Below are 57,532 nucleotides of genomic sequence, written 5' to 3'. Positions count from 1 at the left end.
CGGCAGGCGTGAATATTTTGGGTACGAGTCTGGAAAGTATTGATGAAGCGGAAGACCGGAAAAAGTTCGAGCAACTTTTGTCTCGTCTGGCTATCGCACAGCCTAAAGGCAACACGGTCACATCGGTAGATGAAGCAGTAGGAACCGCACAGGCGCTAGGCTATCCAGTCCTGGTACGTCCATCCTACGTTCTGGGCGGGCGCGCTATGGAAATCGTGTACTCAGATACGGAATTGCTGCGGTACATGGAAGAAGCAGTTAAAATCAATCCAGAGCATCCGGTGCTCATCGACCGTTATATGCTGGGTAAAGAAGTTGAGGTCGACGCTATCTGCGACGGCGAGACAGTACTGGTACCAGGCATAATGGAGCATGTAGAACGGGCCGGGGTTCACTCAGGTGACTCTATCGCGGTGTATCCACCACAGCACTTGTCTGCCGAGCTGAAACAAAAAATTGTGGAAATTACAATCAGCATCGCCAAAGAATTAAAAACGATCGGTTTGGTAAATATCCAGTTTGTCATTCATCAAGACCAGGTGTACGTGATCGAGGTTAACCCTCGTTCCTCGCGGACGGTTCCTTTCTTGAGTAAAGTAACAAATATCCCGATGGCGAATCTGGCCACACAGGCTATTTTGGGCGGTAAGCTTAAAGATGCAGGTTATTCAGAAGGTCTATGGCCTGAAAGTAATTATGTCTCGGTTAAGGTTCCGGTATTCTCCTTTGCCAAACTGCGCCGTGTAGAGCCGACGCTGGGTCCGGAAATGAAATCGACAGGTGAAGTCATGGGACGCGATATTCAGTATGCCAAAGCACTGTACAAAGGACTTGTGGGGGCTGGCATGAAAATTCCGTCCACTGGAGCAATCATCATTACAGTGGCAGATAAGGACAAAGAAGAAGCTGTCGAGTTGATGCAGGGCTTTTACAGACTGGGCTATAAAATTATTGCAACAGGTGGAACGGCGGCTGCTATGAAGCAGGCCAATATTCCAGTGAACACAATCAACAAGCTGAGCGAAGGTAACCCGAACATCCTGGATATGATCCGTACGGGTGAAGCCAACTTTGTCTTCAATACGCTGACCAAAGGCAAAACGCCAGAACGTGATGGATTCCGTATTCGCCGCGAAGCGGTTGAGAATGGCATTGTCTGCATGACCTCACTGGATACAGTACGCGCTTTGCTAAGAATGCTGGAAACGATCAATTTCACATCCGAATCCATGCCGGTCCTGAGCAACTAATGCGTTACGAATAGATGTGGGGAAATAAGTAGCACAGGGAAGGACATTCATCAGCTTCGGCTGACGGATGTCCTTTATCACGGGCAAATGTACCCGAATTGACGTGAAAAGGGGATGTAGAACGGTGAATGGAGCATTTCAGCAGATGGCAGGACGGCTGATGGTTGCATTAGATTATCCCAATGCACAACAGGCTGAGCAGTTAATTCGGCAGCTAGAGGGGATTCCCTGTTATATAAAAGTAGGTATGCAACTGTTTTATAATGCAGGGCCAGCTTTTGTAGAACAGCTAAAGTCCAGAGGATACTCCGTATTTTTGGATTTGAAAATGCATGATATCCCTAACACGGTGCGGGGAGGGGCAGAGAGCATTACCCGCCTAGGTGTGGATATGTTCAACGTACATGCTGCTGGGGGCGTTAATATGATGTCAGCCGCTAAAGCAGGTGCAGAAGCAGCTATTTCCGCAGACAGCTCGCTTTCCATGCCGCTCATTATTGCAGTCACACAACTGACCAGCACGGATCAGACGACCATGAATAAGGAGTTGGGTATTCCTGGCACGGTACAGGATGCAGTGGTTCGTTACGCACAACTGACCCGTGAGGCGGGACTGGATGGTGTGGTAGCATCCCCTTTGGAAGTGCCTGCTATTCGTGCTGTCTGTGGATCAGACTTTAAGACGATAACTCCTGGCATACGCCCGGCAGGTAGCGCTGCAGGCGATCAGTCGCGTGTGCTTACACCTGGGCAAGCCATTGCCCAAGGCAGCAGCTACATTGTCGTTGGACGTCCTATCACCGCAGCAGCAGACCCACGCGCCGCAGTGGAACACATTATTAAGGAGATGATACAAGTATGACCACATTCAATAATATTCCCGAACAAATTGCATCCCATCTGTTACGTATTCAGGCGGTGGCATTGCGCCCGCAGCAGCCTTTTACATGGACATCCGGCATTAAATCGCCAATCTACTGTGACAATCGCCTGACCATGTCCTACCCGGAGGTACGCGAGCTGATCGCAGACTCATTTGCTGCCCTCATTCGTGAGCAATATCCCGAAACGGAAGTCATTGCAGGGACAGCTACAGCGGGGATTCCTCATGCGGCCTGGGTGGCGCAAAAGCTAAATCTGCCAATGGCCTATGTGAGGGACAAAGCCAAAGGACATGGGAAAGAGAACCAAATTGAAGGCCGCATCAGCGCTGGACAAAAGGTTATGGTCATCGAGGATCTCATTTCTACAGGAGGCAGCTCCATTAAAGCAGCACAGGCCGTAGCACAAGCAGGCGCTCAGCCGTTAGCCGTACTAGCTATTTTCAGCTACCAGCTAGACAAAGCGACTCAAGCCTTTGAAGAAGCAGGTGTGGAGCTGCAAAGCCTGTCCAATTATACAGCCCTGATGAACGTTGCTTTGCGTGAAGGAACCATTCAGGAAGAAGAGATGGAACTGCTGCGTTCCTGGCGTCAGGACCCGGCTTCCTTTGGAAAATAAGATGAGCTATAGGGGTCAACAGAGCTAATGATTAGAGCGATTCGTACTCGTTGCTAACCATTGTAGATTGTTATGGCCCAGGCCGTGTAAATCGAATTCGATCCGGTTACACTAACTCCTACCATCATGTGAAAAGAGGGAGCTCGGATGTATTGGATTTACTATGGCAGACTGTACACGACTAAATTTCAGGCAGGATGTCTGGCAAAAAGGTTGGAGCACGACGGCTGGATGTATGGCTACAATGATCCCCGCGCAGTGGAGGTGTACCGCTCGCGCAAAGGTCGTTATGGTGTCCGATTTATTCCGTAAGTCCACGAAAATAATTTTTAAAAAGAAAATTTTCGAAAGGCTATTGACGAAACACAAGAAAATGTTGTATATTAATTAACGTTGCTGTTATGAATATGTAACGCGAATATACATATTTTTTTGAGGGCCCTTAGCTCAGTTGGTTAGAGCGGTCGGCTCATAACCGATTGGTCGGGGGTTCGAGTCCCTCAGGGCCCATTTCCTCAAAAACCCTTGCGTAGCAAGGGTTTTTTGTTGTTTATATTTGCTTTCTTCATCGGATTTGTTTTAGAGAGGTACATCGTTTATCCTAGTAAAAGGAAAATCAAGGAGTGAGGTAATGAAAACATTGGTTGGTCTCTAGCTTCCCATAAGGAGGTTAGAGGCAATTTGAGTAGAAGTGTGAAAAAGTCACCTATTAAGAAAGATCAAGCAACACATTGGGTAAAGCGACAAGCAAGTAAGGCAGTACGGAGATATACCCAAGGAGTATCATCAGGAAGTTGGTACAAAAAAGTTTATTGTTCTTGGAATATTTGCGATTTTAAAATTCTTGAAACGTATCAGCAAGCGATGGATGATTGGGTAATCAATCATACTTTATGGAACAAGCAAATGAGTTATCAAGAGGCTGCTAAAAAGTGGGCTAAACATCATAAGTGGAAATAAAAAGATCACTGGTCATGGGAAGCACCAGTGATCTTTTTGCTTATCCTAGTGTTTAAATAGGGCTTGGTGAAAGTGTTGGATCATCTAGTAGCTATATTTAAAACTAATAATCTCAATCTTAACTTAAATCTCACTTTTATTATAATAATAAATTGTTCATTACATATCGCAAGAGGATGGCTACGGTGGTTGAAAAAAGAACAACAACACGTTAATATTATGTATCCGAAATTTCAATTAATGGAGGCACATTCATGAATGACTTACTAGCTTTTGTGGTATTACTTATTTTCATAGTCATGTCACCCGGGATTGATTTCGCATTAATCACAAAGCGAACACTCACCGATGGCAAAAAAGATGGTATCAAAATTGCACTAGGTATAACTACTGGTGTTCTTATTCATACGGCTGCTGCTGCATTGGGACTTTCCTTGCTCTTAATGAAATCAGCATTTGCATTTGAAATTGTTAAGTACATCGGGGCTATTTATTTGATTTATATGGGTCTATTATCTTTCATCAAACGGCGTAAACCCACAGAGAATTATGATCAGACAGTACCCTCGAAGAAGTCACCCTTTATGCAAGGGCTTATAACTAATACCTTAAATCCAAAAGTGGCTATATTCTTTCTAACGTTTTTACCGCAATTTATTATGCCGGACTACAATCCAAGTCTACAATTTTTACTTATGGGGTCCTTTTATGCAGCAGTTTCCATTGTATGGTTTGCCACAATCGTATTATTGTTGAGTTATGTAAGAAAATGGTTAATGTCTCCGAGAGTACAAAATATTATTGATAAAGCTACGGGTCTCGTTTTAATTGGATTCGGTTTAAATATGATCTTTAAAGTTCAAAGAACAGGACATTGATTATCTATGAGGATGGGGTAACATCAGCCCGTCCATAAAAATAGCACTGCCCCAATAAACGGACAGTGCTATTTTTAACGCTTTTATCTTAGGACACCTTAACGGTGTATACCATTCTCAATTTACCGTTACCGCCGTAGATCTCAACTCTTGCATTCGTTGCAGTAGTGGTAGTTACCACCCCGGAAGCGGAGACGGTGACATTTCCGCTCGCCACTTTATAAGTATCCCCTGGGTAATTTGACAACGCATAGGAATAATTACGTGGCAACGTAGCCGTTCTGTAGTATACTCCGTTAACTTCTACGACAGGCGTAATTACCGGAGAAGGGCCTACAGATGCGGACGCGCTAGGGACGATAATACTCCCAATAAGCCCCAGAGACATAGCTGTTGATAATAATATTTTCTTAGTATTCATAAAAAAATCCTCCTTATGTATGATATGAGCTCCTAAAATATACCATGTAAAGTTATGGATTTCACTTTATTCGACAAATGTTGTCAAAATAATACAACAAAACAATTCTAAAGTCCTATAAAATACAAAAGAATTAAAATATAACAATTTAAGTATTTACTTTTTAACTTACCATACTTTTGAACCATTCTCCTAGTTGTATAGTCTTTGATCCACACGGAATAAAAAACGGACGTCAGAGTAATTAGCTCCAAGTCCGTTTTGTGTTTGTATCTATTTAGTTCTTGATATCAGTTGACAAGTTGGTGTGCAAGCCTCTCATCGCTGTCTAGATTCCTTTCTACGATACGCTGTTTTAATGCAGACAGTTCCGCACACTGACGAATTGCTTCCGCTATAAGCTGGGCGACCTGTTTGGCTCCTTCGTCAGAAAAATGGGTATTATCCGTTACACCAGCGGGGTAATTAGGATGCGCTTTTTCAGGCAAATGCATAAATAGCTGCTGTGACCCTTTTTCACCCATTGAACGATACAGCTGCTGAGAAGCTTCAAAAATATCGAGCAGGGGTGTCTTAGTTTCCGCGGCTACTTGTCTCATGGCAGCAGGATAGGCTCCTACAGCCAGCGGATCAGGTTCACCTTCTGTGGTGAATCGGCGGCGACTTACAGAGGTCAATAGCACTGGAATTGCACCATGCTCCCGAGCGGACTGAATGTATTGAATTAAGTTTTGACGATACTCTCCATCAGGATCGGTATAGCGAGTGGGGTCTTCTTTTTTCTCATCGTTGTGTCCAAATTGAATAAACAGATAATCTCCAGCTTGAATATCTTTTTCAATATCAGCTAACCGGCCTTCTGCTATAAAAGATTTGGTGCTTCGTCCATTGACAGCACGATTGTCCACATGAACAGACGGTGCCAAGTAGCTTTGCAAGTGTTCGCCCCAGCCTGTCATCGGTTTTTCGGTAGCCCCTTTTTGAGCTGCAGTGGAGTCCCCAGCGATAAACAGTCGAGTTGTCATCTGTTGCCTTGCCTGAGCATATCCATGTTTTTGAAGCCAAGTTTCCGTTAGATCAAGCCATTGATGGCATTCATGGTTGTCCTCTGACAGTCCCAAGCCGTGTCGCCCTTCCTCAAATACATGCAGTTCAAACGGAATACGTTCTCTGGATAATGAAAAAGCGAACAACAGACTATTTTCTACCGGTACAGCGCCATCATTGGCTGTAGTCCACATCAAAGTTGGAGGTGTCTGTGAAGTTACTTGCCGATCGGATGAAAAGGCTTGAAGCTGCTCCAGCGTCGGCTGTTCCCCTAAAAAATGTGTACGGCTTCCGATATGTGTATAAGGCTCATGAAATGAAATTACAGGGTATCCCAACAACAGAAGATCTGGCTTTACCGTCCCTATAGTAGAGACAATGGAGGCCAAGTGACCACCTGCTGAAAAACCGATGAGCCCCACTTGATCAGGAATGACTAGCCAGTCATGCGGTGTTTGGCGAATCCATTGCAGAGCATGTTCTACATCCTCCAACAAGAAAGTAATCTCGAAATTGCCGACTTGATACTCCAGCACACCCGCATGAATACCTAGATCATTCAACCACCGAGCTATAGGTTCTCCTTCATGTGAGGCTAAATGCTCGTAGCCACCGCCAGGTAATACCAATATAAAAGGACGAGCTTCACGAGCTGCTACGGGATAGAGGGAGAGAAAGGAAGTGTCTGACGGAAAGTCTTCTTTTACAATCGGTTGTTTAGGACTAACAACATGTAACATAAGTAACTCCTCCAAATTTCTTTTTAACTGCCGCAAACCAAACAAAATCGACTTAAATTGGAATGATACGGATGTAAAAAATAATGCACACGTGAAAAAAATGATTTAAACCTTGTTATGAAAGCGCTATAATTTTGTTGTGATGCAAAGAGCCAGAGGGGGAGCGCAATGAAAAAAGGAAGAATGTTCTATACTATTTTTATTACGATTCTGGTTTTGGGAATAGGATTGGTGGCCAGTTTTGGCAGCTACATCTATTTTACAACAATTAGCTCCGTTGTGGAGAGAGTTTCCAATACCAAGCAAAGCTACATGGCACAGATCAGAAATAGTCTGGAGCAGAAAATTCAAACGATTGAATATGCTTTTAATACGTATAGCACGACCAGTTCCTTTAATGATGTTGTGAAAAATCCCATTACAGAAAAAGATTTTATAGCGTATCGGAATGTGAATACTCAGCTCAATTATATTGCTACGATGGGATTAGAAGGAACGGAATATTCGCTAATCAGTCTGGATCAGAATTGGAGAATCTCCAATGGAAGCCTGTCTTATTTGACGAAAACGGAACGAGAAAAGCTGATTAGTACCTATATCAACCACCAAGAGAAGGGACTATTCTGGGTTAAAACAGATAAAGGAATTCGTTTTGTTAATACCTTACCTGTATTCTCTAAGAAGAAGCAAGCCATTGCTTTGTCGGATATTTCGCTGCAAACGTTAAATCATACGATTCAAACCGAGGATCATATGGCTGTTTTTATTTTGAATAAACAAGGCGATTTAATGTATGAAACCCAGCCTGCTGAACAATTATTGTCCACCCAACAGCTTCGGCACATTTCAGAAGCTGCAGTGAAGCCGAACAACACAGGTATGTTAACTTTGGAGAAAACGGATCAGCAGCCTGCACGACAAGTCATTTATGCCAAATCTGCCTATAACAATTGGACTTATTTAACGGTATTAGATAAGAAAGAAATTGCGGATGCCTTTCAAACGACCAAATTTGGGATCATCATGATGGGACTTGTATTAACGCTCTTAATGGTGGTAGTGGCGTACTTCATTGCCATTTACTTTACAAAGCCATTTCAGCAAATAAAACGCAGCTTGCCTAAAAATCCTAATTTCGCTTTCAAAAATGAACCTTCTAAAAATGAAATTGAATGGATTATTAGTTCCATCGATAACATTGTAACCGAGAAGGAAAGCTTGGAAAGTCTCATTCAGTCCGAAATGCCACAGTTGGAAACCCAATTGATTCTCAACCTGTTCCGCAAACGTATTTCTGCAGAGGAATTGGCACGAAAAATGCCACGCTTGGGTTATCCGCAGCTCGAGAATCAAATGTATATCACCTTGTTAGTCCAACTGGATAATCTGGGAGATCGAGAGCCCTCGGATAAAGATGTTTTGCTGCTGGCTATTAATAAAATCGTAGAAGAAACGATTCCAGAGCAGCAGCGAATGCTTCCCATCATTTTGAACGATAACACTCAGGCCACCATATTAATTTTGACAGGTAAGAGCGAACAGGAAATGAGAAAGCAAGTCCTAGATGATGCGACCCTTTTGGTTCGAAACGTAAAAGAGTATTTGAATGTATCCATCAGCATCGGCATTAGTACGGCGTATGATAACTTATTAGAAAGTAAAGAAGCCTGTGAGATGAGCAAGCAAGCTTTGCATCACCGTTTAAATTTAGGCAAAGAGTCGATTATTTTTTATGAAGATATTTCCATGGTCATTTCAGGTCCGGTGCTGCTTCATTATCCTACGGAATTGGAATCAAAACTGTTTGATGCCATCCGAATAGGGGACGAAGAGCAGGTATACCATACCGTGCACTCTTTATTGGAGGAAATGATGATAAAAAACAATCATTCCATGAACTTTGAAGTGCTGTTGGTACGGTTTGTGAATAACCTCATCCAATTGGAGCAGCTATTAGGGATTGAAGTGCTGCTGACGCAAGACAATCATGCCTTGTATCATCGTTTGCTGGACATCCGTAACCCGGAAGAGATAGAACGTATGCTGATAGAGCAAGTTATTTTCCCCATGGTAAAAAGCATGAAGGAGAAGACCAACCAGCAATTCCGCTGTCTCTCGGAGAAAATTGCTGCTATTATCCGTGCTGAATATGACCAGGAATTATCATTAGAACTCATTGGAGACCGACTTCATTACAATCCGAATTATTTAAGCAGCATTTTCAAAAAAGAATACGGAACGACGTTTAGTGAATATCTAATGGGCTACCGGTTACAAATGGGCAAGAAATGGCTCGTTGAGACAGATATGACGATTAAAGAAATCGCTGAGCGACTGCAATATCATAATTCGCAAAACTTTATCCGCTCTTTTCGGAAAAAGGAACAGGTTACACCGGGAGCTTACCGAAAGATGAAGCAAGCCAATTAGCCTTTAACTGCTCCCAATAAAGCTCCTTTGACAAAGTGTTTTTGCACAAATGGATACACGATTAACATCGGAACGGTCGCAATGACAATGACCGCCATCTTAATCGTCTGCGCAGGTGGGATGACATCCACAGCAGTTCCTTCTGCCTGCATACCACTGGAAACGATTACAATTTGACGTAGCAAGACTTGAATCGGCCATTTGGCAGAATCATTAATATAGAGAATGGCGTGCATATACGTATTCCAGTAGGCAACAGCGTAGAATAGAGAGATGGTTGCAATAGAAGGCAGGGCTAACGGCAACATAATTTTAAAGAAGATACCAAAATCGTTGCACCCGTCCATCTTGGCTGATTCCTCCAGATCATCTGGCAGCGCCTGAAAAAAGTTACGCATGATAATTAGGTTAAACGCATTAATGGCCACGGGAAGAATCAAGGACCAATACGAGTTGATAAGCCCCATGCTTTTTACAACCAGGAATGTCGGAATCATCCCCCCACTAAACAACATAGAGAACACTACAATGAAGTTAATCGTATTGCGGCCGAGTAGATATCTTCGGGATAATCCATAAGCCATAAAAGCAGTAAATATCATACTTACAACTGTACCGACGATCGTTACTCCGACCGAAACCCCGAGACCTCTAAAAATGGTGGGAGTCGACAGAATATAGCGGTAGGCATCCAAGGAAAAAGTAACTGGGAATAAAATAAACTTCTTGGCTATCACTTCTTCAGTTGAGGCAAAAGAGCTGGCAATGATATTCAAAAAAGGTAAGAGACAAGTGAGGGCAATGAGAATCAATAGTGTACTGTTTACAATGTTGAAAATACGGCTGCCCAGCGATTCTTTTTTTCGTAACTTTTGTTTTCGTAATGGTTGTGTCAATGTGGTTGACCTCCTCGTAATCGTTTACATGTCAACCTTATCAAGAGGAAAGAATTCCGTATATAATCAAATCTTGAGGTGTTCTCTAATCATGGAGAAAAGCGGATGATCATTAGGTTGTGTTGTAATCATTAGCTAAGGTGAAAAGGTTGAAAAGTAGGCTGTGTACCTGATTTTGTAAACGCTATCATTTGATGATTATATGCGGAATGCCAAAAATCGCGTACTCTTGAAAACGTATACAGGAACGTTTGAAGGAGGTCGAACTAATGAAAGTTTCAAGTGTCCCCGCACCAAACATGAAAATGAAAAAGAACAAAAGAACGACGGAAAGCCTTTTACGAATGCAGAAACACAAGTTGCTCTATCTAATGGTTTTACCCGGACTGGTGTACTTCATTATTTTTAAGTACTTTCCTATGGGAGGATTGGTGATTGCGTTTCAGGATTATCAAGCTTTTCAGGGAATCACAGGCAGCCCATGGGTAGGAATGAAGCATTTTATTCGTTTGTTTACCGAGCCTACGTTTTTTATGCTGCTTCGAAATACGCTGGTTTTGTTTGCGCTGAACATTGTAATCTTTTTTCCATTGCCCATCATTTTGGCACTCATGCTAAACGAGGTTAGGAAGATGTTTTTTAAAAACATTATTCAAACCATCATCTACATTCCGCACTTTATGTCATGGGTTATCATTGTTTCGATTTCCTATGTATTCCTAACCGTAGACGGTGGGGTGCTGAATGAAATGATTGCCGCGCTGGGCGGTGAGAAGATCAGCTTTTTAACTTCTCCGCAATGGCTGCGAACGGTCTACATCGGGCAAGTGATTTGGAAGGAACTCGGCTGGTCTACTATCATTTATCTATCTGCGATTACAGTGGTAGATACGCAATTGTATGAGGCAGCAGAGATGGACGGTGCTGGACGCCTGAGAAAGACATGGCACGTTACCTTGCCTGCGATTCGCCCGGTCATTATTACATTGTTAATTTTGAAAATCGGTAGCACGTTGGATTTGGGCTTTGAGCATATGTACCTGTTATTGAACTCATTAAACCGCGAGGTTGCCGAAATCTTTGACACCTACATTTATACTGCGGGCTTAAAGAATGGACAATTAAGTTTCAGTACGACGGTAGGACTTTTTAAAGGTGTAGTAGGTTTAATCCTGATTATGGGCTCCAATCGACTGGCCAAGAAATTTGGTGAAGACGGCGTTTACTAATGACGACGGGAAGGATGCAAAATGGTACGGTTTGTAGAAAACATGAACAAATGGTGCATGCGCCTGCTGCGCCTGGTCTACCTTAACTTGCTTTGGACGGTTGCGACGATTCTGGGCTTGGGTTTTATAGGCGTTGGGCCTGCAACCGTTGCTATGCTTAGTATTTTAAGGCAGTGGATTCGGGGCAATGAGGAAGTCGCCATTTTCTCGACGTTTGTACGTTACTTTAGAGAAAGCTTTAAAGAAGCAGCAATCATTGGCGGGCTTTACAGCCTTGTGGGTTACGTGCTCTACGTGGATATAGTCAACGTCTCGTCCTGGTATGTTCGTGTGGTGACGCTTATTGGAGCCTTTTTGTATCTCATCTCTTTGGCCTACATTTTCCCGCTGCTGGCTCACTATGATTGGAAAGGTATCGGACTGAAGGTCAAAATGTCGATAGTGATTGGATTTTCGTATTTACAATATACGCTTGTTCTTTTTGTAGCCATTGTCGTGCTTTTTGCATTGATTCTAGGCTTGTACCCAGGAATTCTAACTTTTGCCGGAGCAAGTATTATTGGTTATCTCGTGATGTGGATGACGCATCAGGTGTTCAGCAAAATAGAGCGAGAGGTTCTGGTGAAAGAGGAAGATATGGCATAAATATATAAACAGAAAAGGAGCAAACACGATGAAAAAGGGAATCACGACGAAAAAGGGAGTATCAGGCCTTCTTGCTGTACTAATGGTCATGAGTGTTTTTTTAGCTGCTTGCGGTGATAAGGGTGCTGAGGATCAAAGCGGCCAAACCTATGATCCGAAGTCCAAACTGGAATTTACCTGGTTAAACGTATTGCACACAGCTTCTCCGCCTACAGAAACGATCAAAAGTAAAATTGAAGAATACACCAATTCTAAAATTACGTTCAATTGGGTGCCTGACGCTTCCAAAGAAGAGAGAATCACTACTGCGCTTGCATCCGGCGAATTGGCCGATATGGTGACCCTGACGATGATGACAAATTCTTCAGTACGAAGCTCTTTGAAATCAGGGCTATTCTGGGATGTAGGAAAGTATTTGGATGACTATGAAAATTTGAAAAAAATCCCACCTGAAGTTCGGGAAGCCGCATCCATTGAAGGAGTACTGTATGGCGTTCCGTTCCAGAAGAATCTGGCTCGGGCGGGTCTGGTCATTCGCCAGGATTGGCTGGATCGCTTAGGACTGAAGGTACCGACGACACTGGATGAGTTGTATGAAGTTGCGAGAGCGTTTACAGAAAATGATCCAGATGGGAATGGAAAAAATGATACGACTGGGTTTGTTGACAGATCGGATCTACGCTATAGCAGCTTCAAAACTTTAAGTTCCTATTTTGGCACACCTAATGGCTGGAAAGTAGATGAAAGCGGAAAGTTTACGCCGGAATTTGATACTCCTCAATATTTGGAGACCTTGAAGTATTCCAATAAATTATACAAAAACGGATATCTCTCTAAAGACTTTGCTGTAACCGCTAAAACGGACCAGCAGCAACAATTTGCACAAGGTAAAGCAGGTATTTATACAGGCATGATCGATATCTCTAACCTCAGAACCTTGTCCCAAGGCTTACAAAAGGGTCTGAAGCTGGTACCGGTTAACAAGATTTCGAATGGAGATGGCAAATACCACGTATGGTCTGAAGGAAGCGGGGTTGGAGGTTTGCTGGCATTCCCGAAATCTGAAGTAAAAACGGAAGCTGAGTTGAAGAGACTGCTGCAATTTGTAGATGATTTAATTGACAAAGATGTATATATGTACATGACCGGCGGTATTGAAGGCACTCATTATACAATCGAAAAAGATGGAGCCTTCAAAATTACGAATACAGATTTGTGGCAAGCAGATGTTCAGCCGTTTTCAAGCTCCAGACCAAGTGAAGTGACCTACAACTTAAAAGATGCCAATCCAGAAAAGGAACTGGCTAATGAATTAGTCCGAGAAAATAATGAATTTGCTGTTCTGGACCCGACCGTGCCACTGGATTCAGTCACCGCTAATGAGCAAGGAACAGAGCTGGAGAAAATCATTACCGACGCCTCCTTCAAATTTATTATGGGTGAGCTTGACGAAGCCGGGTTTAAAGCAGCCGTAGAAAACTGGAAAAACTCTGGTGGATCACGGATTACTGCTGAGTACGAGGAAGCGTATAAGAAAACGAAAAAATAATAGTTGAGCATGGCTGTTGCCCCCTGACTCCTTGAATGATTTCTTGGATGTTGAAATCCGGGGGCAGCTTATGCTTTCCCAATGCAAAATGGATCTAACATTCACAAAATATAAAGACAGGAGAGAACGAAATGCAATTGTATAACATTGTAGATTATGGAGCAGTTCAGGATGGCACGACGCTGGCTACGGGAGCGATTGCGGCTGCCATTGAAGCGGCCAGCAATGCTGGAGGAGGAACCGTTTTTGTTCCGTCTGGGACGTATCTGACAGGTGCTATCTTTCTGAAAAGTAACATTGAGCTGCATGTAAGCCCTGGCGCAACTCTGTCCTTCAGTACGGAACTGGCTGATTACCCTGTAGTAGAATCCAGATGGGAAGGCGTTCAGCGGGAAGTGCATGCGTCATGCATTTATGGGCAGAACCTTGAGAATATTTCAGTTACAGGTAGCGGAACGCTGGATGGAAATGGTCAGCCGTGGTGGGAAAAGCACCGCAATCATCCAGAGGAGTTGCAGTATCCGAGACCCAAATTAATCAGCTTTGACCGTTGTCAGCGGGTTACCATTAAAGATGTTATGTTAAAAAATTCCCCCAGTTGGACTGTAAACCCCATCGCTTGCTATAACGTTACGATTGATAATTTGTCCATTCTTAACCCGGCGGACTCCCCCAATACGGATGGCATTAATCCTGAATCCTGTTCCAATGTTCGTATTAGCAACTGCAATATAGATGTGGGCGATGATTGTATTGCGATCAAAGCAGGAACCGAAGATACACAAGAGCGAATTCCATGTGAAAATATTACGATTACCAACTGTACGATGGTGCATGGACATGGCGCAGTCGTACTGGGAAGCGAAATGAGTGGTGACATTCGTAATGTTACGATCAGCAATTGCGTGTTCAAGCAAACGGATCGGGGCATACGTCTGAAATCCAGACGAGGACGTGGCGGAACCATCGAGGATATTCGCGTTAGCAACATTGTGATGGAAGATGTAATTTGTCCATTTATTCTGAATCTTTATTATTTCTGCGGCCCTCGGGGCAAAGACAAATATGTGTGGGACAAAAATCCCTATCCGATTACCGATGAAACCCCGTGCTTTAGACGAATCCATTTTTCCGATATTACGGCACGACAGGTTCATGCGGCTGCTGGATTCTTATACGGACTTGCAGAACAATATATTGCTGAAATTACATTTTCCAATATTGATATTTCTATGGCTAAAAATGCAATTCCCGGTCGTCCAGCCATGATGACAGGGATAGAAGATATGAATAACCGTGGTTTTTATCTAGGTAACGTGAAGGATATTCGTTTTCAACATGTGACGATTGAGAATCATGAAGGTCCTGCCTTTTATATTGAAAATGGGGAAGACGTTGAAATCAATCGTTGCCATTCGAAGAATACAGCTCAGCCCGAAAAGCTGATAGAACAAGTAACAATACAACCTTCTGAACAAAATATGATGAATTAGGAGGCCATGAAAGGAGGTACAACGTGGATAAGTTGCAAGCATTGTTGGGAGACCTTCCGGCAGATCGCCCTGTAACGGCAACTCTGCTGAATCAAGAAGAGCGTGAGGGATATCGACTGGAGTGTCTCCTGCTGGACTTGAACGGGATCGAGTCTGTACCCGCTTATGTAGCTACACCCTTACAAGGGAACGGTCCGTTCCCATTGGTCGTTTTTAACCATTCGCATGGAGGCAATTATACGAACGGGCGCAAGGAACTGATCCATAGCAGCTCTTACTTGCAGCAGCCCTCGTTTGCTACAACCCTGACAGACATGGGGTACTGCGTATGCTGCATTGACATGTGGGGCTTCAATGAACGTGGGGGCAAAACCGAGAGCGAGCTGGTAAAAGAAATGCTCTGGCAGGGCCAAGTGCTGTGGGGCATGATGCTGTATGATAACCGTCGTTTGGTGGATTATATGTGCCAGCGTGAAGACATTGATGCTTCCCGTATCGCAACAATCGGTATGTCGATGGGCGGACTCATGGCATGGTGGATGGCTGCGTTAGATGAACGGATACAGGTCACGGTTGATATTTGTGGACAGGTAGATGCCCATACGCTAATCGCTAAAAGGGGATTGGATCATCATGGCTTTTATTCCTATGTCCCCGGCTTGCTGAAGCATTTTACCACCTTGGATATTCAAAAGCGGATCGTACCTCGTCCACGGATGAGTATAACAGGTCAAAATGACCGGATGTGTCCTATTGAAGGAGTCGAGCATTTGGCAAAAGGCCTGCTGGAAGCTTACCAGGAGGCAGGTCACCCTGAGCATTGGCAGCCTGTGATTGCGGGCGGTGGACATATGGAGACGTTGGAAATGCGAACGGCGTGGCAGTCATTTTTGGCCGAACACCTGTAAATCAAATGAAGGGATCGGGGTAACCATGCTAGTTGGAAAAGAATCCTTTTGTGATTTCCATACGATTCAGGAGGCGATTGCTGTATTGGAGCAGTCGGCTTCCAATGAAATGGAAACGCTAACTATTTTATCAGGTACTTATGAGGAAGAGGTACGAATTTACCGTTCATATCTTCATATTATAGGCATCGGGCAGGTAGAGATTCGAATGGATCGGTATGCCAAGGAGCGGGATGAAGCAGGTGAGGAAATAGGGACCTTTGCGACACCTACTTTATTTTTAGGCGGTAGCCATCTGATCTTGGAAAATCTCACGATTTCCAACACGGCAGGACAGGGAGAAGCCATTGGGCAGGCCGTTGCGGTATACGCTCATTGTGATGAAACAGTCTTTAGAAACTGTACCTTTAAAGGGCACCAGGATACTTTATTTACAGGCCCTCTACCTCCTGCACCGAAAGAACGACTCCAGTTTGGTGGAATCCATTTGAAGGAGCATCATAAGCACTATCGGCAGCTCTATCAGCATTGTTATATAGAGGGTACGGTGGACTTTATTTTTGGTGGGGCTACCGCGTATTTTGAAGATTGCGAAATTCGCAGTTTACGCCATCATAAGAACCAAACGAGCTACGTTACAGCTGCCTCGACGCCGCAAGGACAAGCGTATGGTTATGTATTCAACCATTGCTACCTAACTGCAGAGCCTGATATTACCCCGGTTTTTTTGGGGCGTCCGTGGCGGGAATATGCCAAGACCGTATTTGTCAATTGTAAAATGGGCGACCATATTGACCCACGTGGCTGGGACAATTGGAACAACGTTGCGAACGAGAAAACTGTCTGTTATCAAGAATATAACGGACACGATGAAGTTGCTACGTTACGTAAGCAGCGTGTTCCATGGGCGGATTGTTTTGAAGCGGGAACAGAAGCATGGAGCAAGGAACAGGTTTTTGCTGAAGTTACATTTTGGAAGTAAGGAGAAGTGAGGTTTCATGATGATCCAAAATCCCATATTAAAAGGCTTTAATCCCGATCCGTGTATTACACGTGTCGAAGATACTTACTTTATTGTGGTGTCATCGTTTGAGTGGCTGCCTGGAGTGCGGGTGTACCAGTCCAAAGATTTGGCAAATTGGGAGCATTGCACAGATATTTTGACCGATCAGGTTGACTTAAGAGGTAATCCTAAAAATTGTAGCATTTGGGCACCGCAGCTTAGCTATGCGGATGACCTTTTTTATCTGCTCTATACGGATGTGAAAAGCACCAAGCGTCCGTTCAAGGATGTTCATAATTTTGTGATAACGGCGCCTACGATCCAAGGACCGTGGTCGGACCCCATTTATCTTAACAGTAGCGGATTTGATCCGTCTTTATTTCATGATGAGGACGGACGCAAATGGCTGTTGAACGCATTGTGGGATTACCGCATGTTGGAAAGCAATAAATCTTCCGGTATAGTCATGCAGGAGTATGACAGCAAGCAACAACAGCTCATTGGCGAGCCTGTTAAAATCTTTGATTGTACTCCTTTGAAGAAAACAGAAGCGCCTCACATCTACAAGCAAAACGGTTATTACTATCTTGTTACAGCGGAAGGCGGAACGGGTACGGGGCATGCCGTTACCGTAGCACGCTCCAAGCAGATATCCGGGCCATATGAAGTGGACCCGCACAACCCAATGCTAACGTCACGTGATCAACTTGATTTCCCGTTACAATGCGCAGGACATGGCAGTCTTGTACAAACACCAGACGGCGAATGGTACATGGCTCATTTATGCACACGTCCAGTAGAGGGGAAATATGCCATTTTAGGAAGGGAAACAGCCTTGCAGCAAGTGTACTGGAATGATGAAGGCTGGCTGCGATTAACTGCTGGGGGCCATACACCTCAATTGGAGGTACCCGCACCTCAAGGGATGTTCTCGGTTAAGCAAGAGCAGCAGAGTTATATTTTCGAGGATTTTTTCGAGCGAACCACATTAGATAAAACGTGGAACACATTGCGTATCCTGGCGGACGATAGCTGGTGTTCATTAAGCCAGCGCCCCGGCTACCTTCGGATTATGGCTGGAGAATCCATTCAAAGTCTGTTCCAGCATCACGTGCTGGCCATTCGGCAAACGGATCATCATTTCCGGGTAGAAACAGCATTGGAGTATCAGCCAACAAGCTATTTACAAATGGCGGGGCTTCTACTGTACCTTAATGAAGAAGATTATTTGTACGCCTATATTAGCTATGAGGAGGGACAAGGGAAGGTACTGCGCATGATGCGATGTGAAGCCAATACATTTACCTTAGTTCCTCAAGCAATTACGCTTCAGGACGATCTCCCTATACATTTAGCTGTGGAAGTCCATGCATCCCACGGGCAATTTTATTATGGAGTCGGAGACAAACCTGCTTGGAAGCGGCTTTTTGAAATGCAGGATATCAGCTTTTTATCCGGTGGCTTTACAGGAAATTTTGTAGGTATTGCTGCTCATGATATGCAACAATTCCAAGGAAGCTACGCTGATTTTTCTCATTTCTTTTATCATGGTAAGGATCATCTTTCCTCATAAAAAAACATGATAATGATTATGTTGAAAGCACCTTAATGGGTGCTTTTTTCGTTGTTTCTGTACTTTACCTTTTCACATTATAACTTCGCAAAATCTCCAAAAAAGCGGTGCTTGCTTTCGTTTCAAATGTCGAAGCAGGAGTTAGGAAAGAAAATTTTCGAATAACCGGAAGATTACGAATATCCAGTACTTTTAATGTTCCCAGAGCAAGTTCCTTCTGAATGACCCATTGGGACAGCAAAGAAATCCCCAAACCTGCTTCTACAGACTCTTTGATGATCTGTGTACTGCCAAAATTCATCATATGAGAAGGGGAGAACTGAAACTGTGCAAACATTTTTTCAGCCGCTTCCCGGGTTCCAGAACCTTCTTCCCGTAGAATCCAGATGTCCTCTTGCAGCTCACTTACATCCACTTGAGATTTACCAGCCAAACGGTGATTTTGCGGAACGACAATATACATTCTATCATCAGCAAAAGATTCGATATGTAAATGGTCATGCTGAAATTCTCCTTCGATAATTCCTACATCGAGTTGATTATGGATCATGAGTTTTTCAATTTCTTGGGTGTTGCCGATGGTAATGGAGGGCTGAATGAGTGGATACCGGACCCTCATTTGCGCGATCACATGTGGCAGCACATATTCGCCATACGTGTAGCTTGCGCCGATCGACAGGTTTCCTTTTGCTGTATGCATCAGCTCGTCCACCAAATACTGCATCCGTGTATGAAGACGGATAATCTCCTGAGCATGATGATACACAATTTCACCTGCTTTGGTTAAGCGTACGTACTTATTGCTACGCTCCAGGAGGCGGGTTCCTACGCTACGTTCCAGCGTTTGAATATATTGACTTACCGCAGGTTGGGTCATGTGTAACACCTCGGCAGCTCGTGTGAAGTTTTGTTTCTCCGCGACCATAACAAATACGATTAAAGATTGGTCCAAAGCCCATTCCTCCAAATTTATCATATCTATTCACTTATTATCATTATTATAATGATTTATTTTTCTTATGACAAAAAACATATTAAGCTGGATGCATGTAGAATTGGAGGGGTTCACCATGAACAGTCATACACAACACACCAAATTATTTTCGAACAGAGGGCGATTATTCCAGCGTATATTTGGCATTGTCCTCACGATGTTATTTGCTTTGGCAGGCTATGGCCTGAACGAATTGCCAGGCTTTCATTATGTAGGTCCATTGGCTTGTGCCATGTTTCTCGCTATTCTGTACCGACAGTTGTGGGGATACCCTGAAGCTGTGCGCTTGGGGGTTGAGTTTTCAGCAAAGAAAATACTACGTGGAGCTATTGTGTTATTTGGGCTGAAGTTGAACATGGATGTTGTCATTCATCATGGACTTGGTTTACTTTTGCGTGATGTGGGCACTGTTGTATTTTCCATCTTTTTTACGGTTTGGCTGGCAAAACGTTTCAAGGCAGATGCTTCGCTTTCGCTTCTTCTTGGTATTGGAACAGGAGTTTGCGGTGCAGCAGCGATTGCAGCGGTTTCTCCCTTGTTAAAATCCAAAGATGAGGATACAGCCATAGGGGTAGGACTCATTGCCTTGGTTGGAACGGTATTTTCCATTTTGTTTACTGTGCTTCGGCCCTGGCTTCCTTTGACGGATATGCAATATGGAATCTGGTCGGGTATCAGTTTACATGAAATTGCACATGTGGCCTTAGCTGCAGCGCCTGCCGGACAGGATGCACTTGCAATGGGCTTATTAGCCAAACTGGGACGTGTTTTCTTACTCATACCGCTCAGCTTTGTTTTAATGTATTGGATGAAACGAACTGGAAAAATTCATACAGACGCTAAAGTGGAGTTCCCTTGGTTCCTCATCGGCTTTATGGCTACAAGTATTGTGGGCAGCTATGTTTTTGGAAAATATATTGTAGTTCCATCTAGTCTGACGAACGGAATTTCTCAAGTTACCACCTTTATGTTAACGATGGCTATGGTAGGCATGGGGCTGAATGTGAGCTTTAAGGCTTTGCGGGAGAAAGCAATGCTACCCTTACTGGTACTGTCTGTTACCTCGATCATTCTTATAGGGTTAACATTTTTAACAGTGTGAACATGAAGTATTCGTTTGTGATAAGATTGCTAGTAAACTAGATTAATAAAACTGGAAAAAGCTCTGCTTGCTGTATAGCTGGCAGAGTTTTTTAGTGCTTTTGTATGATAAGACTGAAATATATACTGAATCAATCGTAACTTTTTACATATGATTCGCGTCTATCAAAATGGAGGTCCTGAGAATCATAGATTGCAAGAATTTCATAAGCGAAAATTTAGAGAATGGTAGGGTACATAATGAAGAAAATTTGTTTATTTGCTTTTTTGTTTCTGTTTCTACTAGCATTTCCAAGAGAAGGTCATGCTGCATCTTCGAGCTCACATCTTCAGTTGGATGGTAAAGATATAAGTGTTGGCAAAGGTGTTCAGATTCAAGAAGTAAAGGGGAATGTACTGGTTCCACTCCGTCTCATTGTAGAGGAATTGGGTTATAGCGTGAATTGGGAGTCCAAGACAGGGACCATAACTATACATAAGGAAAATCTTAACCTAAGTCTTCAGGTCAACAATCCCATAGCCTCTGTCAATGATCATCAAATGGGATTGGCTGTAGCCCCTTTGCTTAGAGAGGGGACGACTTATGTTCCGCTTCGCTTTGTGTCCGAACAGACAGGGATTGATGTGGCCTGGAACAACGAGCTTAAAACTGTGTTCCTGACGACTCCGCCTACTTCAAGCGGCAATAGCGAGTCCACTCATGATCATTCTGCTACTCCAGCTGTAAGTAATCCTAAAGAGAGTGCGCGTACAGCTATAAACCAAATTAGCTTCGCTAATCACCAATTGACTATAGCTGTTAATGGAAAAGCAACCCCCAAAGTAACTACGTTGACTCATGCAGACCGTATTGTTGTAGACATACCTAGTTCAACGTTTTCTGAGGAATTTCTAGCATCGCAATCATTTGACAGTAGTGGACAAGGAAGTTTTCCAGTCACTGAAGATCCAGATGTTTCCCAAGTAAGATACTCCATGTTTAGTACAACCCCCGCATCGGTACGTATTGTGGTTGATCTTAATCACAGCACACCCTTTCATGTACTCAATGCGGATGATGGTAAGGTTGTTATAGCGTTGGATCAGAAAACAGAGGAGCCATCAACTACCGAGGACGTTATACCTACTATACCTACTATACCTGTTGTACCTGCGATTTCTTCTGATGGACACGCGCAAGGAATTGACGTCTCACACTATAATGGCAATATTGATTGGCAGCAAGTGGCAGCAGCAGGCAAGACATTTGCTTTTATTAAGGCTACAGAGGGCACAAAATATCAAGATAATCAATTTTTGATAAATGTACAGGGTGCCAGAGATGCTAACATCTTGGTCGGCGCTTACCACTTTTTGAACGCTACTACCGCGGATGGAGCTCGTCAGGAAGCCGCTAATTTTGCCAGGGCTATAGATTCAGCAGGAGGAAGGCTGGATCTGCCTCCTGTGATGGATTATGAAAATAACCCCAAAGGCCTTACTCCTGCGCAAATTAGTGAAGTGGCTCGTGCCTTTTTGGATGAAATGGAGAGACTTACCGGGCGTCAGCCGATCGTATACACGGGTAATGTTTTTGCTTCCCAGTTTGATCCTACATTTTCTATGTATAAACTGTGGGTAGCCCGATACAGCACTACGCAAAAGCCGACCGCGGTTCCAGCTTGGAATAACTGGTGGGCTTGGCAGTACAGTAGTACAGGCAGTGTTCCGGGTATTCGAGGCCAGGTCGATTTGGATGAATACAACGGAACGATAGATGAACTCCGGGCTTCACTAACAGGAGAGCTCGATTAGCATAATCATGTCTTGATCAATCCTCGCGAATCCAGAACGGATCTGCGAGGATTTTTAATGTCTGATTTGTTTAGTTGGGCATGATCCATACGATTTCGCTGATACGAACAAAGAATTTTTTTCCGTATACATCTAAAATGACATGGTCGGGCTTACAATCGACTACGCATCCATCAATTCTGCCACGTGTTGTCTCAAGTACAACGTACTTGCCGATCACCGATTTTAATGTTTCTACGACGTATGGATCTACAGGGTGAACCACGACGTGGTGAGAGGTAGGATGGTGAGGAAAAGGTTGATTAACGTTGTAATTGAGCATTTGATTTGAATTCAATTGCTTCACTCCTTCAAGATTAGTTGTGTTATCCTATGCTCCTGCCTAGGAAAGGTGTAGGCTAATGCCCATCAGCGAAAACATTCATAACATTGCCGAAAAGCCCGGTCCATAGGAAAGCTCAATACATAAGCTATGTTGTACCTTGAATTGAAGGAGGCAATGACCATGAGTGAATGTGAAAGAGGTTGTGGCGGCGGTTCAGTAGGGGGCTACCCAGGAGTATGGACATCGACAGGAGCTATCCTGGTACTGTTCATTTTGCTTGTTATCATTACGAAGTCTTTATGGATTTAAATTGAAATGAGTAGCTTAACCCCCCATTGGTATATAACCAATGGGGGGTTAAGTGTTTTAAAGGATGAAACATATGATAAAACACCCCAAATAACAGCGTACAAGCCCTACACAATCTGTGCCGGGCTGGGCAGCTGTCATTTGAGGTACATTGGCATCTATAGACAGGAACGGACAATGGCTCAGGGATTAAATTAACGCAATCGCCAGCAGGGTAAACAGGCTTAAAGTTAAGATTTGATTCCCATACCCGTAGCCAGGATAAAAGGCAGACGTTTGTACACGTCCGTTCCGTTCTGTTTTTAAGTACACATTATTACGATCCACATCCATAATGGTTCCTTCGTACTGTTTTCCGTCAACGGTGAGAACACGCACCCTTTTATTCATACAGTTCAAACAGTTGTAATAAGCGTCCATTCCATCACCCCCTCTTATACATTGGCATTTTATGAGAGGGAAGGTCTTATGGTAACGGCGAACATACAGGGAAAAGGTATTCCCTCGAACTTAAAGCCTGACCAGAGTTAGCCTAATCTTGATAGGGATTAAAAGAAAAGCCAGGATATCCATGGGTATGGGCGTAACCGCTTTGGGAGGCGATCTGAGGGTGTGCTGAAGTATCGGCAAGCCTTACATGTATCCCGGGTTTTCGAGGAGGCTGCTGCTTGCAGTCATTGGGAGGACCGATGATGACAGGCTTTTTAATAGGGGAGAGTGCTTCCTGAATCTTATTCTCATTCAGGCAGTAAGTATGAGCCAGAATGTTACTTGGCGTTAGCCGCAAAATGTCGGAGCCCAGTATGAAATCAGGGGTCGGAGCATTAAAAATGGCCAACAAATGAGTGTTGTCCATCGTGGCGACCAGATAATGCCACCATCCCTGGGGAACGTTAGCCACTTGGCCAGGTGTGATCGGAAAATGTCGTAACTCGAGGGTGAAGGGATTAATCAGTGACACGGTTACTGCCCCAGAGATGCAGTATATCAGTTCTGTGGCATTTTGGTGATAGTGAGGCTCCACAACATTAGCTGTGCTTAGGCGAATATCCAGCAGCGATACATTTGCCAATGTATTCAGCTGCTGGATCGACAGCTCATTGATCGAGTTTTGAGCATCCTTCTGAAACAAAACATTGTCTTTTAAATCATAGGTGAATTGTACAGTAGGAGAGGTGTAATCCATATATGAATTCACGCGTCGTTTCCTGCCTTTCTGTTATTCGAAATTTGATGATCGTACGCTACCCTATGCATACGCCCATGTATGTGTGCGCGGATATGTGATTTGAATTAGTAGAAATCAGGCTCCGGTCCCGGGCAGATTAAAGCGAAAAATAGCGAAAAAAGTCACGTATTCAAGTGTGGCCGGGACATGATCCATTGCTTTTAATACACGCCATCCCTTTAGGTATGGTGTTTTATTTGCTTGGGTAGTCTTAGGACCAGAGCCGGATGATACGTAAATGCGGCTTGTGGTATACTGCAACGGACGTGTAAAAGCATGATTGTCCCATTCCATATGTAGCCACACGTCATTTCTGCAGCTAGGCATAAGCAATGTCATAAGAAACATGATCGGATAAACGTCCCTGAGTTGTACAGGCCGGAATGGTTGCACCGGACAGAACATGAAAGAGGAGGTTGTCTGGAATATGAAAAAATTATCTATTTTAATCCTGTCCTGCGCATGTATGTTAGGTACTGTATTGTCAGTCGCACCAGGACAAGCACAAGCACAATCGTCAGCTTTGAAGAAAGGGGTTCAAAGCGAACGGGTGCTGGAGCTTCAACAGCAGCTTCATTCGCTCGGTTATTTCAAAGCCGGGTTTACTGGGTACTATGGTTCTCTGACCAGTAAAGCGGTAGCTCGTTTTCAACGGGATAATGGTCTGACACCTGATGGAGTAGCCGGAGCGGCTACACAAGCCAAGCTCGAATCCTTCGGAGAGGTGCGCGTAACCGCGCTGGATCAACTGGCTCGTATCATTTATTCTGAGGCGCGCGGAGAATCGTTTGAAGGTCAAGTGGCTGTCGGCGCTGTCGTATTAAACCGTGTTCAGTCCGGCGAGTTTCCAAGCTCGATCCCGGACGTTATTTTGCAGCCTGGCCAATTCACCGCTGTACAGGATGGTCAGTACCGTCTGAAACCAAACAAGACTGCGTATCGTGCAGCCAGACAGGCACTTAATGGTGCTGATCCGACCAATGGGTCCTTGTTTTATTACAACCCGGCCATTGCCACAGCCAAATGGAGTAAAAGTCGTCCGGCTGTCATCTCACTCGGTCGCCATACGTTTACGAATTAATTTCACATGAGAATACGCAAATTTCCAGCCGTCAGGTGCTTCTTCTAGGAGTAGTGACGGTTTTTTTATATTCACAAATTTGTAATATTTTAGTGGCGGTTTATCTAATTTAATATTAAAAATTCTACCTATTATTCCGATACTCTTAATAGACAAAAAAATGAAATTAAAGGAGTCTTTCTAAAATGAGTCAACATCCTTACACTATCGAAGTAGATCAAGCCATGAAAACGGTACATATGGCGGTGAATGGAGTTTTTAGCCAGGAAGAGTATGATAGCTTTGTAAAAGATTATGTAGCCAAAACCTCATCCATTCAGGCGTCCAACTTTACACTCAAGGTAGATTGTACCCAGATGGCACTTTTGGGTCCGGGAGAAGTGGAAAAATTGAAGGGCTCATTTGTACGTTATAAAGAAACTGGATTTACCAAAGTAATCTTTGGCATCAGCCTTCAACAAACCATTATTAAAATGCAGCTTGGTCGAGTAGCACGCGAAGCAGGATTAAACAACGTAGATATTGTTGTACAATAATGCGCTGACGTATGTGTAAGGGGGAAGCCTGATGAGCCATATCAAAATAAAAGCACTGGGTGTGTACCATCCGTCCCATTCGTTGGATAACGAATACTATGTTCGCCATTTTGACGAGCGGGGCAAAGATATTCGACGCTTCATGGAGCATATGGGTAGAAAACAGCGTTATATCATTGATGATCCGAACGAAAACGGTCTAACAATGGGAATTGCGGCTGCGCAAAAAGCTCTGGAACAGGCTGGTATGACAGGCCGTGACGTGGATATGATCGTGTTCTCCACTCAAGTTCCTGAGTCACTGTTTCCGATGAATGCATTGTTTGTTCACCAGGCGATTGGGGCCAGACATGATGTGGCCGTGATGGATTCCAACGCGAATTGTGCAGGGATGACAGTCGTTGTCGATCAAGTCAGTCGGTCGATGTTATCTAATCCTGACGTGCGGACAGCGCTTATTATCGGTTCGGATTATAATTCACTCATTTCCGGTCCAGAGGATGAGATTACTTATGCGAACTATGGAGATGCTGCATGTGCGGCTATTTTGGAGCGTACAGAAGAAGACACCGGATTTATAGATTCTATGTATTTTACGGACCCAGTCAATATAGATAAAATTTTGTACCCGGCTCAGGGGTTAGCGGCAACACTCCAAAGGAACGCCCCCGGAAAATATATTCAGTGGCTTCCGTTCGACGCCAATATGGCCTTGCCTCCAACATTTGATCTGCTTGAACGCATTTTAAAAAAGAATGGGCTGACGCCTCGGGATGTACGGGCTTATTGTCTGTCTCAGTTCTCGCTAGCAAATGTATTGAAGATTCAGGATCACTTGGAGCTAGAGGATGCCCAAATGATTTATGTGGGAGATCGATATGGTTACACAGGTACCAGTAGCCCGTTCATTGCTCTATATGAAGGTATTGAATCGGGTCGTATCCGGCGCGGTGATTATGTACTGTTCTGGACGATTGGAGCTGGATATCAACTGGTTGCTATGTTATTTAAATACTAGGAATATGAAGGCCTTGCAACTGCAAGGTCTTTTTGTGTATCACAAATTGACAATTGTAATGATTTGGTTGTGTTATGTTTGATTGTTTTGTAAAATTTAAACATTGAGTACATAAGGGAGAGCTTATTTTGCGGACATCGGATAGCATGACAATTATGACAGAAAACATGGCACACAATTCATAATAGGAGCTGAAGGGTCATTAAGATCGAAAATTTATTTTATGGAGAACGAATAAAACTAGCCGCAGTCAGGGAAGAAGATGCCGAAGTGATGTTCAAATGGGGTGAGGATGCGAAGTATCTGCGAAATGTAGATACGGATTTGGCGCTCCCTTACACGTTGAAACAGATGGAGTCAGAAGGATCTCCCAGCTCTAACGAGGTCTATTTTCGATTAAGAACATTGGCAGATGATGTCTTGATCGGATTTGTTGCTATCCACGGAATTGAGTGGAATAATCGCAGCGGGCAGCTGGCAATAGGTATAGGTAATACGGACTACCGTGGCAAGGGTTTTGGGGCAGAAGCTGTAGGTCTCATTCTTCGTTATGCGTTTTATGAACTCAATTTAAATCGGGTCGGCTTGGATGTGATTGAGTACAATACACAAGCGATACGAACTTATGAGAAGGCGGGGTTCCAGCTTGAGGGTAGAGTTCGTTCCGCTGTTCTTCGTGATGGTAATAGTTATGATCGTATCATGATGGGTATCCTGTATTCTGAATGGAGCTCGACTGTTCAAGTATAATAGATACACAATTTGTTCATAAAATATTCCATAATAAGCCTTTTAATAACGTGAAAAGAGGTTTATAGTTAAGGGGTCACATGCCCAAATCATTATTAATTTGAGTATGAGTCAAAGCTGAGGAGGAATTTACATGGCAAACGTTGTAAGGTCCGTCACTTCACCCAAGAAATTTATTTCTGGGCAAAATCTGCTCTCGTCGTTAAATGACTATATTAAGGATTATGGCGATAAAGCCTTTGTTATTTGTGATGAGTTCATACTTGAAAGGGCCCAAAAGGAGGCAGGTGCTTCGATTGAAGCAGCTGGTAACCAGGTGGTCTTCGAGAAATTTCAATATGAATGTACAAAAGAAGAGATTGATCGTAACCGTGAATTAGTGCGTAAACATGGTTCGAACATTATCATAGGGATTGGCGGGGGAAAAACGTTGGATACCGCCAAGGCAACAGCTTATTATGAAAAGCTGCCTGTTGTTATTTTCCCAACGATTGCTTCTACAGATGCTCCATGTACCGCGCTTGCGGTTATATACAAAAAAGATGGCTCTTTTGATGAATATCTGTTCCTGCCTACTAATCCAGACGTTGTACTGGCGGATACAGGCATTCTGGCAGCAGCGCCTGCACGTTTCTTTGCAGCTGGAATCGGTGACGCACTGGCCACTTATTTTGAAGCTCGTGCTTGCTATCAGGCTAACGGGGATAACCTGGTTCTGAACAAGCCTTCCACTACAGGACTGGGACTTGCTCGTCTTTGTTATGATACGTTGCTGGAAAATGCTGTGAAGGCCAAACGTGCTGTAGATCGTAAAGTATATACTCGTGCGGTGGAGGATACGATTGAAGCTACCATTTATCTGAGCGGTGTTGGTGCAGAATCAGGTGGGTTGGCAGCAGCACACGCCATTCATAACGGCATGACGGCTGTTCCTTCGCTTCATAAAGCACAGCATGGTGAGAAAGTTACATTCGGTTTGTTAACCCAGCTAGTGCTGGAAAATGCACCGAAGGAAGAACTGGAAACCGTGATTAAACTGGTTAAGGATGTAGGTCTTCCATTGACGCTTCGTGACTTGGGTGTAGAGGAATTTGTTGAGGCTGAATGGCGCCAAGTGGCTGAAGCTGCTTGTGCATCGAATGATACAATGGTCAACATGCCGTTCCCGGTTAGTCCTGCTGACGTGTACAATGCAATCATTGCAGCGAATGCAATAGCAGAATCCTATCAAGAATAGTTTCTTCCTAAATCACGGAAATGGGTTTACAAAAACGGGTCTGTCACATCACTGGCAGACCCGTTTCGTTTACGTGCACTAACATGTGAAACGAAAGAGGGTACCAGGGACTTATATCCTATCTTGTTCTGACCGATATACATGTAACAGGGAAATTAGGTTGGTTACACAGCAGGAGGAGATTTGATGTTGGTGCATGGTAAAACACGTAGGGGCAACTTGTACATCCATATGTCCAGCGGTTTTCACAAAATTGGAGATTATCGGGAAGAATATTCTGTAGCACCGGGTGATCGGCTGATGTCTAGACTGTCCAAGCGGATCTACACCATTGTATCCGTACATCTTGGTGAAGAGGCGTATGCCGATATTGATCTAGAAGAGGTTATTAGAAATAGTTAGAGTGCTTTATTTGGATTTGGTATAAAAAAGCTTCCACTTTGCTCCTAGAGCGAAGTGGAAGCTTTTTTCTTTCAGCGGAGGGATTCATGAAGAAGGTCTCGTGTGATGATATTATTTTGGTTCATAAAATGTCTGATTGCTGCTTGTGAATTGGTTGCAGACAGCTCCTTTCCCCATGTCATGGCATAGGCCCAGGCTGGCTGGTTTTGCAGCACCTTCGCACTTGGCAGAATATCACTTTCTCCGATTCCCATAGGCTTGCCCTGCGCAAGCTTTAGCAATTCGGTGTAGTAGGAGGGTTTGTAATCATTGTTATAGATATCAGCTGCAAGAATATCTACACGGTTAATACCTGGGAAGGACAGATTATAGGGAGTGCTATATGCGTTTGGGGCATTGGGACTCCACACCCACAACAGGTTATCCAGATGATGGACATGAGTGAACCGATCATACATTAGATTCCACAACTTAGCGTAATTTTGCTTGTTCCCCCACCAAAACCAGTTGCCGTTCATTTCATGATAGGGCCTCCATAAAACAGGTACATCCGCGTCTCGTAAGGTCTTAAGGGACAGAGCCACCTCATCCAGATCGGCGATCAGTTGTTTATATTGCGGGGTACCCGGCGTGATGTAACGATTAAATTCAGCTTGAGTAATTTTTGCTTGTACGTTTTTCCACGTTTTGGGTTTGCCTGGTAGCGCCTGATGGAAGGTAACAGCTACGATTCCGCCGTCCTGACTCCATTGGATAGCACTATTCACAACATGCTGACGTTGCTCTCGTAGGGCCGTACGGGACTGGTTAGCCAATCCTCCAAACTCATAGCCGTGAAGTCCTGCGTATTGTCCGCTGATTTGTTGTAGCTTGTTATTTTGTTCATCCGGTGCCTCTAAGTAATCATGCTGCCCGGAAATTAGCATATCATCCGGTACATTAGATAGGTAGGCAAGTAATTGCTTGGCTTTGGCAGAGGCCTGAACATTAATTGGGGGGGCGGCATCGGCAACAATGAATGATTGCTGAGAGCCGCTGAAGAGTAAAACAAGCATTAGCAGTAGCACCCTCTGTAACCAAAAGCGTGTTGAGTGAGATTTCATGGCGCTCCTCCTTTGATGCATGGTAATGGGATTAGTATTTTTCTTTTTGCTTTCTAAGCTGTATATAGGCGCTAATAATAATCACCAGCAGACTAATCGTGGCCCATCCATTGAATTCCTGTGAGTGTATCCAGTTGTCCCATACAAGGAAGCCTAAAATTACAACGAGCAAACCCATTGCAAGATACATTTTGGTTTGTGCTGGACGTTGGGTTCGTTTTGAAATCCAATGTATGATGCCGAGAACGATGGCTGCCTGAAATAAAAATATGCCCATCATCATTAAACTTGCTATAAAGATTGGGGACATCGGTATCCTCCTCCTGGGTTTACAAACAGAATATGCAGGTTGTAACCGGGATGTGGATTCTTAGATGTCAATTTAATTACAAGTTGAGTAAACAAATGAGCGCTGGTTACGATCTTGAACAAGTTGACTAAATTATACCATAACTACCGTCCTGCAATGAAAGACGTCTAAATACCCACTCTACCTTGATTCGACATCATACTTTATATTCAGCGAAATATTGACATATGGATGTACACTTCACATATATGAAGATGCAATCTGAAATATATGGTAAGTATATGCATAAGAGCAATGCGAAATCGACGGAAAAGTTTGGTATGATTAAAGTGGATTGAAAAGGAGGTGCTCTTATGAATGAAGAAAACAGACCATTCTCTAGATCAGCAGATGCTGAAGGAGCCAAAGCGAACTTTGATGCCAATCAGCGGAAGCTTCACTCCGAGGGAGTGCCTAGCTTATGGCGTCAGGTCAGCAACCTGCTGATTCTGGTTGGCGTGATTGCATTGATTATCCTTTTAGGTCGACTGCTCTAATGAGATATCCAAAAAAATCGAAAAGAATTTGAAGAATTAGGGATGTGAAATGGTGTTAAAGGCAGCTTTACTTTTTATATTGGCTGGTATCGCTGAAATTGGAGGAGGATATTTGATTTGGCAGTGGCTGCGTGAAGGAAAGACATGGTATGTCGGACTTTGCGGCGGAGTAATTTTGGCTGTGTATGGAATCATTGCTACCTTTCAGGTTTTTTCCTCCTTTGGGCGTGTATATGCAGCATATGGTGGTGTCTTTATTGTTCTTTCCATTGCATGGGGCTGGTGGATTGATAAAAAGACACCCGACTTGTACGATTTCATTGGTGGATTGATTTGTTTGGTCGGTATAGCTGTAATCCTGTTTCCGCGACCAGGGTGATAGGACGAAAAACCCTATTTTATTTTTAAAAACATGACTATAGGTCTACAATAATAAGCTTCATATTCCGAAATAGAACTTAAGGAGGGGGTTCTATGAACTGGAATCAAATGAAGCTTAGATTGAAATTTGGTAGTGCTGTACCGAAGAGTGAAGGTAATTTCTCTTTTGGTATCATATGTGGACTCTTAATCAGCATCGTGCTGTGGATATCAATCATTGGCTGGATCATGCTGATTTTTAAGTGATTTTTACGAAATCACTGTACATATCAAAACAAATGAATTAAGGACTGCTCACAAACCTGTGTCCTATTACCCATGCTTTATTTTGTGAAATCGTTACGTAACTTGTCTATCCCGCGACCTATGGCTTCATCAATCATATCAGTAGCAGCAGGTGTATCTTCATCGGTGTCAGGAATGCGATTAAATCCTGGCTCGCGCTTGCCCAGGGATTGTTTATGTTCGATTTGATCGTCAGTACGATTCTTTTCAGAGTTATTATCTCTCATAGCACATCACAGCTCCTTTTATTAGGTACATTCAGCTTCTATACTTTACATAAACGTTTGTGCTTCAGACTAAACGTTGATAAAAATAAAACCGGGGGGAGTAAATCCCGCCCGGCACTTCCCAAACAACTAGCGATGCTCAATCAGATCAATCGCTCCCAGAACTACATGAGCCAGTCCGAAACCGAGAATGCCTGTAGCTGCAAGTTTGTACTTACTGCTCAGCAACACAGCGCCTGAAGCCGATACTACCGTTCCAAGAACAGCTGGAATCATACCTTCACGCATTCGTAACACCCCTTCTGGTAGTTTGGAAAGACGTTTATTAGTGTAATTCAAATGTGCACAAGTTATACAAAAAGATAATTTTATTATTTTTTTTGAAAAACACTTTACAATTCGATAAAATTATCGTATTATATGTTGGTGCCCAATTGAACGACATTTACATAACGAGAACACTTTTTAATCAGATGTGTGTTTCTTAGATACTTGTAAGACAAGTAAGTGTAAAGATTAGCGTTCCTAAATTTATGCCGGGGTGGCGGAATTGGCAGACGCACAGGACTTAAAATCCTGCGGTAGGTGACTACCGTACCGGTTCGATCCCGGTCCTCGGCACTTAGAAAAGAACCTGAGATCCCTTGATACATAAGGGATCTTTTGTTTTTGTATGGGATTTTTAGAATCGCCAAAATCAAGAAGAATGAGCGTCGTTTTTGCCGTTGGGGACGGATTGGGGACGGATTCTCGGATCGAACTTATCAAGGTGCGAAGCGGTCTTGCGGCTGAGCCTTTTTGTTACGTGGGCATACGTATCGCTGGTGACTTGCGATGTAGCATGTCTCAGTCGATGTTGAATCTCTTTAATAGATGCGCCTTGCTCTAATAAGTACGTTGCATTCGTATGCCGTAGGCCGTGCAGGGTTACATATCGAAACCCGTTTTTCTCACATCAATCTTTCCACCGTTGTGTCGGTGTAGTATGGTAGTAAGGCTTGCCGTAGCCGGAATGGAATACGAAATTGCGATCGCCACCTTGCCACTTGTCCATCAGTTTCATTTTTAGCTTCCGGCACACTTTGATGTGAGCGGCCAACTCTTCCATATACCACAGAGGCATGTCCACATAGTCGTTTGATGCTTCGTTCTTAGTGTCCGTTATGTCGGCCTGACCGTCTTCAGTGTTTGATATACTCTCGTCAATCCGCAGCCTACAATTCACAAAGTCGCAGTCATCAATTTCAAGTGCAATTAACTCTCCGCGTCTAAAACCTCCGATAATTGCCGCAAGAAAATACATACGCCATACCGATTTAGTTTTGAGTAGCGCATCAATTACAGCTGTCGCTTCATCTTCTTCGTAGTAATTTTTCCGATCCTTTCGCACCTTTTATTCTCTTTGCTAATCTGAGGCCGCTTAACGCCATCCATTGGGTTTGTTTTGATAACGGTCCCTTCAACAGACCGTTTAAAAATGTTCATCGTCACATCATAAGCGTATTGAACCGTTCGAGACGATAGTTTGTCTTTGCCTCCTCGTTTGTCGACGCGAGCGCCTGGTTTTCGTAGATCAGTAAATAACTTAACCAATTCCATTGTCGTGATCTCATCAAGTAGTTTGTGTCCAATCTTCGGTAATACGTGATTGTTGATTTTCGAACAATGTGATTTTAGAGTGGTGCCGTTTTTATATTCAATCACAGCATGTTTTGGTTTCCATTCATTTTCGTAAAAGTCCTTGAAAGTCATTTTTGATGGCGCGATATAATTTCCGCTTAATACTTCTCGTTTGAAATCCGCCAACTGATCATCCAGATATTCTCTTGATTTTTTCGGGGCTTCGATAATTTTGCACATTTTGCAGACAGTTTCATTAACGCCGGCTCTTCAATTGTGATAGATGTACGTGGTCGGTTGCGGGTGCCGTCAGCATTTAGGCCTAGGTCTACTGTCAACCGCTGTAACGGCCTCCTTGAATGCATCTGCCGATTGTTGAGGATATTGTCCTCCATTTTCACCAATCTCAGCCTGCGCTAACAATGCTGCGCTTTCAGCAATCGCCTCTTCGACTTTAAAACTTATTATGATACCGCCGTAATAGTTGGGCGTTCAATCGTGCCGTATGCATGTGCGTAACCTGGACCTTTGGCTACTGGAGCGCCATATTTGATGCCAACGTACTGTTTAACTGTAGCTAGTACAACATCTGCATCTAGTCCTGAAAAAAACTCCAATCTTGATAATGTAGAAAAAGTAGGGAAATATATAGGTTGGAGTATAGAGAGATTAGAACAAAGAAAAACTGAACTAGAAAAATATATTTCAGAATCCGAAAATAGCAAGCAGAAGTTATCAAAAGAACTCGACATTGCAAATAAATTGTTGGAATCCAATCCGTTTAATTCAGAAAAAGCTATTGCTATTGGAGAATCGAATGCGGAAAAAACAAAGAAAGAATTAAACAATATTGAAAATGATATTACTAAATATAAGACTGAATTAGAAGAAATAAATAAAGCTATAGCTTCCCTTAAATAAAATCCGTAATTATCCAGCAACAAATAAATTAATACTGTATAAACAAAAGAACAAAAGCCCTCTTAAAAAGAGGGCTTTGTTTCTATAAGTTGGGATAAGTATTAGACTGCACTCAAAATAAAATAAACCGCAGGAAGAGGAAATAAAATCCAAGAAATCCGATATTTTATTGAACTATCGTTCCCCGTTAGCTTAGTTCTCTTTTGTTAATGCTCCTGTATTAATGATTTCTTCATTATCCGTCAATGTCAGATGCGATAACATCTTTGTCATGGCAATAGAATACGTTCCTTTATCTTTTCATCATCACTAATTGACTTGAATAAGAATCCTTTACATTTTATTTGTGACCTCCACGTTAGCTTATTAATCAGGTCCAGATTTCCCCTTTCAATCTCACCCAAATTACCTCTTATATTTTTTATATCATTTACAGATTTTTGTCTAACGAAGGCATACAATTTTCCAAGGAACCCCATCATTATGTCAGATAGCTGTATGAGTCCATTTTCTTTAGAATCAACGAATTCATAGTGGTCTAACTTTCTATTACCATCTAAAAAATCGTACTGCTCCAATATAGTTTTAATTAAGTCTTCTCGATCAAAATAATGCATAGAATTTTTAAACATACATAGGGGTTGCATATAAAAAATTGAATAATCATGCATTAAAGTATACTTAGTTCCATCTTCAGTGAAAGGCAACTTTTTCTTTTTTTTGGAGGCCTTAAGAATTTGAATTGCCGTTTCAATCCCTAAATGGCTTTTGTGAACATCCCTGTATGGTGTTACGAGTTCAATTATGTCATCAATAAAATTTCCAATCCTATCTTTATCAATACTTGGATACCCATACTCAAAGAAAATCTCTACTGTTTTTTCGATATTTTCGTTTAACGCTAAATAAAACTCATTTTTCACATGATTAGCAAAACTAATATCAAAAGCAGTTGTAGTAGCTGAAGAGACTATTGCAGAATCAATAATATCAACAATTCCAAAATACAGAGGATTCAAATTTGTATAGTGTAAATAGAGATTGTGGGAATAAATCCACTTGAGGATCTGGTTCATTTTCTTTGACTTCAACACATCAATTAACTCCCCAGAAGCAATATGTTTGAATTTAATCTCAGTGGTAGTTTTTTGCAATTTCAAGCTTTGAAACAAATCAGTAGTATCAATAACGCTACCTCGCCCATCATACACAAGACCTCCCAAAATAAAATTCTGATCGACGGAAATATTAAAATAACCTTTTTCTAGATGAAACTTCCTGCCGTTGTTTGTTTCGTCATAATAAAAGGTGTATTCTTCATCCATGTTTTGTAATCCTTGAAACATTATAATTTCATCTCTATTCTCATTAACATTAATTTTTATCATATGAGTCCCCTTCCTTTTATAATAATTTACTTTCGAAGAACAGTTAGATTTGCGAACATCACAACATTTCAGGTTCTTACATATTTCATAAAAAATATTTGTAAAACCTATCAACAACCGTTTCTAATTAATTCAACATAATTCCATTGTTTTCCTTTCGCTATGCTATCCTGCCCGTTAGCTTAATAACATATTGGTTTTTAAAATCCGTAGCGTTATAGCAGCAGAACCAATTTAAGATATAAGTATGAAAGCCTCTGTTAACTCAGGGGCTTATTTTGCATTCAAAGAAAGGTGAGATCAGTAATGGATATACTTACAATTCACGGAGTAAGAGGATTTATTGATGGAAACGGCACGGCGCAATTGAATTTAGAAGATGTTTCTCGCGGGTTGGGTTTTACTCAAAGAGCTGCGAGTGGAAATGAGGTTGTGCGCTGGGAGAGAGTAAATAAACACTTGTCGGAATTTGGGTTCATCCCCACAAGTGGGGATGCTGATTCTTACCAACAAGCTGGGAAAGGGGATTATATTCCTGAAAACATCTTTTACCGCTTGGCGATGAAGGCAAGAAACGAAGTAGCTGATGAAATACTGCCGTCAATCAGGAAGCATGGAATATATGCTACGGACAATGTGATTGATAATATCCTTAATAATCCTGACTTTGGAATTGAACTACTTACTAAGCTCAAGGAAGAACGCGCTGCCAGAGTACAGACGGAAAGGAAAAATGCAATCCTAATGCATGTAAACAAAACGTATACGGCTACGGAGATTGCCAAGGAACTCGGATTTAAGTCAGCAATTGCGCTTAACCATGATTTAGGCAATCGAAAGATTCAATTCAGACAGAAAGATACATGGCTACTGTACAGCAGATAGGCAGATTGTGGTTATGTTGAAATCAAACAAGAAGTTCTTGATAACGGAAAAGTGATCTATCACCGTAGATTTACTCAGTTAGGTCGTGAATGGCTTTTGAAAATTTATAATAAGGAACAATCAAAGGCATCTGTAAGTTAAAGGTGTCTTTTTGCTGCCCAAGGAGGTGATGAAACCCGTGGCAAAAATAAAATCCGCATTGGATATACAAATGGATCTAACAAGGCCAGTTGAAGAATTGACTGAGGTCATTTCTGCTGTCATTGCTTCGCAACCAGCGCGCCGGAAAGAAATACTTAAAGGTTTGGATATAGCAGTAGGAAATGCATTAGCAGAGATACAGGCCCAAGAAGAAAAGGAACAGAAAGTAGACGATGATAGCTCAGGAAAAGTTTCCTGAACGGAGAGACGGGGGAAGCAGTGCTGTAACGTATTTTTACGGTGGGTGGTCGGGAGTATTGGGGGTGTTACTTGCTCTAGTCATTATTGATTATGTGACTGGATTATTTGCCGCTGGCGCAGAAGGTAAGAAGGGTACCGGACCAGGTTTAAAAAGCAAGATTGGTCTTATCGGTATCGCTCGAAAGGTATTTATTTTTGCAATGGTAGCAGTATCCCATCTAATTGATGGTGTCTTAGGCGATTCGCACCTATTTAGGGATGCGGTCGCCTATTTTTATATGGCAAATGAATTGCTATCGATAGTCGAAAACGGCGGTAGGCTTGGCGCGCCAGTACCGTCGATCATTCGGCAGGCTGTTGAGGTGCTGAAGAGTAAAAGCGGAAGTCAGGAAGGAGAGAAAGAGGATGCAACGACAAACAGCCGTAATGCCCAAGGAATAGACGTATTCCGTTATCAAGGAAAGGTTGATTGGAAGGCGGTTAAGGCGGATGGTGTTTCATTTGCCTTCATCAAGGCAAGCCAGGGGCAGCATTACGTTGATCCTACATTCACCACGAATGCAAAAGGAGCCAGAGCAGCCGGGGTATTGCTGGGAGCATACCACTTTGTAGACGCAATCGTTGAGGCAGCTAAAGCAGAAGCGCGGCACTTTGCCGAAGTATTGGAACAGGTAGGTGGTGGGAAGACGCTAGACTTACCTCCTGTAATGGATTATGAAAATAATCCCGGCAACCTGTCCAAAACGCTTATTAGTGCTGTAGCGTTGGCCTTCCTGCTGGAGCTGGAGCGACTTACAGGACGTAAGCCCATTATCTATACGGGGAATGCATTCGCAGCCAATTTTAACGCCTCACTGGGCGGTTACCCACTATGGATAGCCCGTTACAGTGATACTCGCGTCCCGAGTGACACAGTGACATGGAAACGTTGGGATATTTGGCAGTACAGCGATAGCGGCAAGGTCAAAGGAGTTGCTGGTAACGTTGATCTGAATGGATTTGATGGAACGGTGGACGAGATTCGTACGCGGTTCAATAAGAAGGGAGAAAATAAAGTGCCAGAACAACAGAGAGACATTAACAAGGTTAGCCCGTGGGCAGCAGATGTATGGGAGGAAATGACCAAGAATGGTTACTTTGATGGAACGCGTCCCGGCGCACCGATTACACGGGAAGAAGCAGCTGCAGCTCTCAGTCGTCTACGTAAAAACATTCTCAAGGGGGATAAAGTAATTATGGAAATCATGAATCAGGTTTTAGTCTTTGCTTCAACGTTAGTGGTAATAGTAATCGCAGTGGTTCAATTGATCAAGAAAACAGTGAGCATTCCTGTCAATTACGTACCTGTTGTAGGCGTAGTAATCGGTCTGCTGATAGGCTGGGCGGCTCTTCCATTCACAGATTTGGATCTGAGTTTGCGCCTGTGGGCTGGTGGGCTGGCTGGATTGTCTGCAACGGGACTTTTTGAAATGGCGTTTAAGGATCGACCAGGTGTTACAAAAAAATAAGTTCCTTTATTCAAGGCTGCAAGTGTTTAGGCAGCCTTCTATTTACATAAAAGCTATATATAAATATACTTAGAAAGACACAAATTACCTATAAAATAAAATTCTTTCTGGAGCAGTAATGATGAATATACTCTTTTGGAATGTAGGGAAGCTAGAAATAGATAATTCAAGTATTATTGAGGATCTTCTTATTTCAAGTAATTGTGATATTGCATCCTTTGCCGAGTATCGTGGGGATTATAAGACCTTACTAAGAAATTTATCTGAAAAGGGCCAAAATTACTATCATGTCCCTATTATAGGATGTGAAAGAATAAACATTTTCACTAAAATATTACCTGAGAAAGTAAAGCCATTAAGTGAAACAAATTACTTTACGTTAAAACAATTTCCGCATCCAAAATTAGTAAACTTAACTATTGCCTTTGTTCGTTTTCCTAGCAAGTTATATTCAGACGATTTTGATTATCTTGAAGAGTCTAGACTATTTCGCCTTCAGATTGAACAAGATGAGGAACATTTAAATAATGAAAACACAATTGTAATTGGAGATTTTAATATGAATCCTTTTGAAAAGGGGATGCTTGCAGCTAGTGCATTTCATGCTGTTCCTACTATCTTTGAGGCGAAAAAGGGGAAAAGGTTAATTAAAGGTAGAGAATACAAAATGTTTTATAACCCGATGTGGAACTTTTTTGGAGATTTATATGGTCACCAAGGGACATACTATTATTCACAAGCTAAACATTTCAATGTTAATTGGAACATACTGGACCAGGTTATTATAAGACCTGTTCTTTTGGAATATCTTGATCTTAGTAAAATACAAATAATCACAGAAGTGAACGGTGAAACATTAATTAAGCAAAATGGAACACCTTTAACAAGTGACCATCTACCAATTTATTTTGAAATTTAGAAAGGTGGAAATGAAGTGGATAATCTTTGGCCAAATTTTAAAGCTGCAGAAGACATAATTACCCCAAAAGAAATTTTAGAGAAACAGGGTCAATTTCTCCTTGAAAGTACTGACGGTATAGTTTATGGTATTGTCGAAGAAGTCCCTAAGCATTCTACTCCAACAGGTATGGCAGATGCATTTGTTTATAAATTCTCCATTAAGAGCAAGTTTCTTGAGGGTTATTCTTATGTTTTGCTGTACATCTCGCATGATATAACAATTTATCCTATTACGACAAAGTTGGATGCAAAGATTGTGAAGGAACTGCAAATAAGCGGTTTAATGAAGAGTGTCAATTCAGAAAAGGAATTTCTAGGTTTACTTTCTAAAATGTTTAGCACAGACAGAGTGCAAGTCGTTGTGGGTTCGCTTATGAAACTATCCAAATAATTATGGAGGGCTCCCAGATTATTCCGAGGGCTTAGCTTCTGTTTTTCTAGGTTTTTTTACTAATGTCTTTACATATTGATAAGGCTTTCCGTGATATTCCCAGTTGTTTTTCTGTTCTTCGCGTTTATTGATCCTTATCTTTATTTTAATATTTGCAACTTGTGATGTACCTTCTACAAAGTCTTAACCCGTTTTCTTCTTTGTCATTATGAATAACTTTTAGTAAGAATCCATTAGCGCAGATTTCAAATCGGTAAATGTTCATGTCTTGGTTGTTCCTTCTAAGAGGTTAAAGAACTTTTAGAGGAGCATAACACTCATAGATTTTTTTGACCATATTTGAACCAGAACAAACCCTAAAATATCGGAATGAAATTTTTTTCTTCCTAATTATATTGCGGAAAACTGAACGCATCTGAATGTTATATTTTCGAACGTAAGATAACGAACATTTTCAACATCATTCAAATCATGTATGCTGATAACAACATATACGGAAGCACCGTTGTGCAATTCGAAAGAATCGGTTACACCCTACTGGCTAAGCTGGTGGGGTGTTTTTGTGATTTGCCGTGTAGCCCTGTCAATTTCTTTAAGGACACATACTATATACCGTAACTTAAAAAAAGGAGGAGTTCATGTGAGTGAATGTGGACATGAGCATAAGGCAAAACATTTTTGTCCTTTCACATCGACGGGTGCAATTTTGGTGCTCTTTATCCTGTTGGTCATAATTACTAAAGCGTGTTGGATTTAATTTTGTGAAAAAAATTGTGGGATAATACTACTTCACTTGACTTGACTCATTTTTTTAAGAATGGTAAAAAGTAGAGCCCAACAAGCGTATTTGGCAATAGCCTATACGCTTGTTGGGTTTTATCGACAGGGGAATATTTTATTGAAGGATTTCTCATATCATTCATCGAATGAATGACTGAGGTGATCAGCATGAACCATACATATAAAGTGTTAAAGTCGGATATAGAATTATTTGCAGCTGCATTAAGCCAGGTAAGAGTATATGTAGTAAAACCGTTGAGTGATGATATAGTGTAAGTTGTAGACCACCTGTTTGCCGCACCTGCGGCACAACGACTTTTTATTTTTGCATTATATGGGGAAGTGCCAGCGTCGCTGTCACCAGGCGCAAACACATGTAAAATATAGTGAATATATTTGGGTTGACAGCACATTTGGACAGCAGTATGCTTGCTAATGAAATATTGATGTCCTCGTTAGGTGAGGCTCCTATACGAACATAAGCCACTGCCCGGAAACATCGAAAGATGCCAATGGGTATAACAGGAATTGCCGGATTAAGGCTCTTCTTAATGTGGCTAAAGAACTTTGGTTCTTTTACGTCGTATAGTGCTAAAGCTCGACTTGGGGGAATCGGATATTTGTATGCTTTATCTTGCATGCAGAACGACGCCCTTCAGTTGAGCTGAGGGGCGTTTTTATTTCAATGTGTTAGGTATTGACAGTGATATGGTTCCAGTGTGATCAGTAAAATATGGAGCCCACAACATGATAATGGGAGAGGGGTTGAACCATTCTATGAGTAGTCGAAGTTCGTCTGAACCGGATCCAGAACCAGTGAGTCTATTGGCAGTCGGGTTAAAACTAGATACCGTAATTGAGTATGGTTGCTACTCCTCTCCTACGGGGTAGTATTGGGCCCGACTGCCTTAAACAAGGAGGTAGTTGACATGTCAAAAATGAATTTTTTTCAAAAAAAGCAGCAAAATAAAAATGCTGCTCATATTCAAGGCTTTGATATTGAATTGAATCAGGAAAATACTCGTCGTATTGATCGGCTAGTCGATAGTTACGAAAATAGCATTCTTTCTCATTTAGATGAAGCGTACCAAAGAACGACAAGCTGGTCAGATCGTCTTGCGGATCGGATTGCATCATTCGGCGGTAGCTGGAGATTTATTACTTATTTCGCTATCTTTCTGACCATCTGGATACTCTTGAACAGCTTGCCGTTTACTCGCTTTCATTTCGATGAACCTCCATTTATCTTGTTGAACTTGTGTTTGTCCTTTATCGCAGCATTCCAGGCTCCGGTCATTATGATGAGTCAGAACCGCCAAACTGCAAGGGATAAGCATGAATCGATTATCGACTTCGCGATCAACTACAAAGCCGAACAAGAGATTGACGATATGCAGAGCCACCTTCATCGGATCGAAGGCGAACTGATTGAGATTAAAAAACTCTTACTTGTTCTAAAACAACCGAATGAAGAACACAAATGACTCTTTGGATTATATAGAGGCCCCGTAGAAAAGTTTTCACCTGAATCGATTCAGATTAACGGATATTATTTCTTCCGTAAGCAGTTTGAATTTAGAGTAGATGTAAAGAAGGACTCCACTGGCACGTAGCCGGATAGAGTCCTTCTTGTTGTTTATTTAGTTGAATACTCGCTCACTTCAAACGTGAGTATTTTATTGAATATTACGTAGTCCTTGCGATTACTAAATGGACCTTTGTTGTTATTGTGCTTATCAATGGCAAAGAATGAAGCACCTCTACCAGCATCTTTAGCGTCATACCAAGCGATGAAGGCATTCAGTTCTTTTTTACTCAAATCGAATTCTTTATCAAATCCATTGTCCATCGTTACAGTCAGAATGGCGCGATCACCAGTTGGTTGGGAGGCCCCATCGGTATCTGACGGATCAGGCTTTGTAGATGGATCTGGTGTTGTAGATGGATCAGGCTTTGTAGACGGGTCAGGTGTTGTAGATGGGTCAGGCTTTGTAGATGGATCAGGTGTCGTAGATCCGCCCGTAGCTTGATAAGGTAAAAATCCTTCAGGAACTGGATACTTAAACTCACTTGCTCCGAAATTAGCAGTATACGTAGCAGGTGGATCTTGAGGATTTCTTATATAAGGATATATAGTTTTTCCTAATAGAGAAGGAGTATAACGTGATACCCCTTGAGAGATACCGTTTTTGTAAAAAGTCAATGCATTATTATCTAAATCTAAAGCAACCGAGATAACATCATTTGCATTATAAGTACTCCCATAATCATATTGCCCAGAACCAAATGAAGTGCTTGAAGGACCATAGTTCCGTCCCGAGCGCCCTTCATACCTAATTGGTTGTTTGGTGTCTGGACTGAATAAGCCCACTTCACCAAAACCACTTTCGAGCTTTATTTCCCAGTACCATTTTCCTGAGTTTTTACCTACATTAGCAATATCGGTTTGATTCCATTGAGGAATTGTTTTTGTTAGAGACCCATCTGACCAGGTTACATTGGCAGTTTCTGCTTTTGTAACTGTAGGAAATAATGAGAACACGGAAACTCCAATAAATAATGCTAACAAGATACTCCCAAACTTTTTGAACATTTTATTATTCATGACTTCCTCCTAAAATTATGTAATAACAAAATGAATTATAAAACTCAATTATAGGAGTGTCTAAACATTAATGTCTATATATTCAAATATAAGTTTAATTATGGATTTAAATTTTTGGAGTATAGTAAGATGCTCTACTGTTGTATATGTTGCATTTTTATTTTGTTTCGTGACAACGTACGCGATACTTCGACATGACTTTCCTAATAGTATGGAGAAGGTTTAAATACTATGGAGGTGTCATATGATAAAGGGAATCGCAAGAGGATTAATCGTATTCTTACTGGCAGCTATCTTTTCCGTACAAGGTGTTAATGCAGAACCAGTTTCAAGAAGTGTACAAGCAGCAACTGGGTATACGTTGTAGTTCCCAAGTTCACGCTATCCTGAAACTGGAGCACACATTAGGGACGCAATAGCGGCCGGACATTCTGCGGTATGCACGATTGATCGGGACGGAGCCGAAGAAAATAGAAAGGAGTCACTAAAGGGCTATCCCACTAAAAAAGGATATGACCGGGATGAATGGCCAATGGCAATGTGTGCAGAAGGTGGCGCAGGTGCTGATATCAGATACATAAGTCCTAGTGATAACCGGGGAGCAGGATCATGGGTAAGTCATCAGCTAGATAATTATGCTGATGGAACAAAGGTAAGATTTATAGTGAAATAAGGATGAGAGACTCTAATAGTTAGCAGCCAATAGAGTCTTTTTTATACCCAATAAAAAATAAATATGCAAAACAATGACTTTATCTCTTGGTACGAAAGCAAACAGGCTGGTTCTGGATCTGCATCCTATGCAATCAACAAGCACGATAACAACAAAGGACCATTTAGCAGCCGTAAGGACTACATGCTGTATGATCGTATCCTAACGTTTGAGGTAAGTGAATACTCTAAATAAAGCAATCCCCACCGGCCAATTAATCGTTAAATAGTGAAAAGCCCAGCTAATCCATTAAGGTTAGCTGGGCTTTTGCTAGACAATAAGTATGGCAACATTGCTCCGTAATAAATACCCGCTAAGCTAACGAGATAGATAAATTTTTTGGGTTGTGAAATTGTTTCCAATTTCGATCATCTCTGAATTGAACTACTTTTGACATTAAATCTTTTATCTTATCTTCGTAGGGTGACATAGCTCTTTCTCCGCTCTCTGTTTTATTTTGCTGAACTCTATTGACATCAACCGTAATAATCACAAATAATTAATTTAGATTTACTAACATTGTAATATAAATAGATACAGAAATGAGTAGATGTCTTTGAAATACGGAATAATGAATCTGCCTCTATACGTAAATGGTAGCAGCACAAACCAAAATTGTATTCATGATCTCTGTCAAAGTGAACAAGATATATTAGATAAAGGCTTTGTCACTTATATCTACTATAATCTAAAGAAAAAAACAGTATACATAGGCGAAACAAAGCATTTTTGGGTACGTCACGACCAGCACATTCATGAAAGTCATTTCAATGATGGCGAATTTACCAATTGCTTAATTGTTTACAATGCAAGCTTCTTTACCGAGTCCCATATCAAAGATTTGGAGTTCATGATAATTAACCATATGCTTGCGGAAACAGACGAAACAAAGTTCAAGATATATAACCGAAATAATGGACAACCTCAACCGCAATACAACGAGCATCACAAAGTGGAGCAAGAAGTATTTGTGAAGCTGTGGGGAAACGAATTATATAATCAAGGATTAGTACATACAAACGATCTAGAAAGAATTAGGCAGAAGATTATTTTCAAATACTCCCCTTTCACTCAACTGAGCAAACAACAATCTGATATTGAGGAAAGAGTAATTCAAGATCCTCATAATAAGTATCTAATTGAGGGTGGAGCTGGAACTGGAAAAACAGTTCTCATGATGTCGCTTATGTATAGGTTGATCAACAAAAATCCAGATATGAAGATAGGTTTGATCACTACAAGCAACCTACTCGACAAGTTTAATCGAATTTTAAAGCAACTGAATTTGAAAAATAAACTTACCTTTGTTCGAGCTGGAAAGGCTATTGAGGAAGCACGCAAGAGTAATAGTCACTACGATATCATCTTAGTTGACGAAGCACATCGTTTGCAAAGATACTACCCCAAAGGACACCCAGAATCTAAAAAACATTTCGACAAGAGTCAGCCTGAGATTAACGAAATCCACATGCTTCAAGAAATCACAGATGGACTCGTTCTCTTCTATGACCAGTTCCAGAGCATACGTCCACAAGATGTTCTTAGGGCTAACTTCATCAAGCTCACCCAAGGATATGTAAAAGAATCTCTAAGTCAACAATATCGAATCAAGGGTGACGGTTCCTTTAGTGGCAACGATTTTCTCAATGGCATCTTGTATGCTTTAGACATTGTAGATGAAATTGAATTTAATCCTAATGTCTTCGCATATCGCAACAAGGACTCTTATTTTGGAATCGTTGATTCCATTCAAGACCTATTTAAATACATTGGAGAAATTGAACTCCGTCATGCCAATACTACAAATCGTGTTATTGCTGGTTATACTAGAGAGTGGATTTCAAACCCAAAATCATCGCAAAATAAAGGAATAGACAAGTTTAATCTGCCTTATGATTGGGTTGAGAATGAAAGCAAGTGGCGATGGAATAGCCAGTATGAAAAATGGGTTGAGATTGAAAGTAGTAAGAATGAAATAGGCTCTATCCATGCCATTCAAGGCGCGGATATTGACCATGTCGGAATTATTATCGGCAAAGATATCGCTGTTGGTGAAAACGGGAAACTTAGAGCTATAAAAGGGAACTATAAAGATACTGGTGGTACTCCACTACTGAACGAATACAATGAACAAGAACTTACTAGTTTCATACTGAATATATATTACGTGCTCCTCACTAGAGGAATTAGTGGATGTAGGGTTTACTTTGAAGACTCTAAAGTAAGAGAATATTTTGAAGAGAAATTATCGTCTAAAGTCATTTAATTGTTGATATACAGCCGATCTTTAAGGTCGGCTGTTTGGACTACATCTGTAGTTGGGTTTAGCAATGGTGTGTAATCCTGATCACAGAGGGTTCTTGATACGGACTACCATACCGACGGATATGTGAATGGCTGGAATTTAAAAGCGGTGTAAAGGAGGCGAAGATGATGAAAAAGAAAACATTAATTAGTATCCTTGCAGTTCCATTAGTAGTGGTAGCTGTTTCAGGTTTTTTCTATCTAAACACAGATAGAGTTGTCGGTGCACAGAGTGAAACGATCGCAGCTGCTGACAAAGCTACCAATAGTCAGGTGGAGTATATCAAAATATCTGTTTCTTCAAGAACTTATTCCGATTGTTCTTATCAAATAAGAATTCGTGATCGGAAAAACCTAAGTGAAGTTACTGAAGATTATGTGGGAGGAGTCCTACAAAATAAAATTATAGTTTCTGAAGAGGGAAGACGAATTACTTCTATAGGGAGGGATCATGTAACGGGGAAACTTGTAGGGAACACCTGGACATTGCCCGTTAACCTGGCTAATGAAAATAAGAAAATTTTAAATATCTCTCTCATGGAAGAACAGAAAAAAGAAATGAAAGGACAAAATTGGGTGAAATCTGTGCGTCCACAATCTAATGACGCATCACTTCAAGAGGTTGTAGCAGCAACGAATCTTAAAAAAGAGACGGTAACCATTGATACTAAAACAGGGCTCCCGGTAAAGAGAGAGGTCTTTGTGAAAGATAAAGAGGGGAATTGGACAGAAGACTCCGTTAGGGTCGAGGAATATAAATATTTAGACTCCATGCCAATGAACTTGCAAAGAATGAATTATGAAGTGGAGATCAAAGAAATTACTGCTCCGATTAAAGAAGATAAATTATTAAAAGGGTAATCCGAACAGTATAAGAACAAAAAGTGAACAACAATATTAAGAGGAAAAAGTAGTACATTAAAAATCTCTGCTAACCTTAATTGGTCGGCAGAGCTTTTTTTGTTTTATTAGACTATAAACTCTGTAAAAACTGGGCTTCGTAACAACCCCGTTTTAGTCCAATTACGCATTTTAACACGAGCTCTTATACGCGGCTCTACGTAAACATACTCGCGATCCTCACCAGTTATCAGAGCTTTGGACACACCATAAAACGCCTTCTTGTGGGTCGGCGTTGCCCCCAGCTCAATGATGCCGGACGGACGCATTTTACCACTCTCATTCGGTACGCCCGCAAGCCAGCCGAAATCAGACTTACGGTACCCCGTTATAAATACGTCCGCATACGTCCAATTAATCACCTTCTGCCAGGACGGTGATCGGCGGCTAACATAGCGGCTTTCTCTACGTTTAGCGACCATACCCTCCATCTTACGTGCTTGTACCTGATTAAATAACGCAACGCCATCGCTCTCGACGTAAGGAATGACGCCGAAACTTGCGCTCGGCATAGGTAAGCCTGATGAGAAATTGAAGGAACAAAAAAACCTGAGATGTCAGGACTTTTTTTGTTCTGTGCGCTGTCGCGAATTCGACATTTTATTTCCGCGTAGTGGCGGGAGTTTTCAGTTTTCACCCGTGAGAAGTGCATTCAGCAGGTCTGAACGATTAGAAAACCACGACTGAAAGTCGTATATTGACGGGACTACCCCAGCCAGTATTCCCACGTACAATTACTATACCGTCGTCGTTCGGAACGACGTTATGGATCGTCATGGTAGCATCTCCTTGAAACGGCTTAACTTGACCCCCAAAAATACCAATTTCCGTGATCGAGACAAGTACCCTACTTGAGGAATTAACAAACCCAGTCAGGTTCAAGCGACTTTGGAACAAATACGGACCTACATTGTTGATACTAAAAATGAATGCGGTACCAGCTTTAGTTCTTAGGCGACGCGTAGGTTTCAGAATTTTTCTAGAAGAATTTACTTTTCCCATTCGAATCAACTTCCCTTCTTTTTTGATAATGTAAAATATGCTAGTTTTTATAGAATCGAAACAGACAAACGGATTGGAAAAAATGACTATCTTTATCACTAGGCAATAAAAAAAGCCCCGCGATGTCAGGGCTATGGTCTAAAACTTGATTGAAGTGACGAACGAAAAACGACGAAGAGCTGCTCATGCTGATTGCCACGCAACAAACGAAGATCAAGGAACTCCGTGAGAACGAATAGAATTACTGAGAGCTGCACGATTGGAGAAGATCCGCTGACCGTAAATTTGACGCTTTTATGGATCAGCAGATTGTTACGCCCCCAGGTGCGGCGAATAGATACTATACAGAATATTAAAACCCCGGATTGCTCCGGGGCTTTTTATGCATTACTTCTTTTTTTCAGTAATTTTAAGACCGACTTTCTCTTTTGCTTGCATTAGTTTAAGAACACCTTGCATTGTATCTTGATCTGCTAATTTGATATTCTCTTCGAAGTCATTCATATAACTAGGTTTTTGTTCATCAAGATATGAGAGTACTGAATCAAATGCTTCACTTTTCGAATAATAGGCAGTTGCCAAGTGACTCTTGGACTGTTCAAGAAGATCTTTAACATCAGAAGGCAAAGCATCTGGAACTTCAAGCTCATTATATTGTGACATTATCGATAAAGCTGTATCTTTTGCGTTCTTAGTCGATCCATATACCGTCAACACATCAGTCGCGCCTTTACCTAAGGAATCCATGTCTGATTTATATTTATTGAATACAGCTGATCCATTGTTCTCAACACCAAAAAATGTTTTCTCAAAATCACTAACCAGTTGCTGTTTCATTTTTTTATCTGCCGCTTCTTTCTTAGGATCTGGGGCAGATACGGCAGTTTCAACCTTTTCTGTTGGTGAAGGTGCCTGTACAGTTTTCGCTTCAGGTGCTTGCTTTGAATCTACTTTAGCTATAGTCTGTGTTCCTTCTCTATCTTTTAGACCTCCACTTATTCCCCCAATAACTGCAAACGCCATGATAGCCCAAAACCACCATTTCTTATATACTGGTTTATTCAATATTATTTCCCCCTATTTAACCAATATTTTTATAAAAATAGTATATATGACCTAGGAATGTTTTTCTAGTACAAAAGTTTTAGAAGTGGAAAACAAAAATCCTTGTAAGGAACGTATGTTCGCTATATAATTTGAACATAATACATCAGGAGGCTACATACATGGGAAAGAAACTTGAGGGCAATGGATTATGGGAAAGCAGTTGGATAATCATCCCTGAACATAAGGAAGCATACCTGAAGCTTATGAAAGATCGCCAACGGCGTGGTAAGCCTGAACTTGATGATCAAGAAGTGCAGCTAATTGAGCAGGCGCTCATAGTCTCTTACAACACACGTCAACCTATATCGTGGTTTTTAGCCCGTTCGATGACGAAGCACTCACAGGTGTAATCACGTCTATAAATACTGCTCGCAGGGAAGTGAAACTGTTTCGTGGCGAGGATGATTTTAGTTGGATAAAGTTGGAGGATATCATTTCAGCAAGTATCTAGCAAAAATCTAAGGGGAGTAAATATTCTACTGACGTTATTCAACAAACAAGAAATGTTCTCAACTGCCTTATCTACGACAATTCAGCCGAAGTCTTTCTAGGAGCATTTGATGCTAGTGTTTTAGCTGAGCAGATCAACCCTCATATCGCAATCGAAGACTTCCTGATGACGATGCGCTACACCCGAATCAAGTTAAAGAAAGAGGCTTACAGATTGGTACAATACTGCTACGGGGAAGCCTACTTTTACAGAAAAATCCTGATGAGCTTCAACAACATCGCGCTGGGCCAAGGTAACTTTTTTTTCGCTAACGGTCCATTTGTTGTGCAAAAAATGGACCGTTAGCGAAGAAAGAAATCAATTCAGGTTAATGAAACAATTCTATGCGCTTTTGCTTGTGTACTTGGAAAATTAACAAAAGAGGCAGGGAGATTCCTGCCTCTTTTGTTATTATTCTACGTTTGAGAAAAGCGGAGTGGACAAATAACGCTCACCTGTATCAGGCAATATGACCACGATCGTCTTGCCTTTGTTTTCTGGAAGCTTCGCAATTTGTGTTGCTGCATAAACCGCAGCCCCAGAAGAAATACCAACAAGCAGCCCTTCTGTTTTGGCAAGCAGGCGTGCAGTTTCAAACGCATCCTCGTTTTTAACTTTGAAAACCTCATCCACATATTCTTCATTAAAGTTATTTGGAATGAAACCAGCACCGAGTCCTTGTAGTTGATGTGAACCTGGAGTACCGCCAGACAGCACTGGTGAGTCGAACGGTTCAACGGCTATCACTTTTACAGAAGGTTTACGTTCCTTCAATACTTGGCCAACGCCCGAAATAGTTCCACCTGTACCTACGCCCGCGATAAAAATATCTACACCGCCGTCTGTATCCTGCCAGATTTCCTCCGCTGTAGTTTTGCGATGAATTTCTGGATTGGCAGGATTGCTGAATTGCTGTGGTATGAAAGAGTTTGGTGTTTCGGCAGCCAAAAGCTCAGCACGTTTGATAGCGCCTCTCATCCCCTCGGATCCCGGTGTTAACACAAGCTCAGCACCAAACGCAGTCAAAAGCTTACGACGTTCAATACTAAACGTTTCAGGAAGTGTAATTATAAGTTTATATCCAAGAGCCGCAGCTGCAAATGCAAGTCCGATTCCAGTATTGCCACTTGTCGGCTCGATAATAACGGAGTCTTTATTGATTAAGCCCTTCTCCTCAGCATCTTTAATCATAGCATATCCAATGCGGTCCTTAATGCTACCAGCCGGATTAAAATATTCCAACTTCGCTACCACGCTTGCCTCAATATTTTGGATTTGGCTGTAGTTCAACAGTGCTAACAAAGGAGTATTTCCAATTAATTCTGTCAACTTTTGGTGAATTTTAGTCAAAATTATCCCTCCAAACAATTTATTCATATCAATTTACTATGACATAGATATTATCACGAAGTTTTCTTCATAACCATGCCCTGTTAATTCATAGTACGGAGCGGGAACGGATGGAGACAGTCTAAGCCTAAAGTTACTACTCATAAAAAGTAGTTCAAGCTTATTCAGAACCAAGAGAGTCATTAAGAATGTATACCGTGTATCATTTTTTTATTTCGGAATAATTATCACGGTTCATAATAAACTGGCTTTTTCCTAGGATGCGTCGGAGGATAGAAATTAGATTACAGTGTACAATAAACGATAGTGGCATGAGGTAAGACAACACATACGGCAAAAGATACTACCCGCTAACCTAGTGGGCGGCGGATAATGATTTTGTATTTAGTAGAAGGCAAAAAGAGCAGTAAGGAATTAATCCTTCTGCTCTTTTTATTGGGGACAAATTGGGGACAGACTGTAGTATTTTTGTAGAATACAGTTTAAATGAGAACATATACGAACACATAAAAGCCTTGAGTATACTGGATTTTGGAACTGTATGCCACTACAGTATATTAAAAACTCATGTCTTAAAATCCTGCGGTAGGTGACTACCGTACCGGTTCGATCCCGGTCCTCGGCATTCTTGAATTATAACGGCCACATCAAAGTTAAATGAATGAAAATAATGCGAGGTTCTGTGTACCTGCGGAATACTCCGTAACAGGTACACAGAACCAACAAAAGCGTCTCACCGTTAATATGCGGAGAGGCGTTTTTTGTTTTGGTAAAATTAAGCGATCTTGTAACAGAGAGTTGGAGCCTTTCTATTGCATAAATTGTTATAATCATAGGACAACGAAATTAGGCCTTTATAATTAAATGGTAAGTAATTCCAAAAAAATGAAGGGGCCCAAAACCTTAAATCAGAATGTTGTTGTTTTTAATTAACCATTGGGAAGGTGGTTCGGTGAAGCTGATATGAATCTGACTTTTCATATGGAACAGTTAAGAGTCTGTTTTATGAATTTCATCAATTATGTATATTTTGTAATGGATGAGAAAACAAGAGACATAGCTATTGTTGACCCATCATGGGATTTATTAAAGGTAGAGTCCTATCTTCAACAATTGAATGGCGATCTCAAAGCGATACTATTAACTCACTCACATTGGGATCATATTAATTTGGTAAATCCACTCCTGGAAAAATATAACCCGCAGGTATTCATGTCAACAAACGAAATCGATTTTTATCATTTTAGATGTAGAAATTTACATTCAATTAAAGACAAGGATTCAATCCAGGTCGGTGAAACGGAAATCAAAAGTCTTTTGACCCCTGGACATACCGCGGGAAGTGTATGCTATCTTTTATCAGATCGCTTATTTACTGGGGATACAATATTCATTGAAGGTTGTGGCTTTTGTGACCCAAATGGAGGAAATCCAATAGAATTATATAATAGTGTTCAAAAAATAAAGCGAGAAATTGATGACTGTATTCAAATTTATCCTGCTCATTCATTTGGTAAAGCGCCTGGTTTTACACTCAATCACCTTATGGATGAAAATATTTATTTTCAATTTACGAGTAAGGAATCTTTTATTAAATTTAGAATGCGTCCGAACCAAAAGGGCCTGTTCGATTTCAAATGAGTCTGTATTGTGGCCCAGTTCTAATGGTGAGAGAAAATCTTGAATATAAAAAATAATACATAACGATCTATCACTTATTTGTGCCCGAGATGCTCAAGTCAACTAGAGTAAAACACTCGGATCAGTTTTTTTATGAGCCGCCAGAAACGTTGAAGCTGTATTCGAAAGATAATAAGGACTTCAAATTGAGCATTTTCAGAAAGGTTTGCGAATCCAATCATGAACTTGGCCGTTTCCAATCAACTGTGAATTGACAGGGTTTGAGTAGAGGATTATAATGGAAAAACATTATTCCAATTATATGATTATATGAAAAATAAAGGAACTTGTCTGTGGTTAATCGCTGGCGGGTCACGTTAACCATCAATGAGGGATATATCGTGAGAGATTGTAGCTTATCAAGTAGGATAAGTGAAAGGGCGAAGCTATGTATATGGGCAGTAGACATTATAGGAGATGATTTGGCAGTACGTTTTAATAGGAGATGAGTTAAGTGAGCTGGTACGTGTTTTTTGTGCGAACGGGTAGGGAAGAACAGGTCAAGCAGCTTATTAATGAGTGGTTGGATTCTGAAGTCTACAAACCCTTTATACCACTCCAAGAGAGACTCTTTAAAGTAGCAGGAATAGTAAAGAAAGAATGGGCTCCTTTGTTCCCAAGCTATGTATTTATTGAGTCGAATTTACCTGACTTGCAGTTCGTAACCAGTACAAATTCAATGATTTGCACTTCTAGTGATATCATTCGTTTATTGAGATACTCGAAGTTTGAAGCTTCAATGAGAGATTCGGAGAAACAAATGTTAGAAAGTCTATGCAATGATAGCTATTGTATAGAATCATCAACTGGAATTATTGAAGGAGACAATATACGTATCCTAGATGGCCCACTTAAAGGAAGGGGGAGTATAGTTAAGAAAATAGATAGACATAAACGACAAGCGGTCATTCAGTTAGAATTTATGGGTGATATTAGGTTAGTGAGAGTGGCTTTGGAAATTATAAGTAAGGTTTAAAGTGGAGAACTCGTGACGAGTTCATACTCCATGAGGAAGCTTTCAGAACCCATAAGGGATTTGAAGGCCTTTTTTGATTTGGACTGTTAAGTTAGTAGTTTACTAGGGGGGATATGCGTAGCCTCGTATGCAGAACAACTAATGTTGAAGCGGGAAGATGCCGTGATGAAGGCGGCCGTCAGTTTTGTCCATGCAGATTATAACGCTGACGCTCCCCTTGATCGGGAAGTTTTTCATTCGGATGAGTGTAGTTACTTCGAGAGTTTGGTATTCCATCGGCGGAAATCCAACTTTGTGCTTGGCAGGCTAAGTGCCAAACAAGCAGTTTCGGTGCTGTTAAGTGAGCCAGACCTGCGCAACGTAAGTGTGGAGTCAGGTGTCTTCGGCCAGCCCATGCTTCGAATCAAGGGTGTCCACAGCTATCAGGTGAGCATTGCCCACTGCGACTATATCGGAGCAGCTGTTGTTTTTCCCGAAGCACATCCCATGGGCATTGATATTGAGAGGATTGATTCAAAGCGAAATAAGACAATTGAAAGCCAACTGACGGCGGAAGAAAAGGAAAGAATCTCTGTCGTGCGGGGAATAGAGGAGTACTCAGCTTTATTGACGGTTTTTTGGACAGTGAAGGAGGCCCTGTCGAAAATATTGCGCACAGGTTTTACAACATCGCTGCATGTACTTGAAATGAATGAGACCAGATCTATGGATGGATACTTCCAAAGTACATTTTCACATTTTCCACAATATGCTGCCCAGTCTTACCGGTTAGGTGACTATATCTGCACGATTGTAGCACCGAGGAAGACGGAATGGAGTATGAATACTTCTCGGCTTTATGAGGAATTCAATGCAAGTTTTCATCGAAATACGTTTGTAGGTCATGCTTACTGAATACCAGGTTTGTTGAGTTTTAAATCATTTGTTTTTTAGGAGGATACCCATGCATAAGGAAGAAGTATTCGATATTGTTAAACGTTGTATTTGCGAAGTGCTTCCCGAATTACAGGATCACACGTTCGAGTATGGCGATCGATTAGTGGATTTGGGTGCAGATTCAGTAGATCGGGCCGAAATTGTAAACAAGGCGATGGAAACATTATCTCTTAATATTCCGCGTGTCGAATTGTCCGGCGTGAAAAATATAGGGGAATTGACAGATGCACTTTATGCGAAATTATGAAAAATTATGAAGAGTCTGAATTAGTCGTTACGGGGATTGGCGTGACTTCGGCGATTGGGCAGGGGAAGGCTGCTTTTGCCTCGGCGTTGTTCAAAGGGCAGCATGCATTTGGCGTCATGCAACGCCCCGGCAGAAGGGGGAAAGCTTCATTTATAGGTGCGGAACTGCCACCCTTGTCTTATCCGAAGGCATTATCCAAACGAATGTTACGTACAGCATCATTTTCGGGGCAGGTGGCCATGGTAACCCTTCAAGAAGCCTGGGATGATGCCCAATTGGATAACGTTGATCCTAGCCGTATTGGACTGGTGGTTGGAGGCTCCAATTTTCAGCAACGGGAGCTATTTCAGACCTATGAGGCCTACCGGGAAAAAATGTGCTTTGTACCGCCGACCTATGGGCTTTCCTTTATGGATACTGATTTGTGCGGGCTATGTACCGAACAGTTCGGCATTCAGGGGTTAGCTTATACCGTCGGTGGTGCATCCGCGAGTGGACAAGTCGCAATCATTCAAGCAATTGAGGCCATTCAAGCAAATCGTGTTGATGTTTGCATTGCAATGGGGGCATTGATGGATATTTCGTATATGGAATGCCAGGCATTGCGATCCTTGGGAGCGATGGGAAGCGACCGATATGCCGATGAACCTGCAATGGCGTGTCGTCCATTTGATCAGTCGCGGGACGGGTTCATCTATGGGGAATCTTGCGGGGTTGTAGTCATAGAACGGGCCGATTCTGCCGTGAGGCGTCGGGAAAAACCTTATGCCAAACTTGCAGGATGGGATATGGGAATGGATCGAAACCGGAATCCCAATCCCTCCTACGAAGGCGAAGCCCGAGTGATTAGAAGAGCTTTGGAGAAAGCAAAGCTGCTACCGGAAGAGATTGATTATATTAATCCCCATGGGACAGGCTCGGTCGTTGGAGACGAGATAGAAATAAAGGCATTACAGGATTGCAAATTGTCACATGCCTATATCAATGCAACCAAATCCATTATCGGTCATGGCTTGAGCGCGGCAGGAACTGTTGAAATTATTGCTACTCTTTTACAAATGTCGGAGTCGAGACTTCACCCTACCCGTAATTTGGAGGAGCCTATCCAATTGGACTGCAATTGGGTGAAGAATGAGTCCGTACCAGCAATTATTCACAATACTATGAATCTGAGCATGGGGTTTGGTGGAATCAATACGGCCATTTGTATGCAAAAATGTGAGTCGTGTATTTGAGAGAGGGGAACGATTATGGTTGTCGTGGGAATTGAGGCAATGAACGTTTTTGGTGGCTCTGCCTATCTGGATGTTATGGAATTAGCCCAACACAGGCAATTGGATCCTGCAAGGTTCGAAAATTTATTAATGAAAGAAAAGGCGGTTGCCCTGCCTTATGAAGATCCAGTTACCTTTGGAGTAAATGCGGCAAAACCGCTGGTGGACGCTCTTTCAGAAGCGGAAAAAAACAGAATCGAAATGCTTATCACGTGTACGGAATCAGGTATTGATTTTGGGAAATCAATCAGTACATATATTCACCACTATTTGGGGTTGAATCGGAATTGCAGATTATTCGAGCTCAAGCAAGCCTGCTATTCCGGTACTGCTGGACTCCAAATGGCGGTGAATTTTATTCTTTCTCAGGTCTCGCCAGGAGCAAAAGCGCTTGTAATTGCCAGTGATATTTCACGGTTTATTGCTGCTGAAGGCGGGGATGTCTTGAGTGAGGATTGGTCTTATGCTGAGCCAAGTGGAGGCGCAGGGGCCGTGGCAATGCTCATTAGTGAAAATCCTCATATTTTTCAAATCGATGCAGGCGCTAATGGATATTACGGCTATGAGGTGATGGATACTTGCCGGCCGATTCCAGATAGCGAGGCTGGGGATGCAGATTTGTCTTTAATGTCCTATCTGGACTGTTGCGAGCAAGCGTTTTTGGAATATCAAAAACGGGTGAAAGGAGTGGATTATAAAGATACCTTTCAGTATCTTGCCTTTCATACTCCTTTTGGCGGAATGGTAAAAGGGGCGCATCGCACGATGATGCGAAGGTTGACTCAATCCAAACCAAATGAGATTGAGGCAGATTATTTACAACGTGTTAAGCCCGGATTGGCGTATTGCCAACGGGTTGGAAATATTATGGGGGCGACTTTGTACCTCTCCTTGGCAGGTACGATTGATCAGGGTACATTCGATGCTCCAAAGAGAATCGGCTGTTTTTCCTACG

The 57,532-nt window shown here is 42.0% G+C and carries 59 protein-coding genes, 2 tRNA genes, 5 pseudogenes and 1 riboswitch (2 of these 67 running past the window's edge); of the genes and pseudogenes, 48 read left to right on the top strand and 18 right to left on the bottom strand.

Going from position 1 to position 57,532, the window contains the following annotated elements:
• From carB to KAI37_RS16945, 7 genes are all read left to right on the top strand, one after another.
• Window positions 1–1,250, top strand: the final stretch of a protein-coding gene (gene carB, locus KAI37_RS16975; protein WP_220029871.1) for a carbamoyl-phosphate synthase large subunit. 1,966 nt of this gene lie to the left of the window's left edge; only the last 1,250 of its 3,216 coding nucleotides appear in the window; its start codon lies beyond the left edge, outside the window; it ends in the stop codon at window positions 1,248–1,250.
• A gap of 67 nt (window positions 1,251–1,317) precedes the next feature.
• Window positions 1,318–2,112 (top strand): orotidine-5'-phosphate decarboxylase, encoded by a 795-nt coding sequence (gene pyrF, locus KAI37_RS16970; protein ID WP_275955738.1) that lies wholly within the window; start codon window positions 1,318–1,320, stop codon window positions 2,110–2,112.
• Entirely contained in the window at window positions 2,109–2,750 is a 642-nt protein-coding gene (pyrE, locus tag KAI37_RS16965; protein WP_071641730.1) for an orotate phosphoribosyltransferase, read from the top strand. The genes pyrF and pyrE overlap by 4 nt, the downstream gene beginning before the upstream one ends.
• Window positions 2,751–2,897: 147 nt before the next feature.
• The gene (locus KAI37_RS16960; protein ID WP_014282411.1) at window positions 2,898–3,062 is read left to right on the top strand and encodes a hypothetical protein; all 165 of its coding nucleotides are present in this window, start codon (window positions 2,898–2,900) and stop codon (window positions 3,060–3,062) included.
• Window positions 3,063–3,186: 124 nt separating this feature from the next.
• Window positions 3,187–3,260 (top strand) — tRNA-Ile (locus tag KAI37_RS16955).
• 171 nt (window positions 3,261–3,431) lie between these two features.
• Window positions 3,432–3,710, top strand: coding sequence for a hypothetical protein (locus KAI37_RS16950; RefSeq protein WP_076293484.1), 279 nt, complete (start codon window positions 3,432–3,434; stop codon window positions 3,708–3,710).
• A 254-nt stretch (window positions 3,711–3,964) separates the two neighbouring features.
• Complete coding sequence (locus tag KAI37_RS16945) at window positions 3,965–4,588, top strand: LysE family translocator (RefSeq protein WP_071641726.1); 624 nt, start codon at window positions 3,965–3,967, stop codon at window positions 4,586–4,588.
• Between the two features lie 88 nt (window positions 4,589–4,676).
• On the opposite strand, the gene KAI37_RS16940 is transcribed toward KAI37_RS16945, so the two are convergent.
• A complete protein-coding gene (locus tag KAI37_RS16940) occupies window positions 4,677–5,009 on the bottom strand; it encodes a hypothetical protein (protein ID WP_013311060.1) in 333 nt (110 codons plus the stop codon).
• Between the two features lie 290 nt (window positions 5,010–5,299).
• Window positions 5,300–6,796: a GDSL-type esterase/lipase family protein gene (locus KAI37_RS16935; RefSeq protein ID WP_220029870.1), complete on the bottom strand. Its 1,497-nt coding sequence runs from the start codon at window positions 6,794–6,796 to the stop codon at window positions 5,300–5,302.
• Between the two features lie 168 nt (window positions 6,797–6,964).
• Between KAI37_RS16935 and KAI37_RS16930 the strand changes: the two genes are divergently transcribed.
• Window positions 6,965–9,226 (top strand): helix-turn-helix domain-containing protein, encoded by a 2,262-nt coding sequence (locus tag KAI37_RS16930; RefSeq protein ID WP_071641722.1) that lies wholly within the window; start codon window positions 6,965–6,967, stop codon window positions 9,224–9,226.
• On the opposite strand, the gene KAI37_RS16925 is transcribed toward KAI37_RS16930, so the two are convergent.
• Window positions 9,223–10,122: a carbohydrate ABC transporter permease gene (locus KAI37_RS16925; RefSeq protein ID WP_013311057.1), complete on the bottom strand. Its 900-nt coding sequence runs from the start codon at window positions 10,120–10,122 to the stop codon at window positions 9,223–9,225. The genes KAI37_RS16930 and KAI37_RS16925 overlap by 4 nt on opposite strands.
• A gap of 269 nt (window positions 10,123–10,391) precedes the next feature.
• Between KAI37_RS16925 and KAI37_RS16920 the strand changes: the two genes are divergently transcribed.
• From KAI37_RS16920 to KAI37_RS16890, 7 genes are all read left to right on the top strand, one after another.
• Window positions 10,392–11,351 (top strand): ABC transporter permease, encoded by a 960-nt coding sequence (locus KAI37_RS16920; RefSeq protein ID WP_023989418.1) that lies wholly within the window; start codon window positions 10,392–10,394, stop codon window positions 11,349–11,351.
• A gap of 21 nt (window positions 11,352–11,372) precedes the next feature.
• The gene (locus tag KAI37_RS16915; protein ID WP_071641716.1) at window positions 11,373–11,996 is read left to right on the top strand and encodes a YesL family protein; all 624 of its coding nucleotides are present in this window, start codon (window positions 11,373–11,375) and stop codon (window positions 11,994–11,996) included.
• Window positions 11,997–12,024: 28 nt separating this feature from the next.
• Entirely contained in the window at window positions 12,025–13,545 is a 1,521-nt protein-coding gene (locus KAI37_RS16910; RefSeq protein WP_076293479.1) for an extracellular solute-binding protein, read from the top strand.
• Between the two features lie 131 nt (window positions 13,546–13,676).
• Window positions 13,677–15,038, top strand: coding sequence for a glycoside hydrolase family 28 protein (locus KAI37_RS16905; RefSeq protein ID WP_028540500.1), 1,362 nt, complete (start codon window positions 13,677–13,679; stop codon window positions 15,036–15,038).
• Window positions 15,039–15,061: 23 nt separating this feature from the next.
• Complete coding sequence (locus KAI37_RS16900) at window positions 15,062–15,946, top strand: dienelactone hydrolase family protein (protein WP_220025567.1); 885 nt, start codon at window positions 15,062–15,064, stop codon at window positions 15,944–15,946.
• A gap of 25 nt (window positions 15,947–15,971) precedes the next feature.
• Window positions 15,972–16,928 (top strand): pectinesterase family protein, encoded by a 957-nt coding sequence (locus KAI37_RS16895; protein WP_220029869.1) that lies wholly within the window; start codon window positions 15,972–15,974, stop codon window positions 16,926–16,928.
• A gap of 16 nt (window positions 16,929–16,944) precedes the next feature.
• The gene (locus tag KAI37_RS16890) at window positions 16,945–18,522 is read left to right on the top strand and encodes a glycoside hydrolase family 43 protein (RefSeq protein ID WP_220029868.1); all 1,578 of its coding nucleotides are present in this window, start codon (window positions 16,945–16,947) and stop codon (window positions 18,520–18,522) included.
• 64 nt (window positions 18,523–18,586) lie between these two features.
• Here KAI37_RS16890 and KAI37_RS16885 read toward each other — a convergent pair whose 3' ends face one another.
• Window positions 18,587–19,474 carry a LysR family transcriptional regulator gene (locus KAI37_RS16885; RefSeq protein ID WP_220029867.1) on the bottom strand — a complete coding sequence of 296 codons (888 nt, stop codon included), beginning with the start codon at window positions 19,472–19,474 and terminating at the stop codon, window positions 18,587–18,589.
• Window positions 19,475–19,592: 118 nt separating this feature from the next.
• On the opposite strand from KAI37_RS16885, the gene KAI37_RS16880 reads away from it, so the two are divergent.
• Window positions 19,593–20,618, top strand: a complete 1,026-nt coding sequence (locus KAI37_RS16880) for a YeiH family protein (protein ID WP_220029866.1) — start codon at window positions 19,593–19,595, stop codon at window positions 20,616–20,618.
• A 239-nt stretch (window positions 20,619–20,857) separates the two neighbouring features.
• Window positions 20,858–22,411 (top strand): GH25 family lysozyme, encoded by a 1,554-nt coding sequence (locus tag KAI37_RS16875; protein ID WP_220029865.1) that lies wholly within the window; start codon window positions 20,858–20,860, stop codon window positions 22,409–22,411.
• Window positions 22,412–22,481: 70 nt separating this feature from the next.
• On the opposite strand, the gene KAI37_RS16870 is transcribed toward KAI37_RS16875, so the two are convergent.
• Complete coding sequence (locus tag KAI37_RS16870; RefSeq protein ID WP_025719729.1) at window positions 22,482–22,748, bottom strand: DUF2642 domain-containing protein; 267 nt, start codon at window positions 22,746–22,748, stop codon at window positions 22,482–22,484.
• A 168-nt stretch (window positions 22,749–22,916) separates the two neighbouring features.
• On the opposite strand from KAI37_RS16870, the gene KAI37_RS26510 reads away from it, so the two are divergent.
• Entirely contained in the window at window positions 22,917–23,045 is a 129-nt protein-coding gene (locus KAI37_RS26510; protein ID WP_256703311.1) for a hypothetical protein, read from the top strand.
• Window positions 23,046–23,234: 189 nt separating this feature from the next.
• Here KAI37_RS26510 and KAI37_RS16865 read toward each other — a convergent pair whose 3' ends face one another.
• Complete coding sequence (locus tag KAI37_RS16865) at window positions 23,235–23,465, bottom strand: LSm family protein (RefSeq protein ID WP_071641702.1); 231 nt, start codon at window positions 23,463–23,465, stop codon at window positions 23,235–23,237.
• A 112-nt stretch (window positions 23,466–23,577) separates the two neighbouring features.
• Window positions 23,578–24,243 (bottom strand): cupin domain-containing protein, encoded by a 666-nt coding sequence (locus KAI37_RS16860; RefSeq protein ID WP_220029864.1) that lies wholly within the window; start codon window positions 24,241–24,243, stop codon window positions 23,578–23,580.
• A 457-nt stretch (window positions 24,244–24,700) separates the two neighbouring features.
• Between KAI37_RS16860 and KAI37_RS16855 the strand changes: the two genes are divergently transcribed.
• From KAI37_RS16855 to KAI37_RS16830, 6 genes are all read left to right on the top strand, one after another.
• On the top strand, window positions 24,701–25,354 hold the full coding sequence (locus KAI37_RS16855; protein ID WP_071641696.1) for a cell wall hydrolase: 654 nt from the start codon (window positions 24,701–24,703) through the stop codon (window positions 25,352–25,354).
• Between the two features lie 185 nt (window positions 25,355–25,539).
• Entirely contained in the window at window positions 25,540–25,890 is a 351-nt protein-coding gene (locus KAI37_RS16850; RefSeq protein WP_071641694.1) for a hypothetical protein, read from the top strand.
• A 31-nt stretch (window positions 25,891–25,921) separates the two neighbouring features.
• A complete protein-coding gene (locus KAI37_RS16845) occupies window positions 25,922–26,908 on the top strand; it encodes a ketoacyl-ACP synthase III (RefSeq protein WP_220029863.1) in 987 nt (328 codons plus the stop codon).
• 201 nt (window positions 26,909–27,109) lie between these two features.
• The gene (locus KAI37_RS16840; RefSeq protein ID WP_071641690.1) at window positions 27,110–27,658 is read left to right on the top strand and encodes a GNAT family N-acetyltransferase; all 549 of its coding nucleotides are present in this window, start codon (window positions 27,110–27,112) and stop codon (window positions 27,656–27,658) included.
• Between the two features lie 133 nt (window positions 27,659–27,791).
• Window positions 27,792–28,895 (top strand): glycerol dehydrogenase, encoded by a 1,104-nt coding sequence (locus KAI37_RS16835; protein WP_023989402.1) that lies wholly within the window; start codon window positions 27,792–27,794, stop codon window positions 28,893–28,895.
• A gap of 186 nt (window positions 28,896–29,081) precedes the next feature.
• A complete protein-coding gene (locus tag KAI37_RS16830; RefSeq protein WP_013311038.1) occupies window positions 29,082–29,297 on the top strand; it encodes a hypothetical protein in 216 nt (71 codons plus the stop codon).
• 71 nt (window positions 29,298–29,368) lie between these two features.
• Here the strand turns inward: KAI37_RS16830 and KAI37_RS16825 are convergent, their stop codons facing one another.
• Together KAI37_RS16825 and KAI37_RS16820 are read right to left on the bottom strand one after the other, a co-directional pair.
• On the bottom strand, window positions 29,369–30,400 hold the full coding sequence (locus KAI37_RS16825; RefSeq protein ID WP_023989401.1) for a glycosyl hydrolase: 1,032 nt from the start codon (window positions 30,398–30,400) through the stop codon (window positions 29,369–29,371).
• A 31-nt stretch (window positions 30,401–30,431) separates the two neighbouring features.
• Window positions 30,432–30,710, bottom strand: a complete 279-nt coding sequence (locus KAI37_RS16820) for a hypothetical protein (protein WP_104497022.1) — start codon at window positions 30,708–30,710, stop codon at window positions 30,432–30,434.
• 353 nt (window positions 30,711–31,063) lie between these two features.
• Between KAI37_RS16820 and KAI37_RS16815 the strand changes: the two genes are divergently transcribed.
• The 3 genes from KAI37_RS16815 to KAI37_RS16805 all read left to right on the top strand — a co-directional run bounded on the left by KAI37_RS16815 (window position 31,064) and on the right by KAI37_RS16805 (window position 31,873).
• Window positions 31,064–31,246, top strand: coding sequence for a hypothetical protein (locus KAI37_RS16815; RefSeq protein ID WP_220029862.1), 183 nt, complete (start codon window positions 31,064–31,066; stop codon window positions 31,244–31,246).
• Between the two features lie 52 nt (window positions 31,247–31,298).
• Window positions 31,299–31,625, top strand: coding sequence for a YnfA family protein (locus KAI37_RS16810; protein ID WP_025723546.1), 327 nt, complete (start codon window positions 31,299–31,301; stop codon window positions 31,623–31,625).
• A 95-nt stretch (window positions 31,626–31,720) separates the two neighbouring features.
• A complete protein-coding gene (locus tag KAI37_RS16805; RefSeq protein WP_179085923.1) occupies window positions 31,721–31,873 on the top strand; it encodes a hypothetical protein in 153 nt (50 codons plus the stop codon).
• A 77-nt stretch (window positions 31,874–31,950) separates the two neighbouring features.
• Here KAI37_RS16805 and KAI37_RS16800 read toward each other — a convergent pair whose 3' ends face one another.
• Window positions 31,951–32,139, bottom strand: a complete 189-nt coding sequence (locus KAI37_RS16800; RefSeq protein WP_071641686.1) for a hypothetical protein — start codon at window positions 32,137–32,139, stop codon at window positions 31,951–31,953.
• 129 nt (window positions 32,140–32,268) lie between these two features.
• A complete protein-coding gene (locus tag KAI37_RS16795; protein WP_013311032.1) occupies window positions 32,269–32,427 on the bottom strand; it encodes a hypothetical protein in 159 nt (52 codons plus the stop codon).
• Window positions 32,428–32,674: 247 nt separating this feature from the next.
• Here KAI37_RS16795 and KAI37_RS16790 point away from each other — a divergent pair.
• Window positions 32,675–32,760 (top strand) — tRNA-Leu (locus KAI37_RS16790).
• Window positions 32,761–32,836: 76 nt separating this feature from the next.
• Here the strand turns inward: KAI37_RS16790 and KAI37_RS26805 are convergent.
• Entirely contained in the window at window positions 32,837–33,064 is a 228-nt protein-coding gene (locus KAI37_RS26805) for a tyrosine-type recombinase/integrase (RefSeq protein ID WP_081366897.1), read from the bottom strand.
• Between the two features lie 30 nt (window positions 33,065–33,094).
• Window positions 33,095–33,529, bottom strand: coding sequence for a site-specific integrase (locus tag KAI37_RS16780; RefSeq protein WP_220029861.1), 435 nt, complete (start codon window positions 33,527–33,529; stop codon window positions 33,095–33,097).
• Between the two features lie 779 nt (window positions 33,530–34,308).
• Here KAI37_RS16780 and KAI37_RS16775 point away from each other — a divergent pair.
• Window positions 34,309–34,680, top strand: a complete 372-nt coding sequence (locus tag KAI37_RS16775; protein WP_220029860.1) for a hypothetical protein — start codon at window positions 34,309–34,311, stop codon at window positions 34,678–34,680.
• 269 nt (window positions 34,681–34,949) lie between these two features.
• Here KAI37_RS16775 and KAI37_RS16770 read toward each other — a convergent pair whose 3' ends face one another.
• Window positions 34,950–36,068: a DUF3800 domain-containing protein gene (locus KAI37_RS16770; RefSeq protein WP_220029859.1), complete on the bottom strand. Its 1,119-nt coding sequence runs from the start codon at window positions 36,066–36,068 to the stop codon at window positions 34,950–34,952.
• Between the two features lie 306 nt (window positions 36,069–36,374).
• Here KAI37_RS16770 and KAI37_RS16765 point away from each other — a divergent pair, with 306 nt between their 5' ends.
• The 8 genes and pseudogenes from KAI37_RS16765 (at window position 36,375) to KAI37_RS16735 (ending at window position 42,478) form a co-directional block, all read left to right on the top strand.
• Complete coding sequence (locus tag KAI37_RS16765) at window positions 36,375–36,953, top strand: BRO-N domain-containing protein (protein WP_220029858.1); 579 nt, start codon at window positions 36,375–36,377, stop codon at window positions 36,951–36,953.
• Between the two features lie 178 nt (window positions 36,954–37,131).
• On the top strand, window positions 37,132–37,353 hold the full coding sequence (locus KAI37_RS16760) for a hypothetical protein (protein ID WP_071644333.1): 222 nt from the start codon (window positions 37,132–37,134) through the stop codon (window positions 37,351–37,353).
• Window positions 37,328–37,771: pseudogene (locus KAI37_RS26505) on the top strand (phage holin family protein); the annotation flags it as partial. The gene KAI37_RS16760 and the pseudogene KAI37_RS26505, both read left to right, overlap by 26 nt.
• A 21-nt stretch (window positions 37,772–37,792) precedes the next feature.
• Window positions 37,793–38,404 (top strand): annotated as a pseudogene (locus KAI37_RS16755) (glycoside hydrolase family 25 protein); the annotation flags it as partial.
• Between the two features lie 69 nt (window positions 38,405–38,473).
• The gene (locus KAI37_RS16750; protein WP_345945631.1) at window positions 38,474–38,863 is read left to right on the top strand and encodes a holin; all 390 of its coding nucleotides are present in this window, start codon (window positions 38,474–38,476) and stop codon (window positions 38,861–38,863) included.
• A 118-nt stretch (window positions 38,864–38,981) separates the two neighbouring features.
• Entirely contained in the window at window positions 38,982–39,782 is an 801-nt protein-coding gene (locus KAI37_RS16745; protein ID WP_220029857.1) for a hypothetical protein, read from the top strand.
• Window positions 39,783–39,797: 15 nt separating this feature from the next.
• Window positions 39,798–40,214, top strand: coding sequence for a hypothetical protein (locus tag KAI37_RS16740; RefSeq protein WP_071641680.1), 417 nt, complete (start codon window positions 39,798–39,800; stop codon window positions 40,212–40,214).
• Window positions 40,215–41,438: 1,224 nt separating this feature from the next.
• Window positions 41,439–41,611: riboswitch (M-box (ykoK) riboswitch) on the top strand.
• Between the two features lie 312 nt (window positions 41,612–41,923).
• Window positions 41,924–42,478 (top strand): DUF1003 domain-containing protein, encoded by a 555-nt coding sequence (locus KAI37_RS16735; RefSeq protein ID WP_220029856.1) that lies wholly within the window; start codon window positions 41,924–41,926, stop codon window positions 42,476–42,478.
• Between the two features lie 152 nt (window positions 42,479–42,630).
• Here KAI37_RS16735 and KAI37_RS16730 read toward each other — a convergent pair whose 3' ends face one another.
• Window positions 42,631–43,599 (bottom strand): SPRY domain-containing protein, encoded by a 969-nt coding sequence (locus KAI37_RS16730; RefSeq protein WP_220029855.1) that lies wholly within the window; start codon window positions 43,597–43,599, stop codon window positions 42,631–42,633.
• 244 nt (window positions 43,600–43,843) lie between these two features.
• Here KAI37_RS16730 and KAI37_RS16725 point away from each other — a divergent pair.
• The 4 genes and pseudogenes from KAI37_RS16725 (at window position 43,844) to KAI37_RS16715 (ending at window position 47,476) form a co-directional block, all read left to right on the top strand.
• Window positions 43,844–44,272: pseudogene (locus tag KAI37_RS16725) on the top strand (NucA/NucB deoxyribonuclease domain-containing protein).
• Between the two features lie 72 nt (window positions 44,273–44,344).
• Window positions 44,345–44,506 (top strand): annotated as a pseudogene (locus tag KAI37_RS26495) (fibronectin type III domain-containing protein); the annotation flags it as partial.
• Between the two features lie 361 nt (window positions 44,507–44,867).
• Window positions 44,868–46,577, top strand: coding sequence for a DNA/RNA helicase domain-containing protein (locus KAI37_RS16720; RefSeq protein ID WP_220029854.1), 1,710 nt, complete (start codon window positions 44,868–44,870; stop codon window positions 46,575–46,577).
• A 164-nt stretch (window positions 46,578–46,741) separates the two neighbouring features.
• Entirely contained in the window at window positions 46,742–47,476 is a 735-nt protein-coding gene (locus KAI37_RS16715) for a hypothetical protein (protein WP_220029853.1), read from the top strand.
• Window positions 47,477–47,583: 107 nt separating this feature from the next.
• On the opposite strand, the gene KAI37_RS16710 is transcribed toward KAI37_RS16715, so the two are convergent.
• Window positions 47,584–48,027: a hypothetical protein gene (locus tag KAI37_RS16710; RefSeq protein ID WP_199767817.1), complete on the bottom strand. Its 444-nt coding sequence runs from the start codon at window positions 48,025–48,027 to the stop codon at window positions 47,584–47,586.
• Between the two features lie 877 nt (window positions 48,028–48,904).
• Window positions 48,905–49,582: a hypothetical protein gene (locus KAI37_RS16700; RefSeq protein ID WP_071641671.1), complete on the bottom strand. Its 678-nt coding sequence runs from the start codon at window positions 49,580–49,582 to the stop codon at window positions 48,905–48,907.
• Window positions 49,583–49,743: 161 nt separating this feature from the next.
• Between KAI37_RS16700 and KAI37_RS16695 the strand changes: the two are divergent.
• Window positions 49,744–50,075: pseudogene (locus KAI37_RS16695) on the top strand (YolD-like family protein).
• A 450-nt stretch (window positions 50,076–50,525) separates the two neighbouring features.
• Here KAI37_RS16695 and cysK read toward each other — a convergent pair.
• On the bottom strand, window positions 50,526–51,464 hold the full coding sequence (gene cysK / locus KAI37_RS16690; protein ID WP_275955737.1) for a cysteine synthase A: 939 nt from the start codon (window positions 51,462–51,464) through the stop codon (window positions 50,526–50,528).
• A gap of 963 nt (window positions 51,465–52,427) precedes the next feature.
• Between cysK and KAI37_RS16685 the strand changes: the two genes are divergently transcribed.
• The 6 genes from KAI37_RS16685 to KAI37_RS16660 all read left to right on the top strand — a co-directional run.
• Window positions 52,428–53,105, top strand: coding sequence for an MBL fold metallo-hydrolase (locus KAI37_RS16685; protein ID WP_071641667.1), 678 nt, complete (start codon window positions 52,428–52,430; stop codon window positions 53,103–53,105).
• A gap of 493 nt (window positions 53,106–53,598) precedes the next feature.
• Entirely contained in the window at window positions 53,599–54,120 is a 522-nt protein-coding gene (loaP, locus tag KAI37_RS16680; protein WP_061828474.1) for an antiterminator LoaP, read from the top strand.
• Window positions 54,121–54,261: 141 nt separating this feature from the next.
• A complete protein-coding gene (locus tag KAI37_RS16675; RefSeq protein ID WP_071641665.1) occupies window positions 54,262–55,014 on the top strand; it encodes a 4'-phosphopantetheinyl transferase family protein in 753 nt (250 codons plus the stop codon).
• A 49-nt stretch (window positions 55,015–55,063) separates the two neighbouring features.
• The gene (locus KAI37_RS16670; RefSeq protein ID WP_071641663.1) at window positions 55,064–55,303 is read left to right on the top strand and encodes an acyl carrier protein; all 240 of its coding nucleotides are present in this window, start codon (window positions 55,064–55,066) and stop codon (window positions 55,301–55,303) included.
• Window positions 55,300–56,538: a beta-ketoacyl synthase N-terminal-like domain-containing protein gene (locus KAI37_RS16665; protein ID WP_071641661.1), complete on the top strand. Its 1,239-nt coding sequence runs from the start codon at window positions 55,300–55,302 to the stop codon at window positions 56,536–56,538. The genes KAI37_RS16670 and KAI37_RS16665 overlap by 4 nt, the downstream gene beginning before the upstream one ends.
• Window positions 56,539–56,553: 15 nt before the next feature.
• Window positions 56,554–57,532, top strand: partial view of a hydroxymethylglutaryl-CoA synthase family protein gene (locus tag KAI37_RS16660; protein WP_071641659.1) — the 5' portion only. 284 nt of this gene lie beyond the right edge of the window; the window shows 979 of its 1,263 coding nt (coding positions 1–979); the start codon lies at window positions 56,554–56,556; its stop codon lies beyond the right edge, outside the window.

The organism is Paenibacillus sp. S25, from assembly GCF_019454085.1.
GTDB lineage: Bacteria > Bacillota > Bacilli > Paenibacillales > Paenibacillaceae > Paenibacillus > Paenibacillus polymyxa_B.
This window is presented reverse-complemented; position numbering and strand designations above follow the sequence as displayed.

What these genes read in the sequence shown, in the direction of transcription:
- KAI37_RS16875 (WP_220029865.1), top strand. Translation starts at nt 20,858, where the DNA reads ATGAAGAAAATTTGTTTATTTGCTTTTTTGTTTCTGTTTCTACTAGCA.
- KAI37_RS16675 (WP_071641665.1), top strand. Translation starts at nt 54,262, where the DNA reads ATGTTGAAGCGGGAAGATGCCGTGATGAAGGCGGCCGTCAGTTTTGTC.
- KAI37_RS16940 (WP_013311060.1), bottom strand. Translation starts at nt 5,009, where the DNA reads ATGAATACTAAGAAAATATTATTATCAACAGCTATGTCTCTGGGGCTT.
- KAI37_RS16715 (WP_220029853.1), top strand. Translation starts at nt 46,742, where the DNA reads ATGATGAAAAAGAAAACATTAATTAGTATCCTTGCAGTTCCATTAGTA.
- KAI37_RS16920 (WP_023989418.1), top strand. Translation starts at nt 10,392, where the DNA reads ATGAAAGTTTCAAGTGTCCCCGCACCAAACATGAAAATGAAAAAGAAC.
- pyrE (WP_071641730.1), top strand. Translation starts at nt 2,109, where the DNA reads ATGACCACATTCAATAATATTCCCGAACAAATTGCATCCCATCTGTTA.
- KAI37_RS16820 (WP_104497022.1), bottom strand. Translation starts at nt 30,710, where the DNA reads ATGTCCCCAATCTTTATAGCAAGTTTAATGATGATGGGCATATTTTTA.
- KAI37_RS16890 (WP_220029868.1), top strand. Translation starts at nt 16,945, where the DNA reads ATGATGATCCAAAATCCCATATTAAAAGGCTTTAATCCCGATCCGTGT.
- KAI37_RS16685 (WP_071641667.1), top strand. Translation starts at nt 52,428, where the DNA reads ATGAATCTGACTTTTCATATGGAACAGTTAAGAGTCTGTTTTATGAAT.
- KAI37_RS16945 (WP_071641726.1), top strand. Translation starts at nt 3,965, where the DNA reads ATGAATGACTTACTAGCTTTTGTGGTATTACTTATTTTCATAGTCATG.
- KAI37_RS16855 (WP_071641696.1), top strand. Translation starts at nt 24,701, where the DNA reads ATGAAAAAATTATCTATTTTAATCCTGTCCTGCGCATGTATGTTAGGT.
- KAI37_RS16745 (WP_220029857.1), top strand. Translation starts at nt 38,982, where the DNA reads ATGATGAATATACTCTTTTGGAATGTAGGGAAGCTAGAAATAGATAAT.
- KAI37_RS16930 (WP_071641722.1), top strand. Translation starts at nt 6,965, where the DNA reads ATGAAAAAAGGAAGAATGTTCTATACTATTTTTATTACGATTCTGGTT.
- KAI37_RS16815 (WP_220029862.1), top strand. Translation starts at nt 31,064, where the DNA reads ATGAATGAAGAAAACAGACCATTCTCTAGATCAGCAGATGCTGAAGGA.
- KAI37_RS16730 (WP_220029855.1), bottom strand. Translation starts at nt 43,599, where the DNA reads ATGAATAATAAAATGTTCAAAAAGTTTGGGAGTATCTTGTTAGCATTA.
- KAI37_RS16670 (WP_071641663.1), top strand. Translation starts at nt 55,064, where the DNA reads ATGCATAAGGAAGAAGTATTCGATATTGTTAAACGTTGTATTTGCGAA.
- KAI37_RS16830 (WP_013311038.1), top strand. Translation starts at nt 29,082, where the DNA reads ATGTTGGTGCATGGTAAAACACGTAGGGGCAACTTGTACATCCATATG.
- KAI37_RS16845 (WP_220029863.1), top strand. Translation starts at nt 25,922, where the DNA reads ATGAGCCATATCAAAATAAAAGCACTGGGTGTGTACCATCCGTCCCAT.
- KAI37_RS16665 (WP_071641661.1), top strand. Translation starts at nt 55,300, where the DNA reads ATGAAAAATTATGAAGAGTCTGAATTAGTCGTTACGGGGATTGGCGTG.
- KAI37_RS16935 (WP_220029870.1), bottom strand. Translation starts at nt 6,796, where the DNA reads ATGTTACATGTTGTTAGTCCTAAACAACCGATTGTAAAAGAAGACTTT.
- KAI37_RS16795 (WP_013311032.1), bottom strand. Translation starts at nt 32,427, where the DNA reads ATGCGTGAAGGTATGATTCCAGCTGTTCTTGGAACGGTAGTATCGGCT.
- KAI37_RS16770 (WP_220029859.1), bottom strand. Translation starts at nt 36,068, where the DNA reads ATGATAAAAATTAATGTTAATGAGAATAGAGATGAAATTATAATGTTT.
- KAI37_RS16850 (WP_071641694.1), top strand. Translation starts at nt 25,540, where the DNA reads ATGAGTCAACATCCTTACACTATCGAAGTAGATCAAGCCATGAAAACG.
- KAI37_RS16905 (WP_028540500.1), top strand. Translation starts at nt 13,677, where the DNA reads ATGCAATTGTATAACATTGTAGATTATGGAGCAGTTCAGGATGGCACG.
- KAI37_RS16800 (WP_071641686.1), bottom strand. Translation starts at nt 32,139, where the DNA reads ATGAGAGATAATAACTCTGAAAAGAATCGTACTGACGATCAAATCGAA.
- KAI37_RS16835 (WP_023989402.1), top strand. Translation starts at nt 27,792, where the DNA reads ATGGCAAACGTTGTAAGGTCCGTCACTTCACCCAAGAAATTTATTTCT.
- KAI37_RS26510 (WP_256703311.1), top strand. Translation starts at nt 22,917, where the DNA reads ATGAGTGAATGTGAAAGAGGTTGTGGCGGCGGTTCAGTAGGGGGCTAC.
- KAI37_RS16915 (WP_071641716.1), top strand. Translation starts at nt 11,373, where the DNA reads ATGGTACGGTTTGTAGAAAACATGAACAAATGGTGCATGCGCCTGCTG.
- KAI37_RS16750 (WP_345945631.1), top strand. Translation starts at nt 38,474, where the DNA reads ATGACCAAGAATGGTTACTTTGATGGAACGCGTCCCGGCGCACCGATT.
- KAI37_RS16895 (WP_220029869.1), top strand. Translation starts at nt 15,972, where the DNA reads ATGCTAGTTGGAAAAGAATCCTTTTGTGATTTCCATACGATTCAGGAG.
- KAI37_RS16710 (WP_199767817.1), bottom strand. Translation starts at nt 48,027, where the DNA reads ATGCCGAGCGCAAGTTTCGGCGTCATTCCTTACGTCGAGAGCGATGGC.
- pyrF (WP_275955738.1), top strand. Translation starts at nt 1,318, where the DNA reads ATGTCCTTTATCACGGGCAAATGTACCCGAATTGACGTGAAAAGGGGA.
- KAI37_RS16825 (WP_023989401.1), bottom strand. Translation starts at nt 30,400, where the DNA reads ATGAAATCTCACTCAACACGCTTTTGGTTACAGAGGGTGCTACTGCTA.
- KAI37_RS16960 (WP_014282411.1), top strand. Translation starts at nt 2,898, where the DNA reads ATGTATTGGATTTACTATGGCAGACTGTACACGACTAAATTTCAGGCA.
- KAI37_RS16910 (WP_076293479.1), top strand. Translation starts at nt 12,025, where the DNA reads ATGAAAAAGGGAATCACGACGAAAAAGGGAGTATCAGGCCTTCTTGCT.
- KAI37_RS16765 (WP_220029858.1), top strand. Translation starts at nt 36,375, where the DNA reads ATGGATATACTTACAATTCACGGAGTAAGAGGATTTATTGATGGAAAC.
- KAI37_RS16805 (WP_179085923.1), top strand. Translation starts at nt 31,721, where the DNA reads ATGAACTGGAATCAAATGAAGCTTAGATTGAAATTTGGTAGTGCTGTA.
- KAI37_RS16865 (WP_071641702.1), bottom strand. Translation starts at nt 23,465, where the DNA reads ATGGACGCTTATTACAACTGTTTGAACTGTATGAATAAAAGGGTGCGT.
- KAI37_RS16735 (WP_220029856.1), top strand. Translation starts at nt 41,924, where the DNA reads ATGTCAAAAATGAATTTTTTTCAAAAAAAGCAGCAAAATAAAAATGCT.
- KAI37_RS16880 (WP_220029866.1), top strand. Translation starts at nt 19,593, where the DNA reads ATGAACAGTCATACACAACACACCAAATTATTTTCGAACAGAGGGCGA.